The organism is Nitrosomonas sp. Is35 (genome assembly GCF_033063295.1).
Classification (GTDB): domain Bacteria; phylum Pseudomonadota; class Gammaproteobacteria; order Burkholderiales; family Nitrosomonadaceae; genus Nitrosomonas.
Genome location: NZ_JAWJZH010000001.1, coordinates 1729747 through 1783685, shown reverse-complemented (window position 1 = coordinate 1783685; position 53939 = coordinate 1729747). Strand labels below are relative to the sequence as shown.

Annotated in this window: 72 protein-coding genes and 1 pseudogene (1 of these 73 running past the window's edge); 40 read left to right on the top strand and 33 right to left on the bottom strand. The window is 47.0% G+C overall.

What is annotated here, in order from left to right:
- The 3 genes from glnA to R2083_RS08375 form a co-directional block, all read left to right on the top strand.
- Positions 1-1240: the 3' portion of a type I glutamate--ammonia ligase gene (gene glnA / locus R2083_RS08385; RefSeq protein WP_090316785.1), read on the top strand. Its footprint begins 170 nt before the window's first position; 1240 of the gene's 1410 nt are visible here — the last part of the coding sequence; its start codon lies off the left edge, out of view; its stop codon occupies positions 1238-1240.
- A 184-nt stretch (positions 1241-1424) separates the two neighbouring features.
- Entirely contained in the window at positions 1425-1874 is a 450-nt protein-coding gene (locus R2083_RS08380; protein ID WP_317538170.1) for a DUF4124 domain-containing protein, read from the top strand.
- Positions 1875-1911: 37 nt separating this feature from the next.
- Positions 1912-2361 carry a DUF4124 domain-containing protein gene (locus tag R2083_RS08375; protein ID WP_317538169.1) on the top strand — a complete coding sequence of 150 codons (450 nt, stop codon included), beginning with the start codon at positions 1912-1914 and terminating at the stop codon, positions 2359-2361.
- A gap of 7 nt (positions 2362-2368) precedes the next feature.
- Here R2083_RS08375 and xth read toward each other — a convergent pair whose 3' ends face one another.
- The 4 genes from xth to R2083_RS08355 all read right to left on the bottom strand — a co-directional run bounded on the left by xth (position 2369) and on the right by R2083_RS08355 (position 7377).
- Entirely contained in the window at positions 2369-3136 is a 768-nt protein-coding gene (gene xth / locus R2083_RS08370; RefSeq protein WP_317538168.1) for an exodeoxyribonuclease III, read from the bottom strand.
- Between the two features lie 2 nt (positions 3137-3138).
- A complete protein-coding gene (locus R2083_RS08365) occupies positions 3139-4824 on the bottom strand; it encodes a hypothetical protein (protein WP_317538167.1) in 1686 nt (561 codons plus the stop codon).
- A 58-nt stretch (positions 4825-4882) separates the two neighbouring features.
- Positions 4883-6805: an ATP-dependent DNA helicase gene (locus R2083_RS08360; protein ID WP_317538166.1), complete on the bottom strand. Its 1923-nt coding sequence runs from the start codon at positions 6803-6805 to the stop codon at positions 4883-4885.
- A 197-nt stretch (positions 6806-7002) separates the two neighbouring features.
- Positions 7003-7377 carry an amidase gene (locus R2083_RS08355; RefSeq protein WP_317538165.1) on the bottom strand — a complete coding sequence of 125 codons (375 nt, stop codon included), beginning with the start codon at positions 7375-7377 and terminating at the stop codon, positions 7003-7005.
- 347 nt (positions 7378-7724) lie between these two features.
- Here R2083_RS08355 and R2083_RS08350 point away from each other — a divergent pair, with 347 nt between their 5' ends.
- Positions 7725-8927, top strand: a complete 1203-nt coding sequence (locus tag R2083_RS08350; protein ID WP_317538164.1) for a tyrosine-type recombinase/integrase — start codon at positions 7725-7727, stop codon at positions 8925-8927.
- Here the strand turns inward: R2083_RS08350 and R2083_RS08345 are convergent, their stop codons facing one another.
- From R2083_RS08345 to R2083_RS08240, 22 genes and pseudogenes are all read right to left on the bottom strand, one after another.
- Positions 8928-9134 (bottom strand): helix-turn-helix domain-containing protein, encoded by a 207-nt coding sequence (locus tag R2083_RS08345; protein WP_317538163.1) that lies wholly within the window; start codon positions 9132-9134, stop codon positions 8928-8930. It lies immediately after the preceding gene.
- A gap of 2 nt (positions 9135-9136) precedes the next feature.
- Entirely contained in the window at positions 9137-9439 is a 303-nt protein-coding gene (locus tag R2083_RS08340) for a hypothetical protein (RefSeq protein WP_317538162.1), read from the bottom strand.
- A complete protein-coding gene (locus tag R2083_RS08335; RefSeq protein WP_317538161.1) occupies positions 9439-9669 on the bottom strand; it encodes a hypothetical protein in 231 nt (76 codons plus the stop codon). The genes R2083_RS08340 and R2083_RS08335 overlap by 1 nt, the downstream gene beginning before the upstream one ends.
- 90 nt (positions 9670-9759) lie before the next feature.
- Complete coding sequence (locus R2083_RS08330; RefSeq protein WP_317538160.1) at positions 9760-10374, bottom strand: hypothetical protein; 615 nt, start codon at positions 10372-10374, stop codon at positions 9760-9762.
- The gene (locus tag R2083_RS08325; RefSeq protein ID WP_317538159.1) at positions 10371-10784 is read right to left on the bottom strand and encodes a hypothetical protein; all 414 of its coding nucleotides are present in this window, start codon (positions 10782-10784) and stop codon (positions 10371-10373) included. Before R2083_RS08325 ends, R2083_RS08330 begins: the two co-directional genes overlap by 4 nt.
- A complete protein-coding gene (locus R2083_RS08320; protein WP_317538158.1) occupies positions 10781-11428 on the bottom strand; it encodes a hypothetical protein in 648 nt (215 codons plus the stop codon). The genes R2083_RS08325 and R2083_RS08320 overlap by 4 nt, the downstream gene beginning before the upstream one ends.
- A 59-nt stretch (positions 11429-11487) precedes the next feature.
- Positions 11488-13221: an AAA family ATPase gene (locus tag R2083_RS08315; RefSeq protein WP_317538157.1), complete on the bottom strand. Its 1734-nt coding sequence runs from the start codon at positions 13219-13221 to the stop codon at positions 11488-11490.
- Positions 13218-13889 carry a putative quorum-sensing-regulated virulence factor gene (locus R2083_RS08310; RefSeq protein WP_317538156.1) on the bottom strand — a complete coding sequence of 224 codons (672 nt, stop codon included), beginning with the start codon at positions 13887-13889 and terminating at the stop codon, positions 13218-13220. The genes R2083_RS08315 and R2083_RS08310 overlap by 4 nt, the downstream gene beginning before the upstream one ends.
- A 2-nt stretch (positions 13890-13891) precedes the next feature.
- Positions 13892-14590 (bottom strand): hypothetical protein, encoded by a 699-nt coding sequence (locus R2083_RS08305; protein WP_317538155.1) that lies wholly within the window; start codon positions 14588-14590, stop codon positions 13892-13894.
- 32 nt (positions 14591-14622) lie between these two features.
- Positions 14623-14823 carry a hypothetical protein gene (locus R2083_RS08300; protein WP_317538154.1) on the bottom strand — a complete coding sequence of 67 codons (201 nt, stop codon included), beginning with the start codon at positions 14821-14823 and terminating at the stop codon, positions 14623-14625.
- Positions 14795-15526 carry a hypothetical protein gene (locus R2083_RS08295; protein WP_317538153.1) on the bottom strand — a complete coding sequence of 244 codons (732 nt, stop codon included), beginning with the start codon at positions 15524-15526 and terminating at the stop codon, positions 14795-14797. The genes R2083_RS08300 and R2083_RS08295 overlap by 29 nt, the downstream gene beginning before the upstream one ends.
- Before the next feature lie 5 nt (positions 15527-15531).
- The gene (locus tag R2083_RS08290) at positions 15532-16551 is read right to left on the bottom strand and encodes a hypothetical protein (protein ID WP_317538152.1); all 1020 of its coding nucleotides are present in this window, start codon (positions 16549-16551) and stop codon (positions 15532-15534) included.
- Between the two features lie 4 nt (positions 16552-16555).
- Positions 16556-17365 (bottom strand): PD-(D/E)XK nuclease family protein, encoded by an 810-nt coding sequence (locus R2083_RS08285; protein ID WP_317538151.1) that lies wholly within the window; start codon positions 17363-17365, stop codon positions 16556-16558.
- Positions 17365-17541 (bottom strand): hypothetical protein, encoded by a 177-nt coding sequence (locus R2083_RS08280; protein ID WP_317538150.1) that lies wholly within the window; start codon positions 17539-17541, stop codon positions 17365-17367. Before R2083_RS08280 ends, R2083_RS08285 begins: the two co-directional genes overlap by 1 nt.
- Entirely contained in the window at positions 17538-17963 is a 426-nt protein-coding gene (locus tag R2083_RS08275; RefSeq protein WP_317538149.1) for a hypothetical protein, read from the bottom strand. Before R2083_RS08275 ends, R2083_RS08280 begins: the two co-directional genes overlap by 4 nt.
- A complete protein-coding gene (locus R2083_RS08270) occupies positions 17954-18130 on the bottom strand; it encodes a hypothetical protein (RefSeq protein WP_317538148.1) in 177 nt (58 codons plus the stop codon). The genes R2083_RS08275 and R2083_RS08270 overlap by 10 nt, the downstream gene beginning before the upstream one ends.
- Positions 18123-18449 (bottom strand): hypothetical protein, encoded by a 327-nt coding sequence (locus R2083_RS08265; RefSeq protein WP_317538147.1) that lies wholly within the window; start codon positions 18447-18449, stop codon positions 18123-18125. The genes R2083_RS08270 and R2083_RS08265 overlap by 8 nt, the downstream gene beginning before the upstream one ends.
- Positions 18450-18661: 212 nt before the next feature.
- Positions 18662-18814 (bottom strand): hypothetical protein, encoded by a 153-nt coding sequence (locus tag R2083_RS08260; RefSeq protein ID WP_317538146.1) that lies wholly within the window; start codon positions 18812-18814, stop codon positions 18662-18664.
- On the bottom strand, positions 18798-19055 hold the full coding sequence (locus tag R2083_RS08255) for a hypothetical protein (RefSeq protein ID WP_317538145.1): 258 nt from the start codon (positions 19053-19055) through the stop codon (positions 18798-18800). Before R2083_RS08255 ends, R2083_RS08260 begins: the two co-directional genes overlap by 17 nt.
- The gene (locus R2083_RS08250) at positions 19048-19239 is read right to left on the bottom strand and encodes a hypothetical protein (RefSeq protein ID WP_317538144.1); all 192 of its coding nucleotides are present in this window, start codon (positions 19237-19239) and stop codon (positions 19048-19050) included. Before R2083_RS08250 ends, R2083_RS08255 begins: the two co-directional genes overlap by 8 nt.
- Before the next feature lie 110 nt (positions 19240-19349).
- Positions 19350-19424 (bottom strand): annotated as a pseudogene (locus tag R2083_RS08245) (PEP-CTERM sorting domain-containing protein); the annotation flags it as partial.
- Between the two features lie 8 nt (positions 19425-19432).
- Entirely contained in the window at positions 19433-19663 is a 231-nt protein-coding gene (locus R2083_RS08240) for a hypothetical protein (protein WP_317538143.1), read from the bottom strand.
- 18 nt (positions 19664-19681) lie between these two features.
- On the opposite strand from R2083_RS08240, the gene R2083_RS08235 reads away from it, so the two are divergent.
- Positions 19682-19897 carry a hypothetical protein gene (locus R2083_RS08235; protein WP_317538142.1) on the top strand — a complete coding sequence of 72 codons (216 nt, stop codon included), beginning with the start codon at positions 19682-19684 and terminating at the stop codon, positions 19895-19897.
- 120 nt (positions 19898-20017) lie between these two features.
- Here R2083_RS08235 and R2083_RS08230 read toward each other — a convergent pair whose 3' ends face one another.
- Positions 20018-21127, bottom strand: coding sequence for a hypothetical protein (locus R2083_RS08230; RefSeq protein ID WP_317538141.1), 1110 nt, complete (start codon positions 21125-21127; stop codon positions 20018-20020).
- Between the two features lie 30 nt (positions 21128-21157).
- Positions 21158-21589 (bottom strand): hypothetical protein, encoded by a 432-nt coding sequence (locus R2083_RS08225; protein ID WP_317538140.1) that lies wholly within the window; start codon positions 21587-21589, stop codon positions 21158-21160.
- A 282-nt stretch (positions 21590-21871) separates the two neighbouring features.
- On the opposite strand from R2083_RS08225, the gene R2083_RS08220 reads away from it, so the two are divergent.
- From R2083_RS08220 to R2083_RS08180, 9 genes are all read left to right on the top strand, one after another.
- A complete protein-coding gene (locus R2083_RS08220) occupies positions 21872-22516 on the top strand; it encodes a hypothetical protein (protein WP_317538139.1) in 645 nt (214 codons plus the stop codon).
- A 26-nt stretch (positions 22517-22542) separates the two neighbouring features.
- Positions 22543-22806: a hypothetical protein gene (locus R2083_RS08215; RefSeq protein WP_317538138.1), complete on the top strand. Its 264-nt coding sequence runs from the start codon at positions 22543-22545 to the stop codon at positions 22804-22806.
- Positions 22807-22895: 89 nt separating this feature from the next.
- Positions 22896-23987, top strand: coding sequence for a DUF1376 domain-containing protein (locus tag R2083_RS08210; protein WP_317538137.1), 1092 nt, complete (start codon positions 22896-22898; stop codon positions 23985-23987).
- Positions 23974-24609, top strand: a complete 636-nt coding sequence (locus R2083_RS08205) for a hypothetical protein (protein ID WP_317538136.1) — start codon at positions 23974-23976, stop codon at positions 24607-24609. The genes R2083_RS08210 and R2083_RS08205 overlap by 14 nt, the downstream gene beginning before the upstream one ends.
- Positions 24609-24902 (top strand): hypothetical protein, encoded by a 294-nt coding sequence (locus R2083_RS08200; protein WP_317538135.1) that lies wholly within the window; start codon positions 24609-24611, stop codon positions 24900-24902. Before R2083_RS08205 ends, R2083_RS08200 begins: the two co-directional genes overlap by 1 nt.
- 297 nt (positions 24903-25199) lie before the next feature.
- Positions 25200-25457, top strand: a complete 258-nt coding sequence (locus tag R2083_RS08195; protein WP_317538134.1) for a hypothetical protein — start codon at positions 25200-25202, stop codon at positions 25455-25457.
- A 659-nt stretch (positions 25458-26116) separates the two neighbouring features.
- Positions 26117-26554: a RusA family crossover junction endodeoxyribonuclease gene (locus R2083_RS08190; RefSeq protein ID WP_317538133.1), complete on the top strand. Its 438-nt coding sequence runs from the start codon at positions 26117-26119 to the stop codon at positions 26552-26554.
- A gap of 377 nt (positions 26555-26931) precedes the next feature.
- Positions 26932-27474 carry a ParB N-terminal domain-containing protein gene (locus R2083_RS08185; RefSeq protein ID WP_317538132.1) on the top strand — a complete coding sequence of 181 codons (543 nt, stop codon included), beginning with the start codon at positions 26932-26934 and terminating at the stop codon, positions 27472-27474.
- Positions 27461-28039, top strand: coding sequence for a hypothetical protein (locus R2083_RS08180; protein WP_317538131.1), 579 nt, complete (start codon positions 27461-27463; stop codon positions 28037-28039). Before R2083_RS08185 ends, R2083_RS08180 begins: the two co-directional genes overlap by 14 nt.
- Here the strand turns inward: R2083_RS08180 and R2083_RS08175 are convergent.
- Positions 28008-28814 carry an SPL family radical SAM protein gene (locus R2083_RS08175; protein WP_317538130.1) on the bottom strand — a complete coding sequence of 269 codons (807 nt, stop codon included), beginning with the start codon at positions 28812-28814 and terminating at the stop codon, positions 28008-28010. The genes R2083_RS08180 and R2083_RS08175 overlap by 32 nt on opposite strands.
- Positions 28815-29144: 330 nt before the next feature.
- On the opposite strand from R2083_RS08175, the gene R2083_RS08170 reads away from it, so the two are divergent.
- The 8 genes from R2083_RS08170 to R2083_RS08135 are packed head-to-tail and all read left to right on the top strand — an operon-like array spanning position 29145 to position 35504.
- Positions 29145-29525, top strand: coding sequence for a hypothetical protein (locus R2083_RS08170; RefSeq protein ID WP_317538129.1), 381 nt, complete (start codon positions 29145-29147; stop codon positions 29523-29525).
- On the top strand, positions 29500-30792 hold the full coding sequence (locus tag R2083_RS08165) for a terminase large subunit domain-containing protein (RefSeq protein WP_317538128.1): 1293 nt from the start codon (positions 29500-29502) through the stop codon (positions 30790-30792). Before R2083_RS08170 ends, R2083_RS08165 begins: the two co-directional genes overlap by 26 nt.
- Positions 30793-30796: 4 nt before the next feature.
- A complete protein-coding gene (locus R2083_RS08160) occupies positions 30797-32188 on the top strand; it encodes a DUF4055 domain-containing protein (protein ID WP_317538127.1) in 1392 nt (463 codons plus the stop codon).
- A gap of 23 nt (positions 32189-32211) precedes the next feature.
- The gene (locus R2083_RS08155) at positions 32212-32511 is read left to right on the top strand and encodes a hypothetical protein (RefSeq protein WP_317538126.1); all 300 of its coding nucleotides are present in this window, start codon (positions 32212-32214) and stop codon (positions 32509-32511) included.
- Between the two features lie 2 nt (positions 32512-32513).
- Positions 32514-33035: an HNH endonuclease gene (locus R2083_RS08150; RefSeq protein WP_317538125.1), complete on the top strand. Its 522-nt coding sequence runs from the start codon at positions 32514-32516 to the stop codon at positions 33033-33035.
- The gene (locus tag R2083_RS08145) at positions 33035-34234 is read left to right on the top strand and encodes a phage minor head protein (protein ID WP_317538124.1); all 1200 of its coding nucleotides are present in this window, start codon (positions 33035-33037) and stop codon (positions 34232-34234) included. Before R2083_RS08150 ends, R2083_RS08145 begins: the two co-directional genes overlap by 1 nt.
- A 10-nt stretch (positions 34235-34244) precedes the next feature.
- On the top strand, positions 34245-35075 hold the full coding sequence (locus R2083_RS08140; protein WP_317538123.1) for a hypothetical protein: 831 nt from the start codon (positions 34245-34247) through the stop codon (positions 35073-35075).
- Positions 35076-35078: 3 nt separating this feature from the next.
- A complete protein-coding gene (locus tag R2083_RS08135) occupies positions 35079-35504 on the top strand; it encodes a hypothetical protein (protein ID WP_317538122.1) in 426 nt (141 codons plus the stop codon).
- 60 nt (positions 35505-35564) lie between these two features.
- Here the strand turns inward: R2083_RS08135 and R2083_RS08130 are convergent, their stop codons facing one another.
- From R2083_RS08130 to R2083_RS08115, 4 genes are read right to left on the bottom strand one after another with little or no spacing between them, the layout of a single operon-like run.
- The gene (locus R2083_RS08130; RefSeq protein ID WP_317538121.1) at positions 35565-35936 is read right to left on the bottom strand and encodes a hypothetical protein; all 372 of its coding nucleotides are present in this window, start codon (positions 35934-35936) and stop codon (positions 35565-35567) included.
- 6 nt (positions 35937-35942) lie between these two features.
- Positions 35943-36242, bottom strand: a complete 300-nt coding sequence (locus R2083_RS08125; RefSeq protein ID WP_317538120.1) for a hypothetical protein — start codon at positions 36240-36242, stop codon at positions 35943-35945.
- Positions 36243-36292: 50 nt separating this feature from the next.
- On the bottom strand, positions 36293-37990 hold the full coding sequence (locus tag R2083_RS08120; RefSeq protein ID WP_317538119.1) for a DUF4942 domain-containing protein: 1698 nt from the start codon (positions 37988-37990) through the stop codon (positions 36293-36295).
- 10 nt (positions 37991-38000) lie between these two features.
- Complete coding sequence (locus R2083_RS08115) at positions 38001-38324, bottom strand: hypothetical protein (protein WP_317538118.1); 324 nt, start codon at positions 38322-38324, stop codon at positions 38001-38003.
- Positions 38325-38679: 355 nt separating this feature from the next.
- Between R2083_RS08115 and R2083_RS08110 the strand changes: the two genes are divergently transcribed.
- From R2083_RS08110 to R2083_RS08025, 18 genes are all read left to right on the top strand, one after another.
- Positions 38680-39702, top strand: coding sequence for a hypothetical protein (locus tag R2083_RS08110; protein ID WP_317538117.1), 1023 nt, complete (start codon positions 38680-38682; stop codon positions 39700-39702).
- Between the two features lie 50 nt (positions 39703-39752).
- Positions 39753-40268 (top strand): hypothetical protein, encoded by a 516-nt coding sequence (locus tag R2083_RS08105; protein ID WP_317538116.1) that lies wholly within the window; start codon positions 39753-39755, stop codon positions 40266-40268.
- A 2-nt stretch (positions 40269-40270) separates the two neighbouring features.
- Complete coding sequence (locus tag R2083_RS08100; protein WP_317538115.1) at positions 40271-40879, top strand: hypothetical protein; 609 nt, start codon at positions 40271-40273, stop codon at positions 40877-40879.
- 23 nt (positions 40880-40902) lie between these two features.
- Positions 40903-41418 carry a DnaT-like ssDNA-binding protein gene (locus R2083_RS08095; RefSeq protein WP_317538114.1) on the top strand — a complete coding sequence of 172 codons (516 nt, stop codon included), beginning with the start codon at positions 40903-40905 and terminating at the stop codon, positions 41416-41418.
- Positions 41418-41816 (top strand): hypothetical protein, encoded by a 399-nt coding sequence (locus R2083_RS08090; protein ID WP_317538113.1) that lies wholly within the window; start codon positions 41418-41420, stop codon positions 41814-41816. Before R2083_RS08095 ends, R2083_RS08090 begins: the two co-directional genes overlap by 1 nt.
- Positions 41816-42238, top strand: coding sequence for a phage tail terminator-like protein (locus R2083_RS08085; RefSeq protein ID WP_317538112.1), 423 nt, complete (start codon positions 41816-41818; stop codon positions 42236-42238). Before R2083_RS08090 ends, R2083_RS08085 begins: the two co-directional genes overlap by 1 nt.
- Before the next feature lie 15 nt (positions 42239-42253).
- The gene (locus R2083_RS08080) at positions 42254-43795 is read left to right on the top strand and encodes a phage tail tube protein (RefSeq protein ID WP_317538111.1); all 1542 of its coding nucleotides are present in this window, start codon (positions 42254-42256) and stop codon (positions 43793-43795) included.
- Between the two features lie 235 nt (positions 43796-44030).
- The gene (locus tag R2083_RS08075) at positions 44031-44462 is read left to right on the top strand and encodes a hypothetical protein (protein WP_317538110.1); all 432 of its coding nucleotides are present in this window, start codon (positions 44031-44033) and stop codon (positions 44460-44462) included.
- A 62-nt stretch (positions 44463-44524) separates the two neighbouring features.
- Complete coding sequence (locus tag R2083_RS08070; RefSeq protein WP_317538109.1) at positions 44525-44797, top strand: hypothetical protein; 273 nt, start codon at positions 44525-44527, stop codon at positions 44795-44797.
- A gap of 2 nt (positions 44798-44799) precedes the next feature.
- Complete coding sequence (locus R2083_RS08065; RefSeq protein WP_317538108.1) at positions 44800-45240, top strand: hypothetical protein; 441 nt, start codon at positions 44800-44802, stop codon at positions 45238-45240.
- Between the two features lie 9 nt (positions 45241-45249).
- A complete protein-coding gene (locus R2083_RS08060) occupies positions 45250-49419 on the top strand; it encodes a hypothetical protein (protein WP_317538107.1) in 4170 nt (1389 codons plus the stop codon).
- Positions 49420-50874 carry a hypothetical protein gene (locus R2083_RS08055; protein ID WP_317538106.1) on the top strand — a complete coding sequence of 485 codons (1455 nt, stop codon included), beginning with the start codon at positions 49420-49422 and terminating at the stop codon, positions 50872-50874. It abuts the gene before it with no gap.
- A gap of 188 nt (positions 50875-51062) precedes the next feature.
- On the top strand, positions 51063-51923 hold the full coding sequence (locus R2083_RS08050) for a hypothetical protein (protein WP_317538105.1): 861 nt from the start codon (positions 51063-51065) through the stop codon (positions 51921-51923).
- Between the two features lie 15 nt (positions 51924-51938).
- The gene (locus R2083_RS08045; protein WP_317538104.1) at positions 51939-52301 is read left to right on the top strand and encodes a hypothetical protein; all 363 of its coding nucleotides are present in this window, start codon (positions 51939-51941) and stop codon (positions 52299-52301) included.
- A complete protein-coding gene (locus R2083_RS08040; RefSeq protein ID WP_317538103.1) occupies positions 52301-53137 on the top strand; it encodes a hypothetical protein in 837 nt (278 codons plus the stop codon). The genes R2083_RS08045 and R2083_RS08040 overlap by 1 nt, the downstream gene beginning before the upstream one ends.
- A gap of 3 nt (positions 53138-53140) precedes the next feature.
- Entirely contained in the window at positions 53141-53449 is a 309-nt protein-coding gene (locus R2083_RS08035) for a hypothetical protein (RefSeq protein ID WP_317538102.1), read from the top strand.
- The gene (locus R2083_RS08030) at positions 53446-53571 is read left to right on the top strand and encodes a hypothetical protein (RefSeq protein ID WP_317538101.1); all 126 of its coding nucleotides are present in this window, start codon (positions 53446-53448) and stop codon (positions 53569-53571) included. Before R2083_RS08035 ends, R2083_RS08030 begins: the two co-directional genes overlap by 4 nt.
- Complete coding sequence (locus tag R2083_RS08025; RefSeq protein WP_317538100.1) at positions 53568-53915, top strand: hypothetical protein; 348 nt, start codon at positions 53568-53570, stop codon at positions 53913-53915. Before R2083_RS08030 ends, R2083_RS08025 begins: the two co-directional genes overlap by 4 nt.
- The last annotated feature ends 24 nt before the right edge of the window (positions 53916-53939 follow it).

Here is a 53939-nt window from a genome sequence, read left to right as displayed (position 1 = left end):
CTGGAAAGGCATCCAAGCATCCGATATGTTGCTAATCCCCGATCCGGATACCGCCAACATGGATCCCTTCATGGATGAACCGACATTGCTGATGACGTGCGATGTGGTCGAACCGGCGGACGGCAAGGGCTATAGCCGCGATCCGCGTTCGTTGGCCAAGCGGGGTGAAATTTACTTAAAATCGACCGGGATCGGCGATGTGGCTTATTTCGGACCGGAACCTGAATTTTTTATTTTCGATTCGGTGCGCTGGCATACCGGCATGTCCGGATGCTCGGTCAAAATCGAATCCGAAGAAGCCGCCTGGAGTTCTGCGATCAAATACGAAAGCGGCAATATCGGTCACCGCCCGTCGATCAAAGGCGGTTACTTTCCCGTACCGCCGGTCGATTCGCTGCAAGATATCCGTTCCGCGATGTGCCTGACATTGGAAGACATGGGCATCGGTGTCGAAGTGCATCATCATGAAGTCGCCACGGCGGGTCAATGTGAAATCGGCACCCGTTTCAACAGCCTGGTCAAACGCGCGGATTGGAATCAAGTGCTCAAATATGTCATACATAATGTGGCGCATTCATACGGTAAAACAGCCACTTTCATGCCCAAACCGATCGTTGGCGATGCCGGATCCGGCATGCATGTGCACCAATCCATCTGGAAAGACGGTAAGAATTTGTTCTCCGGCAACGGTTACGCCGGCTTGTCCGAGATTGCGCTGTATTACATCGGCGGCATCCTGAAACACGCCAAAGCGCTGAATGCCATCTGCAATCCCAGCACCAACTCCTACAAACGGCTGGTCGCCGGATATGAAGCGCCGGTCAACCTGGCTTATTCCGCCAGCAACCGTTCGGCCTCTATTCGCATTCCGCACACCAGCAGCCCCAAGGGGCGGCGTATCGAAGTCCGTTTCCCCGATCCGACCGCCAATCCGTATCTGGCGTTTACTGCATTGATGATGGCCGGACTCGACGGCATTCAGAACAAAATCCATCCGGGCGATCCGATGGACAAGAATCTGTACGATCTGCCGCCGGAAGAAGCGGCCAAAGTGCCGAATGTGTGCGCGTCATTGGACGAGGCGCTGGACTGTCTGGATAAAGATCGCGATTTTCTGATTCGCGGCGGTGTTTTTTCCAATGACATCATCGATGCGTACATTCAACTGAAAATGGATGAGGTGATTTTACTGCGCACCACGACGCATCCGGTTGAATTTGATATGTATTACAGCTTATAAATTTGAGAATACGGGAAATTCAAATTGATTTTAACCATCGTGACGAGATCGAGAGGCATGAAAAAATAGAACCGTAAAGCGCAATAAGCAGGATTTATTCGCTCTTTTTTTGCTTTTCGTTAGAGAAATCATTGGTAGACTGATCGGGTAGCGGTAATTGTGATCAACATTCTTCTAGCAAAATATGAAAACCGGAACATTATTAATCCTATTCGCCCTTATTTTGTTGAGCTCTATATCGCAGGCTATTGCTGAAACAAACATCTACAAGCATGTTGATAAGGACGGCAATATCACCTTCACTAACCGCCGCATCCCTAACGCGGAAAAAATATCCATTGCGTCGTATTCCAGAAATTCCGAATCCGCTCCGGCCAAATTACAGTCCAATGGAAATGTGCCGCGTATAAAAGATACGACGCAAAAGGAACGCGATACGGTACGCCGCCAGATTCTGCAAAAGGAATTGTCGGCCGAAGAAAAGCATTTCATCGATACGCAAACGCATCTGGATCAATTCGGCGATGCCGCTGAAGCAAATAACCCGCATGAAAAAGTTGTGCAGCTAAGAAATAAGTTATTCCAGCATCAAAGAAATATCACTGCCTTAAAGAAAGAACTCGCCAGACTGTAGCTGCTCCAAAAATCACAACCGGTCCATAGGGTGATGCATGAATAGAAATAATTCCTTGTTGATTGTTCTGGCTTTTTTTTCCTGCTCGATACAAGCCGGTGTGTATAAGCACGTCGACGAGCGTGGCAACGTAACTTATTCCAACGTACCGTCGAGCAACGCCAAGAAAGTTGATTTACCGCCGATTGTGGTGGTGCCTTCGGTCGATTCCGGCGATGTCGAAGAAAGAATCGCAAAACGCCGTGAAGCGATGAAACTCGAGGAACAGCGCGAGAAAATACAAAGCAAAATAACGGAAGAAGAGAAACGCCTGGGCGAATTAAAAAGTGAATACAAAGACGGTGCTCCGGATCGCTTGGGCAGTGAGCGTAATTATCAGCGCTATCTCAACCGGGTCGAGCGAATGCGTGAAGAAATGGACGCACGGGAAAAGAATCTGGAAACATTGAAAAAAGGACTCCAGGAAGTATCTCGCAGCAACCCGTAATCCCGGCTCAAGCGGATAATTCGGTTACAACGGGCGCATGATCCGAAGGGCGCTCCAGCTTGCGCACCGCTTTATCAACCGTGCAGCTTGTACAGACGCTTGCGAGCGCATCGCTGAGTAAAATATGGTCGATGCGTAATCCCCGGTTCAGGCGGAAAGCCATCATGCGGTAATCCCACCAGGTATACGATTTCTCCGCTTGCTCAAACAAGCGGAAGCTATCCGTCAAACCCAGCTTCAATAGATCACCGAATGCCGCGCGTTCTGGCTGACTGCACAATACTTTACCTTGCCACAATTGCGGATCGTAGACATCGCGATCTTCCGGTGCGATATTAAAATCGCCCAGGATGGCCAGTTTCTTATAATTCTTCAGTTCCTGTTGTAACCATCCGGTCAAGGAGGGCAGCCAGCGTAATTTGTATTGATATTTTTCCGATTCGACCGTATCGCCGTTCGGCACATACGCGGAAATGACACGCATATCGCCATAGGTTACCGCCACCACGCGTTTTTGCTCGTCTTCAAACCCGGGTATTGCGGTAATGATTTCGCTTCCTTTTTGCTTGCTGAGAATTGCGACACCGTTATAGGTCTTCTGCCCGGTAAAAATCGACTCATAGCCAACCGCGGCAATTTCAGCAGCCGGAAAGTTTTCATCGGTTAACTTGGTTTCCTGCAAACACAGCATATCCGGCTGGTTCGTTTGCAGCCAATCGATTACCTGCGGTAGCCTTACTTTGAGCGAATTTACATTCCAGGTTGCTAATTTCATGATTAATCCTTGGCGTTATGAATAACCAGCTGGTTAAACGGTATGACCCACTGCTGTTGATTGCAAACCTCAACCGCATAACGTTGTAGCGCCCGTTTAATGGCGAACAGATCTCCCGCGGCGGTGCCATCGAAAGTGGCGACAATTTTGTAATCCAGCGACGACGTATTGGCATGAGCGAAATGCACCACCAGATCATTCAGTGAGTTACCGAAGGATTCCAGCAGCAAGCCGCGCCGGATACCCTCACATAAGATTTCCGGAATCACAGTGATGCATTGCGCTTGATGCTGGTAATCGATACCGAAATCGCTGGTTACAGTAAATCCCAGGGAATAATTCTTCGGCTGGGCGGCCAGGAAATCGGCAATGCTATAGGTGATCGGCATCACGCCGTTGGGCTGCGATAACACGATGCATTCCAAGGTAATGCATTTCACCATGGCAAAGGTGTTATCGGTCAGCATCACGAAGTCACCCCTTTGGCATGGAAACCAAGGCTCGTCTGCGGAGTACGGACGGGAAACGTAATTGGCCAGTTCCGCCAAAGTGAGCCGTAGCTCCAACCCGGGCAGCATAGGATTGGTCAACTTACTGTAATAATTCAAACTTTCCACCAGCAACGGGATACCGTTATAGTTGATGCATTCGCCTTCCCTGACCGATCCGGTATTCAATAGTATCCGCAGCTCATTGATAAAACTGGGAATAGAGTTTTTCAGCAGCAGGATGATGCTGAGCAGCAGTAACACGGTAATACCGATTAATACCTGGTCGTTACGCACACTCAGCACATAAAACACCGCTGTGATCGACAACGCTGCCATCAGAAAATGATAAAACAATGTACTGATGCGCTGATAATAGGTTCTTCTTTCCTCTTTCTTGCGATGATTCAGCCAGTGCAGCAGCTTTTGCAACGATAGCATCGAGAAATACACGGTAATAAAAGCGGTCAGCGCCATCAACAAGGTGGCGCCGCGTCCCGCGGCAAATTGCTGCACATGCTCACCCAAGGATATTTCCTTGGCGGATTGCGATTTAATCATCTCCTCGAGTTGTAATTGCGCAACTTCCAGAAGGTGCTGATTTTCCAGCAATTGATCGTTCCATTTTTTGCTGATGCGCTCAAACTCGGCATAAGCCTCTTTCTCAAAACCGGCTGTATTGATCTCCCCGATATGTTTAAGCACTTCATTGATGACACGGATTTGCGATTTATAAAAATCGATTTTCTTTTGCAAGCTATCGGTTTTACGCTTATTTTCCGTCAATTGGCGCAATTCGCTCATGATCGGCTGCACGATTTCCAGTAAATCTTTCTGCCAATCGAATTCCTTCTTTTCTGTTGTTTCCTCTTTGCTCAGCTCCAAGCCCGCCGTCAGAATCATTTCAAATGACGATTTCTGCTCCGCGATAGCATTGCTCAATTCGGTCAACTCCGCCTGGATTTTGTTTTTCTCCTGCTCCGTCTTGGCTTTTGCCAACGCCTTTGACATCACTTCCGCTTGATCTTGTTGCAGTTTGATGCTGCTGATAATGTCATTGAGCTTCTCAACAGCCAGTTCTTTTTGCAGCTCCCTTTCGGTAGCAATCAAAGGAATGTCCAATGTGCTCGCACCGGCGCCGGAAAGCACCAGTGCCAGTAAAAAGAAAACAAGCCAACGTAAAGCAAAATTAATTTTCATGTTTTTCGAGTCAATAATTGGGTTTTGATTATCAGCACGGCCGTCTTGGGAAACCATCTCAGACAGCAAAGAAACGCTCGACTTCCGCCAGATCGCGCGTGCGTTTCATCGGCGGCAGGCTTTGCCATATTTGTTTGCCATAGGCTTTCGTAGTCAAGCGCGGATCGCAAATCATCAGCACCCCCCGGTCCGCTTCATCGCGGATCAACCGGCCGGCGCCTTGTTTCAGATTAATGACCGCGCGCGGTAATTGATATTCCATAAACGCGTTGCGTCCTTCATGGTTCATTTTATCAATCCGCGCAGCCAGCACCGGATCGTCCGGCGGAGCAAACGGCAGTTTATCGATGATGACCAGCGACAATGCGTCGCCGCGTACATCGACACCCTCCCAGAACGATTGGCTGCCAATGAGCACGGCGTTGTTCAATGCACGAAAACGTTCCAGCATATTGGAACGAGAACCTTGTCCTTGCAGCAGCAACGGAAAATCGAAATCCTCGGCGGTTTGCAACAATTCGTGCACACGCTGCATGGCACGTAAACTGGTGCAAAGGAAAAAGGCACGTCCGCGGCTTGCGCGCAATACCGGCAGCGCCGCCTGAACCACCTGATCGGTATAGTTCTTTTGCTGCGGCTCCGGCAAACCGGACGGCACGTACAATAACGCCTGCTGCGCGAAATCGAACGGACTTTCCCAGCACGCCGTTTGCGCCGCGGTCAATCCCATTTCGTTATTGTAATGGCTGAAATCCTTTTTTACCGACAAGGTCGCGGAAGTAAAAATCCAGGCGCGCGGCGATGAAATCATTTGTCTTTGGAAAATTTCCGCGATCGACAACGGCGTTGCGTTCAGTTGCAAAGCGTGGTGATAGACTTCGACCCAGCGCACATGCTCCTGCATTTCCGTTTCATCGCGCCAGCGCTGCAACAGATACAAATGCGCTGCCGCGCGCTGACGGCAATTCTCCAGCCCTTCGGATCGCTCCGCCTGGCTTTCCAGTAATTTCACCAGCGTGGTCAGTTTTTCCAGCATATCGCCTAGTGCTTGACTGAAACCGCTATTTTGCTTGGCGGCTGCCAGCGACAAGCGCGTATTCTCTTCCGCAATCGTCAAGCGCAAGTCGCGCACGGCTTTTTCCATCGCCGCAATCGCGTCGGGCAATCCGGTAAAATCCCCGGCGGCTTGAACCGCTTCTACCTTGGCATCGCGCGCCAAATCGAGTAATTGGCCGGTACTGATCGATTCGCCAAAAAACAAACTGGCGGTTTCCGGCAGTTGATGCGCTTCGTCAAAAATAACCGTATTGCAGGCAGGCAACAACTCGGACAATCCTTCATCGCGCAGCATCACATCGGCGAAGAACAGGTGATGATTCACCACCACGATATCCGCCGTCAGCGCTTGCTTGCGTGCTTCCATGACGAAACATTTTTTGTAACTGGGACATTCCGAGCCCAGGCAGCTATCGCGCGTGGACGTGACGTTTTGCCAGATCGCGGCATTTTCGGGCACTTCGCTTAGTCCACTTTTATCGCCACTCTGACTGCGGCTGGCATAACGCTCGATCAGTTGCAGATAGTGAATCTCATCGCGGTTGATAAAGCTGAGGTGGGTATCCTGCAAACTTCTTTCCAGATGGTAGTGACACACATAATTTGCCCGTCCTTTCAGCAAAGCCACCGTGACCGGGATTCCCAACGCCGCGCGCACGGTCGGAATATCGCGATTGAATAACTGATCCTGCAATGTTTTGGTGCCGGTCGAAATAATCACCTTGCCGCCCGCCAGTAACGCAGGTGCGAGATAAGCGAACGTTTTGCCCGTACCGGTGCCTGCTTCGGCCACCAGAATTTGATGCTTGGCGATTGTGTCTGCTATCGCCTGCGCCATTTCCACTTGCTGCGCGCGCGTGCGGAAGCCTGCAATGTGTCGGGAAAGCACGCCGCCAGGCGCGAAAATGGCATCGATATCAAGCATAAAATCAGAAAAATGGCTGTCCGGAATCAATCTACAGTCTGCTTTGATGGAACCGCCACGCTCGGGAATGAATCAAGAAAAACTTAATGCATTATACTGCGATGCACACCGGTTAGCGACGGATGTTCGTTGTGCCGGGCAGTATGAGGGAGATAATGCAAATTAGATGAATCATTCAGGGTCTACGCAGGGTGAAATTAACGCAGTCCCTTGTATTCCCGCCATCCTCCAAATTCTGTTATTTCTTGCATCCCCTCGCAAAGATAGGATTCTCCAAGGATTCCTAATACTTCCCGGTTGTCAGCCAAGAGAATTTTTCCAACTGTGAGTCCGGCCGGTTCGCGGCCTAACAATTCACCAATATGGGATGAGTCTATAGACCATATTTCCAAGGATATTTGTCCGCCGCTGGCACAGCGCTGCATTGCGGGGTGCTGACCGTTAATCGACCAAAGGCGATAGAAAGGCGCGGTTAGCGCTTCTTCCACAAATGCACCGCCCAACTCCAGCAGATTGTGGTTTAACGCCAAACCTCTCATTAACGTACCGTTCACGGCTAGCTTAATTTTCATAATTGTATGATTATTAGATATATTAAGGCGATGGGATTTAGTGATTTGTGCTGGGTGGAATTCCTGACATTGCGCTGACAGGATACTTCTAAAGTAAAAAAGCACTTAGGATTTTATTCCTAAGTGCTTGTTTTTGGTAGGTCGTGGCAGATTCGAACTGCCGACCAACGGATTAAAAGTCCGCAATTCTTCTTGTTTATGCATGTTTATGGATGTCATCTAAAGTAATTGGTTGTTGATATAAAGCCATTCTTCGGGTAATCTGCCGTTCGCGATTGTTTATAGATGTATCGCAAAATACCTATAAATTGTAACCCCAAAGTAACCCCGGCGTTACCCAGGACAGAATGGCAAAAAAATTCAATTTCACAAAAGCCGAAATAGATTCGCTCCCGATTCCTGAGCATGGCAAAAGAGACACTTACCATGACACAAAAACTGGCGGGCTGCAATTGAGAGTATCGCATACCGGCGTAAAAACGTTCAGCGTGTTTCGTCGCATAAAATGCGGCGAACCTGAGCGCGTCACACTCGGTCGGTATCCGGATATGACGATTGACCAAGCCCGGCGCAAAGCTATGGAAATCAATCTAGCCATTTCTGAGGGACGCAACCCGGCAGAGAGAAAGCGCGAGAGTAGGGCGGAAATGACGTTTTCCGATCTTTTTGCTGACTACATAGAGCGACACTCTAAGCTGCACAAAAAAACCTGGGCGGAAGATGAAGAAAAATTCAGGAATCACATCAGCAGCGCAATCGGTAACAAAAAACTGTCTGCGATAGACAAAAATGACATTTCGATGATTCACGCGGCAATCACGAAGAAAGGCAACCCGGCAACCGCAAACCGCGTTTTGGCGCTCATATCCAGCGTTTTTGGCTGGTCAATGTCAATCGGGATATGGCACAACAACCCGGCATCCGGAATCAAGCGTAACCGTGAGAAAAGCCGCGACAGATTCATTCAGGGCGATGAGTTTCAGAGGTTTTTTCAGTCGTTGGGCGAGGAACAAAACGAAACCATCCGTGATTACGTGTTGATTTCTCTTTTGACCGGCGCGCGGCGCGCGAATGTGCTGAGCATGCGCTGGAAGGATATCAATTTTGACCGGGCAGAGTGGCGGATACAGGAAACCAAGAACGGCACGCCGCAGACCGCAACCCTAAGCGAAGAGTCAATCCAGGTATTGCGCAACAGAAAGCCTGGTGGTGATGCCGTATTCGTTTTCCCCGGTACCGGTAAATCCGGGCATCTCGAAGAGCCGAAAAAAGGGTGGCAGCGCATACTTGATCGGGCCGGTATTGAGAATCTGCGCATTCACGATTTGCGGCGCACTCTCGGCAGCTGGGAGGCAAAAACCGGCGCATCGATGGTGATAATTGGCAAGTCTCTGAATCATAAAAGCCATAACACAACGGCGATTTATGCGAGACTTGACCTTGATCCTGTGCGTGATTCAGTAAACAAGGCAACCGGCGCAATGCTAACCGCAGCCGGACTCAATAATCTAGCCGATGTGATAGGCATTAAGCGCAAAAAATCAAAATAATCACGCAACACGCTTTCTATTCAGAAAATCAATTAGGTCTTGCTCTGCATAAAAGACTTTTCCGCCAACTTTTAGGTAGGGAATATTCTGAATCTTTGTGCATCGCCAGTTTCTCAATGTTGGTTCCTTAACGCCAATTCTTTCTGCCGCCTCCGCTGGCGTGAGAAGCTTGGTTTCTTTGGTTATTAATGTGTCTAGTGATTGCATATTCATTCCTTCGGGTCTGCTGGTAATTCTTGGTAGTGTGTTGGTTTTATTGGTGGTGGTTGATACTTTAATAAATCATGAATAAAGTATCCGACATTATTATTTAGCTGTACCCAACTACCAGCAATCCAACCAATTCCGGGCCAATATAGGTTCAAACGTCTATCCTTCGGCGTATTTTCATCAATCGGCAGCAACGGGTTGAGTTCTTTGCAACTAAGTTTAATATCTTCCAGCAATTGCCTTGGCGTATCGTAGTCGGTCGGGCAAAACCCCATCACTTCTTTTTCTTCTATTCCTCGCATTATTTGCGCTCCTCGTAGATTGGGTAATTATCATCATTACTTTGGAGTCTAAATGAGAGTTCAGCACCCTTAACCCAGCGCATAAAGGTCTGAATACTACAATCACACTTATTGCCATGCGCATTTAAGTAAGCAATTCTTTTAGAGCCTACAGCCGTTACGGTTCTAGGAATTACTCCAATATTAGTTGAAAACTCCCATCTATCACCAACCTGTATATCAAAAGTCATTTGCTTAACTCCTTCCATTTTTCATCGGTGTAGGGTGTCCATCTGTACATTTTCCAGTGCAACGCGCAACATCCCAAGGTAGTATTTTGGTCATGCTGCCTTCCTCGCAATTTCCAGCACCTTAAATTCAACCACCCACACCCAAGGATTCAGACTCCATGACTCTTGGCCATTGATTGATTCCCATAGCTGCACATAAGTTGGTTTTGAATCTCCTATACAACAGCCAATCTTCTTCGATATGGCGCAATATTCAGCCTCATCGAAATGCCCGTCTAATTCTTCAATGCCTTCAGCGTAGCAATCATCCTCACTAATATCATTCAACCGCTCAACACGCACATTCGTGACTTCGAGAAGGATTCTTGATGCCCATCGCGGCATGTGGATTGATGGTTTCCATTTGTTTATTTGAGCATTGCCGACTCCACCGCCCAAACCAGAACCATTTATCAAATGAGAAACCGTGCCGTCATCATCACAATCAGCTCTGTAGAAGTAGCGGTTATGCTCGAAGTCTGGCGCAAATGTCTCTCTCACCCAAAGCCGGTCACCTGGTTTTCCGTATGGGCATCGATCAAGTTGGAAATCATGAATATTCGATAATTCACGCTGACCTTTGCAAATCCTCCGCGTCTGAGTTTTTCTGCCATCCAGAATCGCGTGCACCATCGGGGCAGAAAAAAGTATTGGGCGTTCTTTCATTGCGCATCTATCTCCAATTGTTTGGTAAGCGCATAAAAATCAGAACCAACTGGATAATGAGGATTATTTGTGGTTGTCAGATTAACAACTGCGCTGTTGTTTTCAGGAATTAATTTATTAATTACGCCTTTAACGGGAATGGCAAAATTGTAACGGTCATACAAAATTACCTTGTCACCAACACCAAGCCTTGCTTCATCTTTAACAAACTGAATTAAATCGGCTCGAGGAGTAATGATGTTGCCGTCATCCAGTTCCACTATTGCCACGCTTTCGTTGCTAAAGCCGCGATCATCTTGTTCAAGTATCAAACCCCACTGATGGAATATCCCGGTTTTTGTAGGGGTTCGCTCACGTCGCCTGGTGTCCCCATTCAATACCATTTCATAAACAATAACTTTTCTTGTCATGCCGCCACCTTTTCCTTGGTTAAATCATATTGCCGGATACCCCAAACAATCGCGTACAAGCACCAGAGGTACCGAGCGGTGTATGTTTCTGTGCCACCGCCGTCAAAAAAGTCGGTGAACTCGAAAACACTATCACCAATTTCATGATTAAAATCATTCACGGCTTGGTATGCTTCATGTTCGTTACTAGAGTGATACAAAACATCATCTGCTATTGCCACCCAAAGTTCGTCTCTGTGATTATTCAATTCCGGATCCAATTCTGGGTTCGATTCAACGAAACTATCAAAATGTTCTCGCACTCTTTCGCGGAAAGAATTTTCGTCAAATTCCATGAAACCTGAGCATCGATCAACAGCCTGCAATTTCTCGCCCCAGTAACTCGGGTTTATCAGCAAGCTATCGTCACCGTTCTTTTGTCTGAAAAACTGAAACATATCGTTCAGACGTGAAAAAACGTATGTTCCACAATCGCCATTTATGCATAGCGTTCCTGGCCATGTAATAAGCTCAAACCAATAAATTGAGCTTCCAGGGTTCTTAAATACGACGTGCCTGTGAATGTCGTCGTCACGGACAATCTTGATTCCGTGCTCTGTGACTTCGAGCAGAAACTCTTCTTCTGTGCATTTATATTGAGTCATATCGCACCTATTTTTTCATTCTGGACGGTGATGATGATTTGCTTTGTTCAAAACCATCATCATGCCGCAGCCTCCGCAACATGACCGGCAATAACACCATCCTGAATCCAGTGCGCTTCAACCGATGACGGGAGAGTTGCCGGTTTTTCTTTGAGCGTTCCGAACAGCAGAACAGAATCAATCTCACCGATGCGCGCCAATCCCATAAGCCATTTCAGGCACGCGCTGCGGCTTGGAAGGTCGAGTAAGCCAAACTCATCAGCCATCAGGAACTTGATGCTGGCCACATGGCTGATAGCTTCGGAAATCATCACGTTCGCGCGCCATTTTGCTGATTCTGATGCCAGTCCATACGGGCGTCCGTCGTAGCTGATCGACATATCCGGATTGATAATCACAGTTTTCCAGCCGGTGGCGGCGGAGCTTCTGGCCAAGCGAGAATTGATAGGATCAAGCGCTGCATGCAACATTTCGCCTGGTATGCCATCGGGCGCCAGTGCTGATGCTATTTTGTCCCATGCTTGAACGGCGGCGTGATGTTCGGTTGCCTTTTTGGTTTTAGCTTCCGCTTCGCTGGCGATCTTGATTGCCATCTGTATGGCATCAAGCGTGTTCTTGGCTTCTCTTCTGGATGTTTTTATTACTTCGATGTTCGCTTTAACGGTGGACAGCGCTTGCTCGTCCGGCGCGGCTTTGTTTTCTCCTTCCAATGCTGCAAGCCTTTCGCCTGCCGCCATCGCGGTGGCAAGATCGCGTTCACCGTTTGCCACTGATTTTTGCAACATTGCCAGGGTTTCTTCGTACTTCGGCAGATTCACCGCCGCTTCTTCGTCGCCGTGCAAATCCCCACCGCGCTCGATCAGCTTTTTACCGTCAAATATCAGTTCTGTTCCGCATGACGGGCATGCGCACGATACGGCGCCCGGCTTTGATCCCTGAGCCAGCAGTCGGGTATCATTAACTTTCAATGACCATATCGCCACATCTTGCCGATCTTTACTAAGCTTGGCTTTGATCCGGTCAATTTTTTCGTGCTCGGCACGAAGTCTGACAATCTCAGCATTACGTGCGGTTGCGCCATTAAATTCGGATTGCATGGATCCGAGCTTTTGATTGGCAGAATCAAGTTCGGCTTCGATTTTTGATAATTCCGCCGCAGCTTTTTCTTTTGCCTCAGCATCAATCACGGATGCCGGTGCCTTCCAGCCTTCTGCTTTTTTGTCGCCGTAAGTCTCCCCGGTGACAGCCTTCCAGTCCGCGCGCGCCTGCTTTGTTTGCTGCTCAGCATGCTTTCCAGCATTCTCAAAGCTTGATCGCAAGAAAGGCATGATGGTTTCTACTTTCTCCGCATCGCAGCCGCGGTCAAGCAGTTTTTGCTTAACTTCCGCTCCATCGCTGCGCAGGTTCCCAAGATCAAAAAGTAACTTGCCGCGCTCATCCGGCGTGATGCTGGCGAATAGCACCGGGTCAATGACATAGGGCAGGGCGGGGTGCAGCGGTGAGCTCAGTTCGTGCGTGCCGTTTGGCAGCGTGATGCACGCTTTTTGGTTGCCGTCGTAATCGACGTATGTGTAACCGATCGGATCGGAATTGGTGTCGTTTACCAAGAATTTGTATTCTTTCTTGAGCCGCACGCGCGGATTATCACCGGTAAATGCCTGATAGATACCATCGCGCAGGCTGGATTTCCCGGCTTCATTTTTCCCGCAGAACAATACTATTGGTGAGCGCACGTCCGCTTCGATACTTTTTACGGCCAGAAAGCCGCTTGATGCTATTCGGTTGATTTTCATGATTGTCGAATTGCCTTCATTAAGTAATGGTCAATATCAGGTTGATTCAGAAGCCATCTTTTGTAATCAGCAGGAATATCCTTGATTGGAGTGCCTTTATGTTTGCCGAATGGCATTACCGTGGGAATTCTTGCAATTTCTGAGTGTTTCCAGAGCGTTCCCCATGAATCAACATCGCCCAATTTATTTACTATGTGAGCGAGTATGATCAGGCAGTTTCGTACGTCCTGAGCGGCAGAGTGCGCCTTTCCTGTCAGCGCGTCTCTTGCGCTCTCGCGCTCAAGGTAGTAAAGCATTGCCGATTGAGTGTGCGAATCCAGTTCGGGCCACAAGTGGCGCGACAAAGCCAGTGTGCAAATTCTGTTAACCACCGGTTTGCCAGCCGCGATCCAATCGTAATCGACGTTATGACCAATCAGATATGTGATGTCATCCGGTAATCTGAAACCGCTTGATGGCGGACAATTTTCCAAATCCTCATCCATGATGTGATGGACCGCCATTGCCGATAGAGATATTGGTTTTGATGGCTTAAATCGTCCAATATACGAATCTGCAATTTTGTCTAACCTCAGATGATCGGTAAAAATGGGTTCAATCCATGCCGCCTCGATAATTTCAGGATCAACAACGCCCGTGGTTTCTGTGTCAAAAATAAGAGTCTTCATGATTACGCAACCTCTGCCTCGTTAACGTTCTCTTCGTGCCAGGCTTTCCATCCTCTGACCCACTCCACAACCAGTTCGCTGCGTATGATCGGGCAATAATCGGTTTGCGGTTTTCCTTCTGCTGCGGCCTGATAGCCGTCATCGAAAGCTTTTCCCAATTCTTCTTCAGATGGCAGCACTTGGTCGGGTGAGGGCAGCCCCTTCATTTCACCGGTATCTGGATCAACATCGGATACGCCATCCATTCCGCCGCCGTCGTTATCATGGTATTCGTGACCCAAATCCATCGTGCGCTGATCGTCCTCACCCTTTACTTCATCCATGCCTTGCGTGTGAGCCGCTGGATCCGCAACGACAACCAGCACCGTCCTGCTATCCTGATCAGCCGCCGCGGCAAAAAGCTCTGGCAAGTTCCCTGCATTGATTCCAAACTTGATTACTGCTTCAACATTTCCCTTGATGGTTACTTTGTCTAAGCTCCCGGCAACAGTCGTTCTGTTCTGCGATGCGATGGTAAATACAACCATCTTCACGTTCTCTTCCACTCGATTGCGCAGCCGATCGATCACATCATCTTGCTTGGCTTTTGAAAGCTTTTGCCATACATCCGGCAAAAGCTTGAGCTCTGTAACCAATGCACCCAATAAATCCTTGCCTGCGGTTTCTGCGGTAATGTGTCTAAAATCTTTTTGTTCGCTCATGATTTAATCCCCAGTTTTTAAAAAATTGATTGCTATTCTTCACCAGATATTCTTTTCAAATGCTCATGCTGCAAATCTGATAAGTACATTCCTCTGCCGAATCGCTCGAACTTATCAATAATCCCGGCTACAAATTTTTCTTCCCAGTCGTTCGCTGCGCTCATGCGCGCGCAATCGATGAGTTCTTTGAATTCAGCTTCATCGTCATACAGGTCTTGTACTTGCTGTGTCATTTCTCACCTCTTTAGCAATCGCTTCGGCGTGCACTCTACTTATTTCAACAGCCTCACAAATTTCATCGATGCTTTTTCCGTTATTCAACAATGAAATTGTTCTGGTTCTGGCAAGTTTTAACTGCCGCACATACTTTCTTGACGTGCCGGTCTTTTCAGCTATTGCACTCACATCTCCGGATGTTTTAAGCAATTCGTTTATCCGGCCTATTTTTACTGATCCGCTTTCCAGCCTGTGCGCGCGGTCTCTTTTCTTGATCCTGCCGCACATAATCAGTGTGCTGTAGACATGAGTCCTATAAAAACCATGCACCTTTGAAATGTCGCTTTCGGGAACACCGCTATCAAACAAATCGACGATGCGCTTTCTGAACTCACCCTTAGGCATTACTCCAATATCAACTCCGAATTTTTTCTTAACGTAGCGATAATGCTCGCTGAAAGCATCGATGTTCATTGCATTGCCGTTTTTTACCGGGATTTTCCCTTCACTCAGAAGAGCTTTGAAAACATTTCCACGCCCGGCAACACCATGCTTGAGCTTGTCGAGAATATCCGCCTTCAATTGCCGCGTTTCCTTGTATTTATCCTCTATAAAGCAGTTGCCGTGTCGTTTTGCATTCGATACTTTTGGCTCTGTTACGGGCGCTTTTATCAATCCAAAACACGATAACCAGCTTGATTGCTGTGTTGATGTTTCCATGCCGATTACTCAAGACTAAGTGATTGTTCTTCTGCGACCGCTTCCGCTATTTCGCGCTGACGGATTGCTTCCTGTTCTTCTGGCGATGGAACGAAAGAGCCTTTTGATTGGATTTCTTCGGGTTTGATGTCTGGCTTGTCTTGTGGGATTCGCTTTGCCTTCGATGTTTTTGTTTCAACTATTTCACCAGTATCAGAATCAATAACCTTCGATCCATCAGTATCATTAGATTCCTGTTTTGAAGGTTTCAGAGAATCAATATCAACGGAAAAACCACCAGTGCCATCCGGCGATGCGTCAATTACTCTGGCATCCTGCAATTCCTCAACTGTCTGAAGCCCCATCAACAGTTCTGGTGCATAAAGTTTTCCGAAGAAGCTGGCAGTGCGGTATCGCAGCATTACCTCCGGCATGGTCTGCCACTTGCTGCCATTTTTGGTATACCAGCCTTCCTTGACCGCCATTTCGATTGATACAGCAGGGGATTCGATACGCTCTCCGGTTTCTTTTTCGATTGCCCAGGCGATGCATGCCATGTCATTAACCTTAACCTGCTGGGTGCGCGTCTTGCGTTCGTTATTTTCCCAATAGGTTTCTGTGCGATCCACTGACTTTTCGCCGAGAGCTTTGATTTCAAAGCGTAACGGAGAAAATCGTCTGGATCCGTTAATGGCGGCTATGATCCACTGTGAAGACCAAGCTGGTCGGCCTTCTACGATATACAGGTTTTGCATGACCATCAGCTCATCAGCCTTCATGCGCTGAGCCATGTTCATGGCGATGACGCAATTAGCAACCGCGTGCGGGTTCTCAATTCTTTCCTTAACGTTGCCATATTTATCAAATTTCTCGGTTACTGCGCGATAAGCGGCTGGAACAAGGGTGCTGCTTGATAGAAGCCTTGCTGCACGCTGCATCAATTCAAATGATTGAAGTGAACCGAATCCAGGCGCAATCGCTGGCAATTTCGCTTCGATTGGTTGCGGATTCTTTAAATCTGCCAGTTGTTGTGTTGATGCATTCATTGATTCAATCTCCTTTAAAGTGGCATGTTTTCCAGCGCGGACAGTATTTTTCCGAGCAAAGTAGTGATTTGGGATTAGGGTAAAAACGGCCAGTCCGGAACATATCCGCGGCGAACTCTATCAATCCTGGGTTATCCTGATCGCCGGTCATGATTTGTTTTGCGTTACTGATAAAGCCGGATGCAATTCTGGCTTCACCTTTGGTATTGAGGCCGATGATTTCAGCTTCCGCCGTGATCGGTTCGCCGGTAGTGTGCTCGTACAGCAGCTCGTAAGTTCCGACCTGGGCGCCGTGTCCTTTGGTAACCGCAACGCCTTTTTGTACTGCGGATGCGCCGCTTTTAAGATCAGCGATTCCAACGCCACTTGTTGATTTCTTGATTCTTGCGCGATCCATGGTACCGGTAAGTTGCACGACGATTCCGCCGCCACAATCGATATTCAGTGGCTTTGTTTCCATTTCCACGGCAACGAAGTTGTAGTTTGGTGACACTTCGCCGCAATACTTTGTGAGTAGAGATATGCCAATACCCTCGGCATCACGCATTGTCAGATCGTCTTTTGTAGGATCAAACTCATTTTCAGGATCACGAAGCTTATCCACCAACACACCGGCCGCGTCATCCGCCGTCACTGTGTCGCCTGATATTCGCGCCTGATCGAATGCAGCAGAACCGGCGTGAATTGCGGTGCCAAGCGCTGCGCGCAAGCCGACAGTGTTGCGCATATTGAGCATGTGAATTCCTTCCCAGCGATACGCGCAGTCAAACAAACCGGCCCATGATGATGCCCTGACTCTAATCGATGCTTCCATTACAATTTTCCCTCGTAATAATTTTTCTCGTGCCGATACCCTTGATTCCACGCTGCGTGCGCTTCAGGATTAGCAGCCTTGTCGTACGGATTTGAATCAATCGGCTTGTCTAATAGGTACGCTTCAGCGCCGCGGTTTAGAGCAAGGTCCATTTCTGCCTCACTGATAGCGCTCATGTCGGCATCAAGTCACGGTCAACCCGGGTGATTTTTGGCGGCGTATACACCAGGTTCTGAAATGAAACGGTATCTTGGTTTTCCCGGTCGATTGTGCACCTCAAAGCCAACAAAGCCCGGTCAACCAGAATCATCGTTTGTATCGAAACAGACAGATGACAGCTCACCGTCGGATCCGCATAGAGGTCGTTCATCGTGAACTCGATGCCGTTTCTATCCAGAACCCAATTGCGCAACACATTCAATACGCGCTGCAGCTCTGCTTTTTCCGAGCAATCACAGCTCATCTTTTGTGCTTGTTGGTTAATCCGGCCAAGAACCATGCACGTTTTATTGCTATACCGGCCATCACAAAGAAAATCGTGTCTGATACCAGCTTCATTGCATTCATGATCCGCTCCTTGTGAGTTGATTAATTGCATGATGCCGCCCTGATTGCCGCTTGTTCGACCTGGAATTTTTCAGCATCAGCGTTCAATCGATCTTGAATTACCAGCAGAGAAGCCACGAATACCAGCGCCCACAAGCACCGTTTAACAAAACCATCTTCATCTGCTGTATCAATATGCTTGGTGTGCTTATTATTCATGTCGCTCTCCTTCAATATCCATCTCTTCCCAGTTACCAAGCCATCTCACAAAGTCGCTTCTTTGTGATGCATCGATAGCAACCAGGCGGATGTTTCCATCGATATCCAGGTATCTTCTAAACTTCAAGGTTTTTGGTCTTTCCTTTGCCCTGTATTTTTGATTCTCAAACCACACTGGATTTTCTATATCAATCCATTGGTCATTCAATTCCCACTGAATTTGCAACGAAGGATCACGCTTCTTCGCTTCAATAAGTTCATGATGTTTGTGTTTCTTTCTTAACCTGCTGAAAAAAGCACGAATGTTATTTATTTGCATTTTAGTCTCCGAGTTATTCACCGCTTACCTGCTCTCAAGGCTTATGGTAGCTGCGGCGATGTGGCAATACTACACAAGATGTTTAGTAATTGTCAACACATTGTTTAGTATTTTTGATATGCTGCAAACTCAGGACACAAAAAAACCGCTCAATGGCGGTTTGCTGGCAATAAAAAACCCGCTCGGGGCGGGTTTAGTGGGTGACTAATTTGTCAGATTAATTCCAGCAGTTTGCGGCGCTGCGCTAGTTTGCGTTGCGATAGCGTCAGGGCGGCTTTCTCGCGCGGGGATTGGGGGTTTTTGAATCGTTCGATCTGGGCCGCGAAATGCGCGATATCGCGTTGCAGCCTAGCTATTTTTTGCAACTTGTTCCAGTCGTTCGGCATATTCGCGCGCTAACCGTTCTATTAATTGTGCTGCCGGCCGGTTGTCATTGAGTATTTTGATTACATCCGGTGCTAATCTGTATGAACGCATGATTTTTTCGCCGGATTCGTTTTGTATCGGTGGCCCTGCGCCAATTCTTTTTCCGCCGCGAGTTTCTTTTTTGTCTGGCTGTTCGCTCGCCGGGCTTCTCGCCCGGCTGCGGTTTGGGTGGTTAACCATTTAGCCGGGATTCCGCTTGTTTTTTGAACTCGTCAGACAGCAAATTATATTCATCATCGGTTTCAACGCTCACTATATCCGCGCCCGTGTTATGGATTCCGTGGTTAACTATTTCATGTAGAAATTGTTCAGTGGCTCCGGTGAGGTAGTCTGAAACGTATTTTTCTATTTGCTGTTGATTCATTTTTCATCTCCAGCCCCTGATCCCGAGGCGCGGCGGTTAAGAACATCTCAACCATGGAGACAATTATACAGTGTATTTTGATAACGTCAATACATAATCAAAATAATCTATCATTTTCTCTGCCCGGCCATAAACCCAATTAACCCCAGCCCGGCCAGCAGCATCGCGTAGGTGGATGGTTCTGGTAATTATTTTAGATAATCTCGCCATCAATTCTTACTGTTGCCGCTGAATGATCATTCGGAATATTTAATATAACTGTTTTGCCTGAATCAGTTATAATTTTTAGAACCAAGCTTTTAGCGGGCGGGCGCAAGTCATCACCTAAAATTCGATCAACCAGATATTTGCAACTTTCTCCTGTCTCATGGTAAGGAAACACTGATCCATTAACTAATGGCGCATATACCTCAACATTGCTCATAACCCCTCCGAGGATTACATGGAAAATACAGAACTAAACGATGCAGAAAAAGCATTAGCAAAGATCCTTAACTACCAAAATGAGGAGGAAGCATTTAATCAGCCTGGTGTGCTTCCTGAATGGAAAGAACGCAAATGGCTTCCATATAACCTATACCAAAGATTTGTAAAAAATGTGGCGAATGATTATTTTCATTCAAAAAACTCTACCACCCCAGTAAGCCGCATAGCCTAGATAAACTTTATCCACTTTTGCATTTGCATCTTTCGTAGTAGAGCCATAACCAATACTTGCAGCCTTATTTATATTTGTACTTTGCTGTTATTCTTTCAGCTTTGGCAGAGAATTTATTACTCATGATTGTTGCAATCGAAAAACGCCATTCTCATCATAATTGACATATTTTCTTACTATCGCAATTACTTCACTTAACCTATATTTGTTATTGCTTGTGATGTACTCATGAAGATCATTGGATAATTGCTCTAACTTTTCTGAGCAATCTGATTTTTCCAAATCACTTTCTAATTTTGAGCGAACAAATTCTATCGTCTTGCTTTCTAGTAATCTATTATTGAAAAAATCATAGGAATACTGAGTTATAGGATTGCCGTTTGGTGTGTACCCATAAACTTCTTGATTTTTTGAAATCTCGCGTAAAAAATCATCAGAGGCCTGTATGTCAGCCATCTCAATACAATCTCTTACGTTGAATAGATCTCGCTCGACTACTTCACATGCTTCCCATGCTGAAAATAATACCGCTAGTTTGTATTTTTTTTCTTTTCGTAAAAAAATCTGTATTTGATGTGCTATTTCAGCTTGATCAAATATGCTCGTGTTATCTTTGAGCAAATCATTAAGCAAATCCCAACCTTCTTCGCTTCTTCCGGCTAATTGCAGATACATGGGGAGTCGCAAAAAATCTTTCGTCATCAATTCATTTGCACCATAAGCAGAATAAGCTTCTTTCAATTTCTCACACGCTGCATCAAATTGCTTTTCTTTCTTAAGTTGCGTTGCTTGTTTTAATAGGGCTCTTGCGGTTAAAACTTGACCAGAAGCAATGCTATTAATACCAGACAAATTGAATTCTTCATGCAATTCATTAATTCTTGATTGTAATTTTTCTAGGTGTGACAGAGATATTGACGGATATCTGCCAAGGTAATCATGTATTTCCCTTAATTTATCGTTTGCCACTCCCAGACGCGACAATTTAGTTTCAGCATTAGTTGACTTCCTTGCTATGTCAATAGATTCATTAATAATATCTATCAACCTTTTAAGGTGAAGACCTATTCTTTGAATATCGGACTCAGAATATATTGGCTTTGGTTCAATAATTTGCGCGCCAGCTCTTAACCCATGAAACAATTTCTTTCCAGTAATAATGGCGTAAATCAAGTACACACAAAAAAAGACTAACAATAAGTCAAGTAGAATCCCCATTTTTAACCGCATTTGCATTTGCAATCTTCGTCGTGGCACCAATTACTCAACGTCACCACCGTTTTCCCCTTTTCCTGATTTCTTGCTTCTTGCAATCTCAGCAACTCTATCTGCCTGTTCAGATAATTCCTTCCTGGCTAAAAATTCCTCATCGCTCATTGGAATAATTTTTTCTTTAAAATATTTAATTTTCTCTAAATTTACTTCATCAAAATTAATTCCAAACTGATTGGAATTGGTTTCTTTCATTTCCCCCTCATTGGTGGCAAGCCATCTTGGGTTGCAAGAAAAAATTTCACTTAGCTCAAATATTTTATTGGCCGGAATTCCTCTTTTTTTCCAGTTCGTAAGGACTGCGTCGAACACATCCAAATGTCTAGCAATATCCGCAAACCTTTTTATATCCGGATATTTTGCTCTAGCTGCTATCAATAGCCTGCCCATATCAGTGGATTCGTCCCAAACCTTTTTCATTCAATGATTCTATTTCTTCTAAATATAAAAAATGGAAACAAATTGTTTGCAAAAACTAAACAACTCGTTTAGTATTTATTGCATGGATAAAAACACACAAACAAAAATACTCTCAGACTCAAAGTTGATTGAATCTTTGGGCGGTGTATCAACTGTTGCAAACAGGCTTGGATACACGGTTCAGCGCGTTTATAACTGGACTGTGAGAGGCATACCGCCATACGTAAAACTTGAATATCCAGAGATATTCCAGCAAGAACAAACGAACTCAGATAAGGCAGCATGATTTCCCATGCTGCCAGCTTAGAAAAAATATTGAGGGAAGTCATGCAACACAGCGCGCATAAAAAAACTTGGATATCGATTGTTTCAGAGCATGTCGAGGAATGGAGATCATCCAACGACTGGAGCCGGGAAACTGCGGCTGAAGCGATCATCAACAAATACTATGAGATTTATCCAAAAGGGTTGCCCGGACTGGATCAGTTCTCCAATCATCCGGACATATTCACGCGCAACAGAGTCAATTCAACGCGCATATTCCGCTGGCTGGATGATAGAACCAAAGACAAGAATTTCCTCGATACCAATTTTCTGCACGTAATTATTCAATCTTTACCAAGCGACTTAAGAGTCCGCTGCATAAACGAAATGCTGAGATCAATGAATTTGGTTGCAAGTGCTGCCGATCAATCCGAAAAGCCTATCGATAACAAGCCGGTTAATCACCTAAAGGCATTGATCAAAGAAGGCGCTGAGGCGTGCCAAGCGATAACCGAATTGCTTGATGGCGCAACGCCGGATGAATGGGTTAAAGCGCAACAAGAACTGATTCAACTTGAAGAGGTTGTCAGAAAAGCCAGAGCGCTGGTTGATCCGCAGGTATCAGCATTGAATGTGCAGCCAATTCAAGCAAAGAAACAATGATCAAGTTTTTCATAAGAACCTCCTTAATGAAAAGAAACCACTTAGCCCGTGCGCCCGAATTATTTGGCGTCAGAACCGGATTTAATCCGGCCGGTGTGTTGAAACGGGTAATACGCTTCAAATCGTGTGAAAAACCCAATAGCCAACCGGTTTACCTAACTGTTCCGGTTGGTTTGTTGGCCAGATTACTCCTAGCCGTCAATATTTCTCGTTTTGACGTGGCCTTTACCTCCGGCGCCGAAATAGGTCGAGCCGGAGGTTTTTTTGAGAAATTTTTCAAATTTTTTTGAAAAGTTTTTTATTTTTTTAATATTTTTTTAGAAATTTTTTAATTTTTTTAAAAAGTTTTTAAGATGAATTTTTGAGCCTGAATTTTTTTATGAGCGAAATAATTTTTCCTCTTGTTCCAAGCGAATGTGACTTGCGTGATTTTCAATTCATGCCTGTCGATATTGTGCGCCTCTTTAATTCTGAATTTCATGCGCGCGCAACTGACGCCGAGTGGCGAGCAGGGGTAACTTTATGGCTCAAATCCTATCATCAGATTCCAGCCGCATCGATTCCCGACGATGACATTGCGCTGGCTAGACTTGCAGAGTACGGCCGGGACGTTAAAAGCTGGATTAAGATTAAAAACATGGCGTTATATGGCTGGATTAAGTGTGTAGACGGGCGTTTTTATCATCCCGTTGTTGCTGAAAAAGTGCTTGAGGCATGGATAGAGAAGCTTGCTAACAGTCTTTCAGGTGCCGCCGGTAACTCAAAAAGATGGAGTGTTGAAATTGATACTGACGGCGTTAAAAGCAAGCTCATTGAGGCAATTGTATTGCTACAAAACATCGCTCCGCAATCGCGCACACTCAAAAAGAAGTTAGTCGTAACCATCATGGCGGGATCGCCTAAGGATCGCCCCCCGATAAAAAATGTATCGCCCCCCGATCAGGGCGCGATCGTCAAAGGATCGCAAGGGACAGGGACAGGGACAGGGACAGGGACAGGGACAGGGACAGGGACAGGGATTATAGATAATGTATCTAACGATACATCATCTATTAATTCTGTTTCGGGGGTAGTCGGGAAACCCGACATAACCCCGGTCAAAAAATCCGAGGAACCGATTACTGCGGAAACCTGGAACGCATATAGCGAAGCCTATTTCCTTCGTTACGGATCAGAACCGGTAAGAAACGCAACCGTAAACGGTCAGTTAGCGCAATTCGTAAAACGCATTGGGAAGGAAGAATCTCCCCATGTCGCAAGGTTTTACGTGCATCACAACAATCATTTTTACGTGCAGCAAATGCACCCAGCAAAGCTTTTGCTATCCGATGCTGAAAAACTCAGAACTGAGTGGGCTACGAACAGGCAAATGACCGGAACGCAAGCTAGGCAGGCAGACAAGAAACAATCAAATGCAAATGTTTTCAACCAGTTGATTGACGAAAATAGGACTAAGAATGCAGCCAATTAGTGAAAATTTACTCAAGGCAATAGCCGTAACTGCGGAACTCACGCAAACAGAATTATCGCTCGATGCAGCCCGTGTCATGGCCAATGATTTGGCTGGATACGACGAGCAACAAATCATGAAAGCGCTGGAAAAATGTCGCAAAGGACTGAGATCAAAACTCACGGTAGAAGCAGTTCTGTCCCGCATCGATGACGGCAGGCCAGGCCCTGAAGAGGCTTGGACAATGATTCCAAAGCACGAATCATCGTCTGTGGTTTGGACTCAGGAAATGGCCGAGGCATTTGGCATTTGCTACAAGTTGATCGAAGAGGGCGACACGGTTCAGGCGCGCATGGCGTTCCTCGAAGCGTACAAAGATCGTGTTTCGCGCGCTCGTGAAGATGGAATCAAGGTTCAGTGGTCACCTTCGCTTGGCCACGATCATCGGAGCCGCGAGCATGTTCTGATGGAGGCGGTTGAAAAGGGGCGGTTGACTGCAAAGCATGTTTCCGGATTGTTGCCATACCGCGATGGATCAGCAGCGAGCAACAAACTTCTTGAGCTGGTAAAGGCTGAGGAAGGTGTATTTATGAAAATATCGGCGCCTGATCTGCGTCTGATTGATAAAACTGAGGTGGCTTGATGGGTAAATTGGACGATGCTCTTGCTGGATGGATGTCAGATTTATCTACAAAAAGAGAAAAACTGGCATTTATCGACGGATTTGCGGCTGCAACAAAGAAAAATCCACCAGAAACTGCACCAAAAGACCGAAGAATTCTAGCTCAAGCAGAATCCGGTGAATTTTACTGTGTGCACTGGGTTAAACATCCAGTAACCGGCGATGAGGCGTGGTTGTTATGCGACATTGACGACGAAAATCAGGCGCTTTTGAAGTCAATAACGTGCCGGTATGAGCTTCCGCCAGCAAATTAACACGCATGCAGGTTCCTTACCTGACACAAGCGGGTACTGCAAATTTTGGAACCTGCATGCTTGTTAAAACCATCGAATTCGGGGGAATTAGAAAATGTGGTTGATAACAATATGAAAAATAAAATTAAAGATGTATTAAATCGAATATGTCCGAAAGACTCATCTCATAGATTTACAAATAAACACGGTCATGTTTTGTGTGCTAGGTGCGGTTTGAAATTTTAATAACACTGATCCGCTGCGAATTCGCGGCGGTTAACACTGGCCAGTATCAGTGAGGCTGTAGCCGGGTTCGTCATGAAGTTGATGGCGGATTCGGCAAACTCAGCGGAGTCTCGTGCAAGCCGAGCAATTTTAAATAATCAAGGAATTGAAATGACAACTACAGTAACGATTCAAGCGCATTGTGAGAGTAAAAAAGAAGTGCATATAGAAATATCTGGCGATCCGTGCCATGAGGGCGGCACTCATACAAAAGTTTTGCAGGACGGTGAGACACATTCTTTGGTTGTTTATGACGGAAAATCCGTGACCGTGAAAGAAGTTATTAAGTAGCAATATTCGGAGCCTGTAACCGGACAACAGGCACCAATCTCCCTGACGATTAGCCGAAATGCTATGAAACGCAAATGCGTAGGAGACCGGTCTTAGAGAACTTTGCCGCACAAAACCGGTGGCTGCGGATGGTACAGCAACACAGTGAACACCTAAACGCTGGGAAGATACAACTAAATAATCGCCCTGTACGGAATGCGTGACAGCCGGAGAGACGGAATCAAGAGGGGTGGGAATTGACGATCATTAACTATGAAAGAAGTAACTCTAATAAGTCGATCAGTTCTCACCACCTGTTGGTTAGAAAGACTTGGCCGCGGCGGTGAAACTCCGCTTAGCGAACACTCATGGATAGACGGGGAACTGGATCAACAGTGCCTGAAACTTTGATGCCGCAGCGCGCAGCGGTGCTAAAAGAGCGTGGTTAAATCGGGCAGGAAGCCAAACTAATCTGACCAACAGCTTATTGGAAATAAACACATGAAATATAGAGCGCCAACGGTGAAAGAGGGCGCGGATTTTATCGAGCTATGCTTTACCAGGGAATACAAGATAAGGTGCATAGCCAAATGGCGAGAACTGTTCGGCGACGCGCTTGCGGATCAGATTATCAATGAATTGAAATTTAGGCGCAGGAATAAAAAGGCTGAGGAAAGAAAATGACAGTTGAAATTCAATTCGTGGTGCCGGGTGCGCCGGTCGGTAAAGGTAGGGCGAAAGCTGCTCGGCGCGGAAAGTTCATCACCATGTACACGCCGGAAAAGACAGCCAATTATGAAGGGCTGGTGGCGCATTCAGCCATGATCGCTATGGCAGGGCGAGATTTGATCCAGGGCGCTGTGTCGGTGGAGCTTGATATCAGACTTCCGATTCCTGAATCCTGGTCGCTCAAGAAGAAAGCGCAGGCAATTCAGGGTTTGCTCATGCCCACGAAGAAGCCAGACATAGACAACATTTTCAAAGCATGCGCAGATGGAATGAACAACGTGGTTTACAAAGATGATGTTCAAATCGTCGAGACGAGGCAAAAGAAGCGCTATGCCGATGTGCCAGGCGTTGTTGTGATTGTGCGTGAATTGAGTTTGGAGGCGGCGTGATGGCGGATGAAGCAGACATGGCGAATGATCATATAGAGAAAATGGAAGAGCGTAATATTGCGGCTATACGCGCGGCTGCGGCTGAAATTCCAGAGGGTTTACCTGGAATATGCGACTCTTGCGAAGAGGAGAGCGGAAGATTGGTGTTCGGATTCTGCGCGCCATGTAGAGACAGGTTTAAATTGGGGTGAATAATGGCTAAAAGATGCATAGTAAAAAAATGGGAAGAGGTTAGACAGTCATTTGTTGGTAAGAAAATATGAAGTTCTGAAAAAAATTTGCTCAATGTATAAGCTTTTACTGATGAATGAATGTTGTGGTATAAGTTTTTAATTAGAAATGAATTATAATTAAGATCATAAAGAATCAGGATAAAAATGATAAAAGTATTAGCATTAAAACCGGAGAAGAACAATCCTAGAAAGATATCTGCTGAATCTTTAAATGGTCTTTGTGAAAGCATTAGAGAAGACCCTGAGTTCATGACACTAAGGCCAATTGTGGTTGATGAGGATAATACAGTTATCGGCGGAAACCAAAGGCTGAAAGCGATAATTCAGCTTGGATTTAAAGAGATTCCAGACGAATGGGTAAGAAAAGCAAACCTTTCTGAAGATAAGAAAAAAAGATTTTTGGTTGTGGACAACGCACCAAAAGGCATGTCTGGCGAATGGGATCAAGAAATGCTTCTTGAAACATTTGACGTAAACGAGCTTATTGAGCTCGGCATGGAAAGTGAAATTGATTTTAATAATGACATCGAAAAAGAAGAGCTTGACGAAAAAAATGAGGTGCTGAGGCCACTTAAGTGCACAAGAATCCTTTTATCAATACCGGTTGGGGTAACAATAAAAAACATCGATGATGTCCTATCCGAAATAGAAAAAAATGGTGGGTTGGTTGACTATGCCAGCAACTAAAAAGACAGATAATCACCACCTTGCAGACAAGGTGATGATGAGAATAAAAAATTCACCATGGCCTAATAACAGACCATTAAAAGTGCTGGATTGTTTCGGCGGGAAAGGCGCGGTATGGTCGTCGGTAAAAAAAATATCAGGAAAAAGCGTAGAGAGAACGCCGATCGATAAGCGCATAGATTTGATGCAATTTCATATTCACGGAGATAACAGCAGAATTCTGACTGAGCTTGATTTATCAGATTACGACGTGATTGATTTGGATGCCTACGGAATACCTGCTGATCAAATAGATATAGTGATCAATTCTAATTTTAATGGCGTGGTTTTTGTTACTGCAATTCAAACAATACACGGTGCGTTGCCACACAAAATAATTGACGATCTTAAATTTCCGGAATCTATAAAAGAATCAGCCCCGTCTCTTGTGGCGAGAAGGGGCTGGGATTATCTGAAAGAGTGGCTGTTTTTTATGGGGGTGAAAAAAATAATTCACAGATCAAAAAACAGAAAGCATTATTTTTGCTTTACCGTTAATGATGCTGCTGCACGCGAAGCGGATTAGGGTAGCCGGAAGGGAGATACTTTTGCAGATCCTTCTTAATATAGTGTTTGGCATCAAGGCGATTTACTGTGTCAAGTATTCTGAGAGTGTAATCTTCCCAGTCAGTGGTTTTGGTCATCGGAAGATAATTGACTCTGCCAATCTTATACAAACTGATAAAGGAATGAGTTTCTTCAATGATCTTAATGCTAGCTTCAGTATCTAAAGTTGGCTCGAGGCTAACCCAAGTAAAAATTCCTTTGTCATGGAATTTTTTAAGCGCTTCCAATCTGTCGCCTGGAAGTGCCGCGCCGGATTCCCATTTTTTGCTAAAACTGTCGTCAAGGCTTGTCAAAGTTGTAGCAAACGCATCTTTGTTTGATCTGAACAAATCGATGTCTCGCAACGCTCTTGTTCCACCCTTTGTAAGCGTGCAAAAACCAAGACCATGATCACGCAAAATACCTATTGCTTGCCTTGTCTCTATGTGATGTTGCGGTGGATATGGGTCTGTCGTGAAGCTAAACATAACCTGCTCTGTAACTCCGAGTTCTTTGTATTTTTCAGCATCTTTGCGAAGATTTTTAATGTAATTGGGGCGAACAACTGCGCCGGAATTAAATTCTTCTCTGTCCATGCGAAGTACTTTTGGAACGTAGCAGTAAGCGCACATGTGGCCGCATCCTCGATAAGGATTGGTTGCAAGAGGGGCGTACTCTCCGGCCTGTCCTTTCGGGGCGTAGATGTATGAGCAGCCTTTTATGCTTGTGCCGTCTGGGTTGAATTGAGGTTTCATAATGATTACTCCTTAATTGATGGTTAATAAAGTTATGCAACCAACTGAATTATAACATCTTTTTTGATTTGATCAAAATAAATAAACAATTACAACGACTTAATAAACCGATGTATGAGCAATTATTAGATGGCTGGCAATATGTAAGTATCAAAAATAAAATTAAACGCCGTTAAAACGTGTTGTAAATTATTGTTTTTATTGATTAAAAAATAAATTCTGTAAATATCATAAAATTAATATATCAATACTTTTAAGTTATTGATATTTAATTGAAAATATTTAAATAAAGCACAATTACACAAATAAAAATAAACACTCAGGTAAACAATGACCAAAGCGTTCAACCCAAAGCCGCCAAAGGTTCTTTCAGATGAACAGTTATCGCAGCTTGAAGCTTTGGCTTCTGTTTTAACAATACCGCAAATAGCTGATTATTTTATGATTGCCGCAAGGACATTTAGCAGGATTCTGGATAGGCAACCTGAAGCGATGGCAAGATATAAAAAAGGCAAAACAGCAGCGATAGTAAGCATTGCTAGCTCTTTAAAAACAAAAGCGCGTGAAGGGGATATAACTGCACAAATATTTTTCTTGAAAACACAAGCAGGTTGGTCAGAAAGAAATGCTGAATCTGACAACACAACAACGCCACCACCAGCAAAAGTAATTATCAGGACATACGATGGTCGCAAGCCTGGCTCTAATTGAAGCCGACCCAAGGGCGAATATCCCTCAGTCTAATTTTCTTGCTCTTCAGAACAAGTTTCGGGCGTTTGTGGCTGGGTATGGTAGCGGCAAGACATTCGTCGGAGGAATGGCGATGTGCAACCATTACTTTCAACATCCTGGGATAGAAGCCGGGTACTTTGCGCCCACGTACCCGATGATCAGAGATATCTTCTATCCAACGATTGAGGAGGTTGCTTATGCCTTCGGAATGCACGTAAAAATCAACCAAGGAAATAAAGAGGTTCATTTTTACTCGGGCCGCTGGTATTACGGAACCACGATCTGCCGCTCCATGGATGATCCGGCTTCAATAATCGGTTTTAAGATCGGGCATGCCCTGGTGGATGAATTTGACGTGCTGCCGCTTCACAAAGCTTTGCTGGCGTGGAAGAAAATCATCGCGCGCATGCGCTACAAGATTGCTGGACTCAGGAACGGGATCGACGTAACCACAACCCCTGAAGGATTCCTGGCAACTCACAAGCTGTTTGTCGAAGATATCGTGGCCAAACCTGAGCTTGCGCATAACTACGGGCTAATCCAGGCCAGCACTTACGACAATGAAATAAATTTGCCGGATGATTATATTCCTTCGCTCATTGAAGCCTATTCAACTGAGCTTGTCCTGGCTTATGTTAATGGTCAATTCGTAAACCTCAAGTCAGGCACCGTTTACCGATCCTATAACCGCGTAACGCATAACTCCAAAGAAACCATCAATCCGAACGGAGACATTCTTTTTATCGGCATGGATTTCAACGTGCAGAAAATGGCGGCGCGTGTATTTGTGAAGCGAACAAACGGATTTCATTGCGTGGCTGAGTTAAACGACATTCTTGATACGCCGGAAATGATCAAGGTTATCAAGGAGCGATGGGCTGCGCGGAATAGGATTATTGTGTATCCGGACGCCTCCGGCGCGGGACGTAACTCAGCCGGTGCATCAATCACCGATATCGGTCTTCTCATCGGATCTGGTTTTGAAGTTCGAGCAAAAGCGTCAAATCCTTTTGTTAAGGATCGCGTCAACGCGGTAAACGTGGCTTTCACCAAAGCCAAGTTATTCGTCAACGCAAGAGAATGCCCAAGGACCGCAAGCGATCTTGAAAAGCAAGCCTACGATGCAAACGGAGAGCCTGATAAAACCGCCGGATTTGATCATGGAAATGACGCGCTAGGGTATTTTGTCGCGTATGAAATGCCGGTGCTTCAAGTTGCATCATCAACCAGAACTCACGGAACCTAAAACTATGAGCGTAAAAAACACACACCCTGATTATGATGAATCTATGCGCGACATGCAGACGGTGCGGGATTTCTACAAAGGCGAACGCCATGTTAAGGGAAAAACTGTAACTTACTTATCGCCTACCGTTGCGCAGACTTTGGATGGACTTAACCAGGGAGAGCCTGGCGCTGTTGCGTATAAAAAGTACATCGAGGGCGCGCGCGTGCCGTGGTTGGTAAAGGAAAAAGTTGAAAATGCAATCGGTACGATGCACAAAGAAAATGCAACGATTAATGTCCCGGTGAAAATGGAGCCTCTGCTTAACAGGATTACCAGGCATGGCGAATCGGTTCATGCGCTCATCCGAAGAATGAACGAAGAGCAACTAATCGCCGGGCGGCTCGGTTTGCTACTCGATAGCGATGAAAAGACGGATTTGCCCTACATATCGCTTTACTACGGCGAATCGATAACCAACTGGGACGAAGGAATACTCCAAACCGGGACAGTGGCCAGTCTGCGCATGGTGGTTTTGAGCGAGCCGACTACAGAACTCGACTCTGACTATAAATGGACCACCAAGGATACATATAGGGTTCTGTCTCTGGCAGCGGATAAAAACGGAAAGAATGTTTTTGTGACCGGCAAGTTCGAGGACGAAATAAATCAATCCGAAATGAAGCCGGTGCTGCTGTTCGGCCGGCCGCTGGAAGAGATTCCGTTTGTTTTTGTGAATTCCAAAGACAACTTGCCTACGCCTGATATGCCGCCGCTACTGGGATTGGCAAACAAAGTGCTGGGCATTTATCGTTCGGAGGCAAATTACCGGTATCACTTGTACATGCAATCGCAAGACACGCTTGTCAGGATCGGGTACATGCCGATGGGCGTGGGAGACGAAACTACGAACAATAGCGTGAGAACTGGGGCTGGCGCCTGCATTGATGTCGGTCTTGGCGGTGATGCACATTTTACTGGCGTAAATTCCAAAGGTTTGACCGAGGAGCGGTTAGCGCTCGAAAACGATTACAAGCGAGCCGAGGATGAAGCAATGAAGCTTCTTGATAAGCGATCTGTTGAGAGCAATGATGCGCTTGTTACCCGCAAGGGATCACAGGCCGCAAGTCTCACGCAAATCGCCAAGTCATCGGCTGCCGCAGTCGAGAAAATGCTGAAACTTATTGCCAACTGGATGCAGCTCGATCCGGATGAGGTTGTTGTGACTCCATTCACTGACTTCGGTGATGTGACCATAACAGCCAAGGATGTGATTGACATGAAAACGGCCCAAACCATGGGCGCCCCCATTTCTGATGAAACAATCCATGAGCGGATGCGCGAGGGCGGCATGACTGACAAAACGTATGAGCAAGAGCTTGAGGCGTTGGCCGGGCAGGATGGTGGACTTCAATAACCACACACCTGGAGAAAAATGATATGACGCTTTATCGACAAAAACAACAGCCGCCTGTTGAGGCTATTAAATTCCAATACACACAATCCGGAATTGAAGATTTGCGTGCATTCGCCGGGCAAGCTTTGGGTGAAATCTCTAAAGCGCGACATATTGACAGTGTTGCCGAAGCAAGAATAGAAGCAATCGAACTGGAAACTTTAAAACAAAGGCATAGCGTACTAGAGGGGCAGTGGCTAATTAAGGTGATGGAAAGCGGCCATGTTGTTTTCATGGTTTGCAGTGAAGAGCTTTTTCATTCCGCATATGAGGCGATTGATTAAGCATGCCCACAGCAAACGAAGAAATTAATATGATTACTCAAGAAGAGCTGAAGCGAGTGCTTCACTACGACCACAAAACAGGTATTTTCACAAATCTGATTAAGAGATCAAATAACGCAAAGGCCGGAGCTTTTGCTGGTCACAGAGCCGCGAGATATATTTATATTAATCTTAACGGCAAGTTGTACTTGGCTCACCGTTTAGCGTGGCTTTATATATATGGCATTTGGCCAGATCATCATATAGATCATATCGACGGAAATTGCCTGAACAATGCTATTTCCAACTTGCGAGATGTTACGCAATCAGTAAATTGCAGGAATCAGAAATTACGAGCAACTAACACGAGCGGTCATCCTGGGGTTCACTGGTATAAAGCAACTGGAAAATGGACTGCAAACATCAGTATTAACGGCAAGAGTGTGCATATAGGAACTTTTGCAACCTTCGAAGAAGCGGTTCAATCACGCCGAAAGGCCAGTCAAGAAAACGGATTCATCCATAGGCAGGTGGGAAATAGCTAATGGAAACATCTAATAAACAGATGTACGACGCTGCGCTACGTCACCAAACGTACGTGCTGCGCTATTCTGCCGGGGTGCGCAACAAGATCAATGATCTGCTCGACCAAACTGAGGATGAAATATCAGGGAAGCTCATAGCGAGACTAGGAAAATCTCAAGGCTTGACCAAGCCTGGTGATTGGGAAAGACTGAATCAGCTGCAGCAAGTCATTTTTGAGATACGCGGTGAGGCGTGGAAGTCTGCCGGATCGTTGCTGTACGATGAGTCGCTATCCATGGTGGCGCAGGAATCGAAGTTCTATGCCTACCTGATTACCAGCGTATCGCCCGTGATATTGGATACGGTTACGCCTCACCCGGAAACATTGAAAGCAATTGTCACGGAAAGACCATTTGAAGGCAGGATTCTTTCCGATTGGGTGAGCAAGTTAACAGAAGACGATATTTCCAGAATCAACAAAATTATCAATTCCGGGATTGTCCAAGGCAGAACAGCGCAGGAGGTTACCCGCGATCTGTTCGGCACCGCCAATGCAAAAGGAACGGACGGAATCACTCAAATGACGCGCGGATCGGTGAACATGATGGTTCGCACCGCTATGCAGCACATAACAAGCAGCGCGCGCCGCGAGGTGTCTCTGGCAAATGCCGACATCGTTGAGATGGAAGAGTGGGTTTCCACGCTCGACGGCAGAACAACGCCATTTTGCAAGGCAACCGATGGAAAAACATTCAAGCCCGGTGAAGGTCCGCAGCCGCCTGCGCATCCTGGGTGCCGGTCCGCCCGCGTGATGTACTTATCACAGGATATCGGGGTTCGGCCATCGAAACCGGTTACTGAGCGCCTGCTTGTCAAAGAATACGCGGCAAAGAATGATCTTGGATCGATAAAAAGCCGCGATGATCTGCCGCGCGGAACCAAGGGTGACTATGACGACTGGGCGCGCGGACGCATTCGTGAACTGGTTGGCCAGGTGCCGGCCAAAACCACATACAACGATTGGCTTAAAACCCAAACTCAAGAATTCCAGATCGATACGCTTGGAAAAACGCGCGCCGACCTATTCAGGAAGGGCGGGCTCACGTTGGATAAATTTATCGATGCAGACGGGACAACTCTGACACTCAAAGAGGTTGCGCAGCGGGACGCAGCAGCATTTGAACGTGCCGGGTTAGATGTGAGCAAATTTTTAAACTAGGAGAATAGCGATGCCAATGCAACTTAAACTCAAACTTACCACGCTCGACGGATTGGATTCGGTTTTTCATGAGCTGTATACCGAACAGTCTGACAAAACATACCTGTTGACCGGTGTCGAAGGCATGAAAACGCAGGGCGATATCGACAAGGTAACGCAAGCGCTCGTTAAAGAACGGGCCGATCACAAAGCATTGAAGGAAAAGTTTGCTCTATTGGGCGATCAAGACCCGGTTGATCTGCTTGCCCAACTTGATCGCATCAAAGAACTTGAGGCGGCCGCCGCCGGAAAGATTGATGAAGCCAAGATCAATGAAATTGTCGAAGGCAGACTCAGAACCAAGCTTGGACCGGTCGAGCGCGAAAACAAGCAACTCAAGGACCAGCTTGCAGCTGAACAAGGCGTTACCGCTGAACTTAAGGCCAAGGATCAGAAGCGCACAATTCACGACAAAGCGCGCGCGGCCGCATTAAAAATAGGCGTTATACCCGAAGCGTTGGACGATATCCTGCTTTATGCGGATAACGTTATGGAAATTACCGAGGATGGCCGGGTAATCACAAAGGATCAGGTTGGCGTAACGCCCGGCGTCGATCCGGAAGTATGGTTAAGCGAAATGCAACAGAAAAAACGCTACTGGTGGCCGGCCAGTCAATCCGGCGATTCTAAAGGTAACGGTGGTGGAGGCGGTATCTCCGGTGACAACCCTTGGACCGCTACCGGTTGGAACATAACCAAGCAGACCGAAATATTGAACGCCGATCAGAAGCGCGCAGAACAAATGGCGCGGTCTGCTGGTACTTATGTGGGAGGCCCAAGACCACAGCAAAAGGCAGCGTAAAATATGACCACCATTGCTTATCGTGATGGAGTGGTGGCAACTGATACGCTATCGGTTGCCGATGGAGTGGTTGTCGATCATGCTTACGAAAAATGCATCGTTAAAGACGGGGTAATGTTTTTCATGACAGGTAGCACGTCAGATCACGATAAGCTGGTCGATGAATATTTTTCACCAACCGGTAGGGATACCGGTAATGCCTCGGCAATTGTTGCTGATAACGGAAAAATATTCATTATCGGCGGGGAGGATGGCGGCAAGGGGATATTCAAATGCCCAAACAAGCGGGAAAATTATATCTCGATAGGCAGCGGTGAAAGATTCGCCATTTCCGCCATGGATCACGGGAAAAGCGCTAAAGAAGCTGTCGAATATGCGATGAAACGTGATATTTACACCGGCGGGGAAGTTAATGTTTATCAGGTGTAGCGGTATCGCTTAGGAGGATGATCAATGGCGCTTCGTGCGCCATTTTTCATTTTTGCAACGTTATTTTGAACATTTGTCGCATAAATATTGATCGGGAATTGCTTTATTTGGATTATGTTCTCTGGAAAATTCAACAAGGTGCCCGCACTCAAGCTCTAATTCCATTAGAAACCCTAATGGGCCCACTCCTTTTCGGTGTCCAATAACTTTTTTAGTTTCACCTGTATCGGAAGCTCTTTTGCTGACATTGGAATTTAAAACAGAAATAATCCAATCGGTCAGCTTCATCCCTTTCGATTGCGCAGCCTTAACCCACATGGCCTTGTCCGAAGATTTGCACCGCGCATGGATGTGAGATTCGGCTTTCTGATCATCCGGCTTGGTGGCGTTGCTTGGTTTTCCGGTTAGGCCGTGTGGTTTTTTGTCATTCATTGTAAATTACACCCGGCAAATGATTCTGGCTGTACCAAAATCGATTATGTAATAATCATGGCATTGATCACCTGAGCGCACAGCCGCATCTCTTATGATTAGATGTGTGTCCTTTTGCTCATCTATTGTTCCCGGTTTATTGTAATCTTCCCGCGCATTCACAAAGTCATCTAATGTGTCAGATGTTACGGTAAAACGATGTGGCTCACCGTATTCTCCACTAATGTCCACATCACATCCTATTGCCGCAAAAGCTGCGGTTATTTGTTCATCGGTTAAATCAATTTTGTCAGTCAGTGTGTTCATTATTTTCTCCAGTTTAACCAGGCCCTTCCGGGGCCTGGCGTGATGTTTGTTTAAGCCGATTTCTCAGTTAATAACAGCACCACATTCACATCATTTTCCAGTGAATAGGCCGTATTGAAGAATTCAGAAACATGCTCAACCTTTTCACCCATCTCTTCCGCCGCATGCTGCGCGTTGTGGATCCATCCCTGTAGGCGCCCGATCTCGACATTCAAAGCCAGCATAAAAGCCTGGTTGAATTTGATGTGAAGATTCCCGTTCATGTAGGCGCGAACTTCCATCAGCTTGATGAGTTTACCGGCTTTGTTGGTGCAGTAGAATTCTTCCTTGCTGCCAGCGGTAAAATCGTGATTGAGTACCTCATCGTTTGAATCGAATCCTAGGTTTTTGGCGACAACCAGAATATCATCCAGAAAATTGGCAGCGCTTTCCGACAATCCTCCGCGAGATGAGTATCCACTAGAAACGCCACCTTGCCCGGTTACAACAATCCGATAATCCAGCTTGAAATGCGTGTGTTTATCGTCATCATAAAGATAGCGAAAGCTATTTTTTTTAAACACGCGCTCGTTCGATTTGTAATTGATCACGCACGCCGAATCAACCATCTTGTTGAACGTCTCAATCATCTGGTTATCCAGATATCCGTTCGCATTCTTGATAGCCCAAACAGTTATGGCGTAGGCATTGGACGCGGTGAAGTCGATACTCGTTTTCCGCGTAATGTTTTCAATGAACGCTTTTCTGCTTGCCGCGGTCAACCTGCTGGTCAATGGCGCGTAATTATCGAACAGCTCGTGCCAGTAGGCATTCTTGAGCCCTTTTATCCTTGATCGAATAGAACTGATGATGGATTTGATCGATATATCAAGTTCCTTGAAAAGCGCCTCATCCAACGAGCTCACCTTCTGGTAATTGCCGATTAATCCGTCAAGTTCCGCCCGGTACAGCGTGTCAAGCGCCTCGATTGTGCTTTTCCCTGCAACGAGTGAATTTTTAATGGTTTCCTTGCGTTCCTTCTCGGCTGACCGCGCCTTGTCGTATTCTGATACGTCTTGCTTGCTGACTGTCTCGGACAGACGGAAAAATTCTTTTACCCATAACGCAAATGGATCCACCATGTTGTCAATGCTACCTTTCCTCCTGTGCCAACTTCCTGTTCTATATTTGTCATCGCATAGCGATATAAAAACAAGGTCAACTTTTGCCCGTGCCGTGCGGTCTTCTGAATCCAGAAAATCGAATGACCCAATCACCTCATAGCTTGCCTTCCTCGCTTCGATTGCATTGATTATCTGCTTTTGATCTTTCCAGCGCTGCGGGATAACCAGGTAAATATAATTCGCATTGGCTTCACGGATAACTTTCACACTCCAATCCACGAACTCGCTGTATGGCGGGTTACTGAAAATGCAGTCAATGGATTTATCAAGTAACGATTGTTCCCAAAAATCAGTGCCCAGTATTCCTATGTCGATAGGTAGGCTATCCAACAAAGGCCGCGCTTTTTCGATTGCGAAGTATTCTGTATGGTAGTTGTCGCGGTCTTCCGGGTTCCTGTTATTCAGTTCTTTGAAGCGTTCCAACACCTTGCCGTTACCGGCTCCGATGTCGAGCAGGCTTTCCGGGCGGCGCTGGTTCGCGTGTCCGTGAAAGACTGAGATTATTTCATTGGTTGTGGGGTACCACTCAAAATCTTGACCGGTGGCGTTCAATTCTGCCAGTGCATGTGCTGTTGATGATCTCATTTTAATCCCCTTACAGTGAAGTTCTTAATCCGGTTTCGCGTTCAAAGAGCTCTCTCAACTGATCAAAATAAATGTCAGTGTGACTGCTGATTTCTTTCAAAGTAAGGCCATGCACTCTGCTGAATTTCACATCGTACAAATTAGATCCATTCAGCACTATTTCGATTAGATTGATTTTTACGCCGGGGAATTTTGGGATATTGAAGCGCATGCCACCTTCACCATCGCTGAGTGCAAGGAAGTTTTTTGCTCCCGTCATTGCCATGAATCTTCTCCCTCCGAGTTGCGTGAGGATTGTTGCTGCGACTTCTTTTGCTTGTTCATTTGTTAACATTTCTACTCTCCAGTTTAGGTTTCTGATTCCGTCAGACCGGTTTGTTGTTTTGTTGAATCTACAATCACAATCATACACTTATACATTTAATGTGTCAACACAAAAAGAAATAATTCAATCAATTAATCATAAGTAATGCTTATGATGAAACAGTGAAGTATAAATAAAACTTGATATATTAAATTTTCAGTATTAATATTTATAGCGAATCTCTAATTGGGTTCGATCGTGATGAGAAAATCCAGTTAGACGAAGGCTTTACGCATCATGGGATGCACAAACATTCCGTGAAGCAAGTCTCCGTGGTGAGCCTGCTTCGATTTATCGAATTGCTCGCCAATAGGAGACAAAAGCCATGGCCGTCACAAAACTAGCTGACCTAGTTATCCCAGTACAGTACCTCCCATATATCCAGCAAGAAACCGAAGTTAAATCACGCCTGGTACAGTCTGGCGTGTTGGTGCCTGATACAGCGTTGGATCAAGCGCTTGCCGGTGGCGGCAAAACATTCGAGTCACCATCTTTCAGAGATTTGCCGGATGATGCCGACAACATTTCTACCGACAATGACGGCACAACCGCAACTGCATCCAAGATAACCACCTCCGAAGAGGTTCAGGTCCGCTTGTCACGTAACGCGGTATGGTCTTCGATGGATTTGTCAGCCGACATTTCTGGCGCCGATCCATTGCAGAGCGTAATCACCAGAGCATCGGCTTACCGGGCGCGCAGATTGCAGGATGCATTCATTGCTACGATCAAGGGTGTGTTTGCTGATAACGCCGCGGCTCCTTCAGCTACTGAGCACGTTCAAAACGATATGACCGTTGATATCAGCGGCTCATCGTATATCGATGGCGTGACAAACTTCTCTGCCGAAGCCGTCATTGATGCCAAGCTCACCATGGGCGACAGCATGCAGGATTTGGGCTTGATCTGCGTTCACTCGGTCATTTATGGCCGCATGCAGAAAAACAACCTGATCGACATGATCCCGGATTCAGAGGGTGCTTATAACATCCCAACCTTCAACGGCATGATTGTAATCGTTGATGACTCGATGCCAGTTTCTACCGGCGTATACAACACCTGGTTATTTGGTCGCGGCGCTGTTCGTTTGGGTCAAGGCAATGCGCGCGTGCCGATGGAAACCTATCGTTTGCCGCTCGCAGGTAATGGTGGCGGTCAAGAAAGCCTGATTCACCGATGGGAATGGATTATTCACCCTGTCGGCTGCAAGTATGCCGGAACAGCGCCAACTGGCGGCCCAAGCAATGCTGCAACCAGTAACGATCTTGCGGCAGCCGGTTCTTGGCAACGCGTATTCCCTGAGCGCAAGCAAATCAAAATCGCACGATTAATCACGCGCGAAGCGTAAGAGCTTTGAGCGGCGCTTTTTAATTTCACATTTTGTAGCGAGGATTAATCATGACAAAAGGACGTAGACGCAGCGCTGAGCGGCCTGTCGGTAACAAGCGGCAGGCCATGATCCGGCAATTATTCAGGATTGTTAATAAAACAATCTCTGTTGTCGACGGTGCGCCAGGTTACGGGAGTGCTGAAGCTTTTCGGCTTCCTGAAGGCAATATCCTGATTCACGGTGCGGCTGGATACATAACTTTAACCACATCGGATGCCGACATCACGGCGACATTTGACGGTGATATCTCGATTGGTACCGGATCAACATCGGACGGAACATTATCCGGCTCGGAAGTGAATCTGGTGGCAAGCACATCCCTTGGGGCTGCAACGGCCAAAGTGTCGCCAAATGTACGCTTGGTGACAAGCACAAGCAACACCGGCGTAATTCATGACAACACTGCGGCCGACGTTGTTTTCTACTTTAACCTGCTTATTGATGACGCTGCTATTTCCGGCGCGGCTGATTTCACGGCCAATGGTTATGTTGAAGTTCTGTATACGGTACTGGGAGACGACTAATCATGCCACCAAAAACAACCGACAAAGACGCTCCAATCAGGATTGAAGAGCCTTTAGGCGTATCGGAAGCCGAAGCCAAGGCGAAGGCTGACGCAGAAGCAGCCGCTAAAGCGGCAGCAGAAACGGATGCTTCGGAAAGAGCCAAGGCAGAGGCGGCGGCTAAAGCTGCGGAACTTGCTGAACTAGAAGCCGCTGAAAAACTTAGAGCTGAAGCCGAAGAAGCGGCCAAAAAAGCGGAAGAAGAGCCGCTTGATATGTCCATCGACGCGCAAATTGCTCGCGCCCAGGATGATATGAATGAGGCCGTTGACGCTCAGAATCAAATCAATCGTCTGGTTGCTGAGAAAACCAAAGCTCTTGATGCGCTGATTATCGAAAAAAGCAAATCTGAGAATGGCGGCCCAATCTCTGACATTCAGTATTACTTGCAGCGTGAGGCGCGCAAGCGTGCTGAGAAGGTTGCTAGACGCAATCAGTTGCTTGGCGATGGTGCGAATGCGCTGGAATTGATTAAGCAGCTTGATACCCGCGCGCCAATTGATCAAAGACCGGCCGCGCGCAAGGTCCATCCGCGAGCAGTACAACCGGCAAAAACCACGGTTAATGTGTAATTAACGCACAGGGCGCGTGATAAATGGCCATTGTCGTAGAAGACGGTACCGGCAAAAGCAACGCTCAGTCATATTTGAGTCTTGCTGATGTCGATTCCTACTTCGCGGCAAGAGGCATTGCTGCATGGACCGGTGCAAATTCGGCGAAAGAGGCGGCTTTGATCGCCGCCACTGAGTACATTGATATTCGCTGGGGTGATTTGCTGAAAGGTTCGCTGGAATTTCCAGACACTCAAGCGCTTCTGTTCCCGCGCCTAAATATTTATGACAACGAGGACAGGGCATTAACCGGGATCCCGCAACGGCTTGAGCGCGCAACGGCAGAATACGCCTTGATATCGCTAAGTCAATCATTGATGCCAAACCCGACAATTGAAAGCAGCGGGAAGATTGTCACCGAAGAATCGGAAGAAACCGGGCCGATCAAAGAAACCAAAAAATACCAATCCGGATACCTGACAAAAAGACCGTATCCAAAAGCCGACGCGCTTATGGCGTGCTTCATTCTTGGTTCCGGAACAACGCGGGTGTACGTGTAATGGACTACGCCGCCAAACTTGCCAAGGTAAAAGAAAAAATCCGCGCCAAAGGTCGGCAGATAAGGCTATCAAGCATTGATCCTGATAGCGCTGATTTGAGCAAGCCGTGGCTACCCGTTACGAATCCGCGCGATCCGCTGAATACTGACAGCACCACAATCTATGCAGTCAACGTTCCCATGTCTTCGGCAAGCAGCCTTGGAATACGGGCCGAAGCGGTGGAGTTATACAAAGACACGCAGAGCGTATTTATCGCAGAGCCAGGTGAGGATACCCCGGAAGATTTTGACCAATACCAGCTTGTTACCGATGGCGGACAGGAATTCAAGATAACTTTCATCGAGAAGCTTAAACCAGCTGATTTGACGCTGCTTTACTACATTGGAGTGAACAGCTGATGCCTACGCAACAGCAAGCCACTGATACGGTGTACGGCGCATTTAATACGGCTTGGGCGGTTAACTCAACTTATCCGGTCGTTTGGCCAAACAAGAAGCCTGACACGGAGCCAATGAAACAAGGCAATCCATGGGCATTTGTCCGGATTGCACATAAAACCGGGCGGCAAGTTTCTCTGCCGGGCGTGGATGGAAAAAGAATTTGGGAGCGAAAAGGCCAGCTTGCTTGTGAAATCTACACACCAAGCGGCGAAGGCACAGAAGCAGCGTACACACTCGCCAGACTCGTTGAAATGGCTTTTCTTGGCAAGACCATCGACAGCGTGCGGTTCAGGGCAATCCAGATCAAGGAAGGCGGGATTCACGGAAATTGGTTCCTGGTAACGGTAACCGCAGAGTTTGAATACGACGAAATTGTTTAATGACGGAGGTGCTAAATGACAACGAATGTTAATAAGATCGACAGTAATATTACCGGGCTGCGGATTGCTGACGAAAGCTCGATTGGTGTGTTGCCGGGTACTCCGATCTGGAATCAATATGAGCCGAACGACTATTCTGAGCTGGGCGCGAAAATATCTACCCTGGTACGAAATCCGATCACGGATGGACGGCAACGCAAAAAAGGCGTTGTTGTCGATCTTGAAGCCGGTTTTGGATTCAGTTCTGACTTCACGCAAACCAGTCACCAGAACATCCTGCAGGGTGTTTTCTTCGCGGATTACCGAACCAAAGCGGAACGCACCGATATTCCATCGGTGACCGTTAATGCCGGTGATGACACGTATGAAATTGTAAGCACAACCGGATTTTATGCTGGTTCTCTGGTTTTCGGATCGGGATTCACTAATGCCGGAAACAGCGGACTGCATCGTGTTACTACAGTGACTCTCAATACCTCTATAGCTGTAGCTGAGACACTTACCGCTGAAGCATCTCCACCAACTGATAGCAAGCTTGTGGTAGTTGGTTTTCAATTCACATCGGCGGACGCCACCATTGATGCATCCGGCACATTACCAAAGCTTGTGACATCAACAAAGGATTTGACGCAGCTTGGCCTGTCTGTTGGCGAATGGGTGTATTTCGGCGGCGATGTCGCTGGCAATAACTTTGCAACTGCGGCAAATAACGGCTGGAAGCGTGTCCGTTCGATCGCAACAAATGCAATTGAGTTCGACAAATCAGCGTCTGCCATGGTTACCGATAACGGTTCCGGCAAGACAATTCGCGTCTGGTTCGGACGCAAACTGCAAAACGAAACCGGATCGAATATTGTCCGCAAAACGTACCAGCCAGAAGTAAGCCTGGGTGCGCCAGATACCGGCAGTCCTTCACAAATTCAAGGCATGTACGTTATCGGAGCAATCCCGAACCAATTCAGCCTTGATATTGGCACCGCCACGAAGATCACTTCAAGCATGTCTTTCATGGCCACCGATGCGCAAACGGTTGACGGTCCCACTGGCTTGAAATCCGGCACCAGACCAACGCTTGTGTCCGCTGATGCGTACAACACAAGCTCCGACATGAAGCGCATGAAAATGTCGCTCGTGTCTTCAAGCGACGAAGCGCCATCATCAATGTTCGCTTACCTGACCGACCTCAAGCTCGAAATCAATAACAACCTCAAGCAATCGAAGGCTGTGGGTGTTTTGGGGTCGTTCGATATTTCCGCCGGCACGTTCGCGGTGAGCGGAAGCATGACCGCCTATTTCACCGATGTTTCGGCAATCGCCGCGATCCGGAATAACTCAGACGTGACCATCGATGTGGTGATTGTTAAAAATAATGCCGGTGTCGTGATCGATCTTCCGTTGATATCGCTCGGTGGCGGCAATCCGGATATCAAGCTGGATGAGGCCGTGAAATTGCCTGTGTCGATGGACGCAGCAACAGCGGCGAGTATCTCAACCAGCATGGATTACACGGCGGCAATCATGTTCTTTGATTACTTGCCGGACGTGGCTGAGGTTTAAAAAACGACTATTTTAAACAACTTTGGAGCGATTATTTTTGACGGGTTGATAAATGATATGAGCAAAAAATTAAACGGTCTTAAATGGCGCAATTAAATTATTGAATTTAAAAGAGAATTTGACAAAACGAGCAGAAATAAGCAGCGATAACGAGGTAATATTGTAAGTTATTGTTTTTATTTGAAAATAAAACAAATACTGGACGTTAATTTTATAGAAAACGGAGAAACAAAAAATGGGAATGTATCAACAGTTTAGCACCGACAAAAACCTTGAGAAATCCGGAATCGTTATTGATTACGGTCAGTTCCGGGTGACCGTGGCACGCGCCGGTAGCGCAAACCATAAATTTGTGCGCACTCACGAAATCCTGACAAAGCCTGTTCGCCGCTTGATCGAACAAGAAATTCTTCCGGTGGAGAAAGAGCGCGAAATCAGCCGCCAGCTCTACGCGAAAGCCGTGGTGCTGAACTGGGAAGTCAAGGATGACAAGGAAAAATGGAAGCAGGGCATTGAAGCGCCTGATGGCTCCATTCTGCCATACACCGAAGAAAACGTGATTAATACGTTTGCCGCGTTGCCTGATCTGTTTGCTGATATCCAAATCCAGTCAAACAAAATGCAGTTGTTCCGGACGGCAGATAAAGAAGCAGACGCAAAAAACTAACGGATGTCCTGCTTTATCAGTTAAAGCAGGGCAAAACCGAGAAAACAATCATTAGGCAGTGCGTGCAGGATGGCGCCGAATTACCAAAAGCCATAAAGAACGCCCCGGTTTTATTGCCAGGATTGCAAATTTATATTGAGGCATTCGACCGCCTCAGTACGTGCAGGCAAATAGGCTTCGGCGGGGTAGGGCAGATTTCCTGGTTCCAAATTCAGGAATATTGCGACAGAACCGGCATAACCGATGAGGAGCAACGCGAAGATATGGAATACCACATCAATGCATTGGATGCTGCCTATATCGACTGGTATTCATCCAAAAATAAAGGGAAATAGAAATGCCCGGCGGATTGGATGATTTAGCAAAACGTCTTCGCGCTCACGGTGAGGTAATTTCCGTGAATCTGAACAAGAAAACGCGAGGCGTTGCGCTGGCCATCGATACCTTGATCGTTAAAGCAATGCCGGTCGATACCGGGCGCGCACGATCATCCGTGGTTGTCACAGTGGGTGAGGCATCCTTTTCAGAAACGACGCAAGCCTATGTCCCCGGAACAAAGGGAAGCACAGCCGGTGCCAACATGCAGGCGGCAATCGATCAAGCCGAATCCGCTTTGAGGGATAGACAGCTTGGTGAAGAAATTCATATCAACATCAACATACCGTACATCGATGATCTGAATAGAGGGCATTCGCCACAAGCGAGCCCTGGATTTATTCAGCAAGCAATAGCTGACGGCGTTTCAACCGAATCAGGCGTTTCCGTACTCGAGAAATAAAGCGCGCGAATGGGCGATATCACCGAAAAAGTTGACATAGTAATCAATGAGAGCGGCGGCAGAACCGTCAAACGCTCTCTTGATGACATTGCTGATAGCGCTCAACGCGGGGTGCAGCCTGTTAACAATCTTAATGCCTCTCTCGGGAGCGGTGCGCGTGCTGCTGATGTTTTCTTTGGTTCATTGAAAGCCATCGGTGGAATTCTCGCAACATTAAAGCTTACATCTTTAATCAACGAAGCAGCTACGCTATCGCAGCGCTACAACGAGCTCGGGATTGTGCTTGATGTTGTCGGGCGTAATGCCGGTCTGTTGAAATCCGAAGTTGATGCCACAACCGAAGCGGTCAGGAAGCAGGGTATTTCCATGATTGAATCACGCCAGATTGTGACGCGGATGATTCAATCGCAAATCGATTTATCCAAAGCCACAGAACTGGCGCGGCTGGCGCAAGATGCCGCAGTTATCGGTCAAATCAATTCTTCCGAAGCGCTGGATCGCCTTGTCTTTGGCATCACATCCGCGCAAGTGGAAGTGCTGCGCGGCATCGGTATTAATGTCAGCTTCGAGCAATCCTATGCAAAATTAGCCAAGGAAATGGGGGTTACTCAGAATGCCCTCACAGAACAGCAAAAACTCCAAGCGCGTCTGAATGTGGTACTGGGTGAAGCGTCAAAAATTTCCGGCGTGTATGAGGGCGCGATGGCCAATGCCGGGAAGCAAATGCGCTCAACAGAGCGGCTTGTTGAGGATTTGAAGGTAAAAATCGGCGGACTGTTCGATCAAACTTCAATATTTGCAGTAACCGCATACACAAATGCACTCAAAGAAGCTGATTCCAGCGTTGAAAACTTCACTCAAACTGGACAATTGAAAGCATGGGGCGATTCGGTTGCTCGCATTGCAGCATTTGCCGCTGATTCTGTCCGGTCTGTTGGTATCGTATTTGATATTACCGGTAAAGCCATCGGCGCCATGGCTGCGCAAGCGGTGGCGGTATCGAAATTCGATTTCGGCACGGCCATACGAATCCAGGGAGATTTCAACAAAGACTTTGACTCGGCCGTGGCCAGCATGTCAAAAATGCGCGACCTGGTTGAATCTCAAATCACCGAACGTGATCTGCTCACCAAGGCGACAGAGAGAGAAACCATGTCTCTAAAATCAAACAGCGTTGAGCTCGGTAAAAACACCGAGGGAGCAAAGAAAGACATCGACGCTCGCAACCGGTTCATTCAGGCATTGCAAACCGAAGTTGATTCTATCGTGCTGAACGAATTCGCAATCAAGCGAATGGAAGCTGCAAAGCTTGGTGCAATCAAAGCCGCGTCGCCGTTAATCGATGCCCTGGAAGCGGAAAACAAAAGATTAAACCTGCAAAGCATTCAGGTTAATCAAATCACTTCCGACCTGAATAAATATAAGCAGGTAACTGAAAGTGTTAAAACCGAACAAGAGAAGTTTGCCGATACTGTCGAAGAGCTCAACCGGTTGAGGAATTTAACCAACGGTGCGGCCATTAGCCAAGAAACCTATAACCGCGCGCTCAAAAAAGCTCAGGAAGAATTTAAAAAAACCGGCGCAACCGGAAAATCAACATTGAGCGATTTGGATCAGTACACGATCCAGGCCGCGCGCAATATCCAGACATCATTTGCCAATTTCTTGTTTGATCCCTTCGATGACGGACTAAAGGGCATGCTGAACGCATTTATTAATACCATCCGCCGCATGGTTGCAGAGATCGCGTCTGCGAAAATCCTTGAGGCATTAGGGGTAAGCAGCCTGCTAGGATCTGGCGGAAGCGTCTCAGGAACTGGGTCTGGAGGCACCGTAGGAATCCTCTCGAGCCTTGCCAGCATGTTCAGCGGCGTAAGAACCGCCGGTGTTAATACATCAACATCCGCCGGTGTTTTTGGCGGCGGTAGCAGTGCTGGCACTGCATTTATCGGCGGCCCTGGAACAGCTATAGGTGGCACTACAAGCGGCAGATCGGGGTTCGGGATGAACACCAGCAGCTTGATGTCTTTGGGTGCTGCTGCCGGACCGTATGGCATGGCTGCGGCTGCGGCATTCATGGTGTTGAGCGCGCTAGAGAAAAAAGTAGGTGATTACAAGCTGAGCGGCGGCGCTAAGTTCGCCCTTGGTGCTTACGAAACTTTTTCGCCGATGGCTTACGCCGTCAAGGGGCTTGGGCTGCAAACTCCAGAGGCATTGATTGGTAAGTTTCTGTTCGGGCGAGGCCCGTACAAATTCCGGCAGCAATCGATACAGGGAGACATTGCAAGCACGGGACTTGACGGCACGATAACAGATGTTTACCGCTCGAAAGGCGCCGTATTCACAGGCAACCGGCATAAATCGTTTGAAAGCGATATCCCCAGTGAAATCATCCGCGATATCGATAAGACGATCAAAAACATTTACAAGTCTACGCACCAATTCGCCCTTAATTTGGGCATGGATGCGAATCTAGTAGACACTTTTACCAAAGAAATTCAGATTAAGTCTGAAAAAGGTAAGACTCTCACGACTGAAGCGGTCGGCGAAATGCTGTCAGGTCTGAATGATGAGATCGTTGCAAGATTAATGCCGAATATCGATGACTTTAAACTGACAGGCGAAACAGCGGGGCAAACATTCACGCGCCTAAATTCTGAATTTGAGGCGCTGAATTCTGCTGCTATTGATTTAGGCGCATCGGTTGGATATGCGAAGCAGCTTGTCAGCGGAATGAGCATTGAAGCGCGGATGGCTTTTATTGACTTGGCTGGAGGAGCAGAAAACCTCAAACAATTAACAAGTTATTTTGCTGAAAACTATTTAACACCTACGGAAAGAATCGCTCCGATGATAGAGCAGTTAACTGCCGCAGCTAAAGATTTAGGCTTTGCATACACCACCGATGTTACTAAAGAACAAGTCAAGGCTCTGATACAGTCTGATCACATAACCGCAGAAACGCGGCTTGGGCTTCTTGGGTTACTGAGAACATTTGACAACGTGCGCGACACTTTGGATGCGATGAGTTTCGCAACAGGCGGAGCAGCTGATGCGATAGGTAACCTATCTAGTGTAATTGCTGGATTTGGCAACGATCTTAATGCAGCATACCAATCCCAAAAATCAGCAATTGAATCGAATATTTCCAGGTTCAAAGATTTAGCCGGGCAGTTGCGCTCTTCCCGTGAAAGTTTGGCGCTCGGGGCATTATCTCCACTCACGCCAGGGCAAAGGCTGGATGAAGCGCGCAACCAATTTAATCAAACAAGACTGGCTGCTGCATCGGGCGACCAAAACGCATTAGCAAAACTTCCATCAATTGCACAGTCATTCCTTGAGGCCAGTCAAGTATACAACGCATCAGGCGCGGCTTATCTGTCAGATTTCGGCATGGTCAATGACGTGCTTAAAAATGCGGAAGCTTCTGCGCTGTCGCAGATAGATATCGCCACGAATCAATTGACCGCTCTTGATGAGAGCGTGAAAAATCTGATTGAGATTAAAGACACCACAAAAACTGTTGCCGACTTGATCCGTGATTTGAACATTGCCGTGTTAACCAGCAAAGGCAATCCAGGCATATCCACAAGCGATATTCAAGGTTATTTGGCGGCGCATCCCGGCATGAGTCCGCAGGAAGTGGCAAACGTAGCCACATCGCGCGGCGTTTCGCTTGATCAATTAGCGGCGGCCGGTTACGACACCAGCAACATAATCCGGCTTGCCAATGCCGCAAATGTGACTGATCAGCAAATCAAATCGTTCGTTGATGCAAATATCAGCAATCCGATGGCGATCTACAACGCTGCAATACAGAACGGCATTTCTTCTACCAGACTATCTTCTGCAAGCGGTTTGGCGCTGGCTGATATTCAAGATTTCGTCCGCAAAAATAACCTGCCATCGTTTGCCAAAGGCACGGATTTCATTTCCCGCAGCGGCTTGGCAATGGTTCACCGGGCGGAAGCAATTGTTCCATCGTCAACCACTGAAGAAATCAAAAAATTGCGCGAAGAGTTGGCGAAACTACGCGAAGAACAAAACCGGCAAACAGGCGACATGATTAAGGTGACTGACATCACCAATCGTCAAAACGCGCAGGCAATAGCCAAAGCCTTGGCTGATGCTGAAAGAACCAGACAATGGAGCGACCGCAGCAAAGCGGCGCTGGCATAGATGGCAGTCGATTTCACAGCCTGGTTAACTGATCCTACCGCGATACGCTGCGTTATTGTTGAGGCCGTGGCGAATGTTTCGGGATCAGACACAACGCGCTACCTGTCGACTAAAAATTATGCGGATACCGTGGCCGGGAGAATTTACGATCCGATAGTCAATGCTGAATCGGTGCAATTGATCGAGCGCATGAGTCTGGATTCATCTCCGTCCATGAGCTTCGGCGATATCGAAATTTACAACGTAGACGGATCGCTGGATAGCTGGCTTACTGATATTTGGGTAAACAAGTCAATCACCGTGCTGGTTGGTGATGTTCGGTGGCTGCGCGCAGATTTCACAACGATTTTCAGCGGCACGATTGACGATATAGATAGTCGCGCGCGCGATACGCTCAATATTAAAGTGCGTGACAAATTGCAGCGGCTCAATACACCGCTGACCGAAACCACGCTGGGCGGCACGTCAGTAAACAAGAATGAATTGATTCCGCTGTGTTTTGGTGAGTGTTTCAACGTTTCGCCGCTGCTGACTAACCCGGCAACGCTTGAATATAAAGTACACGGCGCGGCCATAGAATCAATCATTGAGGTGCGCGATAACGGCGTTCCTGTCAGCAAGACGGTTACCGCTGCGCAAGGAAAATTTACGTTATCAGCGCAACCGTTCGGGCAAGTCACCGCCAGCGTACAGGGTGACAAGCCATCTGCCTGGGACAAAACAGTATCCAAGCTGGTGCAGCGCATTGTAACCGGCTATGGCGGCGTGAATAAGTTGGTGTCAGGCGATCTGGATACCGTGCAGCTTGCCGCATTCGATACGGCTAATACTCAGCCGATCGGGATTTACATCAGTGATCGGGAAAACACATTAAGCGTGTGCAACCGGATTGCCGCCAGCGTTGGCGCGCAATTGGTTATGTCGCGCCTGGGCAAATTGCAATTGCTCAAGATCGAACTTCCAGCCAGCGGATCGGCGTTTTCAATCGACACAAACGATATCATCGAAAACAGCCTTAGCATATCGCAAAAGATACCGGTCAAGGCCGCATTCAAGGTCAATTATGACCAAAACTGGACAGTTCAGGAAGGATTGCAGACCGGGATACCAGAGGAACACAAAGACATGTACGCGCTGGAATGGCTCTCTGTCACGGCGCAGGATTCTACGGTTAAAACAAATTACTCTCTTGATGCCGAACCGATTCCAGTGGATACGCTGCTGCTGACTGAATCGGACGCAACCGCAGAGGCAACGCGCTTGCTGAATCTGTACAAAACACCGCGTTTCGTTGTGACATTCACCGGCACGGCGCGGCTTGTTGAATTAACGCTTGGTCAGCGCGTTACGTTGACTTATCCGCGATTCGGTCTTGATTCCGCCAAAGAGGGGCAGGTTATCGGGCTATCAATCGATTGGAGCAATCTCACTGTTAAATGTGAGGTGATCGTTTAATGGCCGCCGTAGTCAATAAGCGCGACATTGATCTGCAAGCTGCCAGCTCACGGACGGCAACGGTTAACCTTGGATCCACGGTAAATGTAAATGGTACGGTCGCAGGAACCGCCGCGGCAACAGTGGTAAGCAATGCATCAACCGGCGCAAGCCATGCAGGATCAACAGGCAACCCGCACAGTGCGGATTTGGATGATATCGCAAATGGCATTACCTATTTCCGCACAAATGCAAATCAAGTGACCGGTGCTGGACGGGCATACAACGCACTAGATTCAAGCAACGAATACGTTAAATCACTGACATCGACAAAATTAACCGTTGTCGGATCGAACCCAACAAATGGGTGGGTAGGGGACGCTAACGGAATCCGCATGTACCAGGGAGGAACGCTGAAAGTGAATATCCCAGTTTCCGGTTCTCCCGATTTTACTGGAGATATCAGCGGTGGATCAAACATCAACATCACCGGGACTGGCAAATTCAACGGATTGACATTAAGCAGTGGGAACAATTATGCCGGGGTTTTTAATGAGTCGCAAAATGCGCCGTATGGTCTTATAGGCTGGGCAGGGACTAATGGTATTGGTGTTTCTGGGGCGGCTGCAGGCGCTGGTGTTAGTTCCTTTGGAGTATCCGGAACAAATTCCAGCGGGGTTGGCGTAATAGGATCGGCAACCAACGGCACAGGAGTGAGGGCATCCGCTTCTTTGGGTACCGCTCTTGATGTTGTTGGCAAGATGAAAATCAGCAGCACAGCCCTTGTATCAAACCTAAACGCGGATCAAGTCGACGGATTCCACGCCTCATCATTTGCCAAATTATCCGGCGGAAACACTTTTTCCGGCGATCAAACTTTTCCAAACAATATAACAGTGACTGGTCTTGTGCGTGGCGGAGATTTTAGAACAGACCAGGCGGCTGTGACTGGTACAGCGACAGCAACATTTCCCGGAAATAACAAGCCTGGATCGACAACCACGGTTAAATTCGTGCCTTTTACTGTGAACGGAGTATTTGGGCACATGGCCTGGTGGCCGAATGTTTAATAAATGGAGTGATATATGCCAAGAGAACGAACAGTAATAGTCGATCAAGACGAAGACATTGTGTGTTACGAACACAATCTTGCGGGTAATTTTGTGCGGGTGTTGGTTGGCTTTGGAAAGGCTATGCCGGATGGTTCTTTTGTGCCATCTGAAAATCAGAATTATGAAAATTTCATAATCCAGAGTCCCGCTTACGAAGATTTGATGGACGCTACAGAAACGAAGCCAGCTGGCGTGTTTCGGAAAGATGATCTGTGGAAATACATTGATATTGTGCGGCAGAAAATAATATCCGAGCGACAAGCCATAGCGGATGAAAAAGCGGCAAAAGAAGCTGCAAGTGAACCTGTACCGGCAAAAACGACTGTTAAAAAATAATGGCGAACCTGCGCATCATCTATAAAAACCTGTTCGACGATTACGACACGCTGACGCAGCTTGTTGGCTCGACTGCTGGCGGGTTTCCGCTGACAAATTTGACCGATGACACAAAGAGTAAAACATGGCGGTCGACCGATCTGCTATCGCCAAAAATAAAAGTGACGTGGGCAAGTGCGCAGACATTGAGCGCAGTTGCCATGGCATTTACAAATTTGATTGCCGGATCCACGTTTCAGATTACTTTATACGACGCAACGACTGGAGGTATTTTGCTGCTGGATACCGGAGCTGTTGATGTTGATTACTCATACGATGCGCCGATTGGGTTTAGCTCAATCGGTTCAGCGAGTTTTGCATACGGAGGCGGAGCGAATGTGGCGGCTTTCTTTGCGTCAACTGCTGGCGTGCGCAGAATGGAGATTGAATTCACCAGCGCAGGCAATCCAGACGGCTACATCGAATTAAGCAGGATTATCGCCGGGGCATATTGGGAGCCTGAAGATAATGCGTCATACGGTGCAAAAATTGGCTTCGTTGACAGCACAATCGGGCAGCGTACATCGGCTGGCGGATTGATCACGGACCGCGGCACGATTCACCGGGAACTGAGTTTTTCGCTTGAAGCGATGAGCTCTACAGACAAAGCATCACTTAACAACATATTCCGCTCAATAGGAAAAAGCCAACCGCTATTCATCAGCCTCACACCAGGTACGTCCAATACCGAGGATGAGTTGTTTTGCCAGCTTTACGGCAAGTTCGACGACGGAATAACGACCGAATTCGCGTTTTATAGCCATTACGCTTCTCAACTCAAGATCGTGGAGATTTGAAAAATGACAGACAACCGCTGCCCACACACCATGCAAATCGGCTCGCAAGAGGCGCGCATATCTGCGCTTGAGAAGAATTACGCTCAACTTGAAACCTCCATGGAAGTGAAGATTAATTCTCTCACTCTGACCGTGCAGAGCAATGCACTGAAAATCATCGAGGAAAAAGCAAATCAGTCCGGATTTATCAAAGGAATCCATGCGACGGCTACGCTTCTCGGGTACTCAATCATCATTATTGGCCTGTTGCTGGCGGGTAAATTCACCGGCGCCATTGAGTCAGCATTGAAGTTTTTCGCGGGGTTCAAATGATCATCAAAATTATCCAAAAAAACTCTGGAAAGAGAAGAGAACTTGATTGCGGCCGCCACTGCCTGGCCGTGATTGATGCAATGAAACGGCAGGAATTACTTTTAGAAGTGAGCAATAAATGATTCCAAACCCATGGGTAATTTTAGCCGCCGTGATTTTCTTGCTTGTTTCTCATGCATGGGCGTTCCATGAAGGCAAGAAGATTGAGGCCAATGCAATCAAAGCGGAACAGCTTGAGGCCACCAATAAGGCGATAGAGCAGGCTGGCGCACAGGCAATTGCTGACAATAAGCTCTCCGCCAAAGAAATTAAGGTGCAGGAAAAAATCAAAATTGAATATCGGTACATAAGGGAAAAAGCAAATGAGAACATCGACAAAAACACTGGTTATGCTGATTGCGGTTTGGATGATGACGGCCTGCGTATCTTCAATTCCGGTGCAGCAGCCGAAGCGCCAAGTTCCTGAAAATCTTCTGGCTGAATGCCAGAA

Excerpts from the sequence above, each read along its gene's own strand:
- R2083_RS08220 (WP_317538139.1), top strand. The coding sequence starts at position 21,872 with ATGATTTCCCATGCTGCCAGCTTAGAAAAAATATTGAGGGAAGTCATG.
- R2083_RS08285 (WP_317538151.1), bottom strand. The coding sequence starts at position 17,365 with ATGGAAGCATCGATTAGAGTCAGGGCATCATCATGGGCCGGTTTGTTT.
- R2083_RS08035 (WP_317538102.1), top strand. The coding sequence starts at position 53,141 with ATGACAGACAACCGCTGCCCACACACCATGCAAATCGGCTCGCAAGAG.
- R2083_RS08340 (WP_317538162.1), bottom strand. The coding sequence starts at position 9,439 with ATGCGAGGAATAGAAGAAAAAGAAGTGATGGGGTTTTGCCCGACCGAC.
- R2083_RS08155 (WP_317538126.1), top strand. The coding sequence starts at position 32,212 with ATGACGCTTTATCGACAAAAACAACAGCCGCCTGTTGAGGCTATTAAA.
- R2083_RS08125 (WP_317538120.1), bottom strand. The coding sequence starts at position 36,242 with ATGAACACACTGACTGACAAAATTGATTTAACCGATGAACAAATAACC.
- R2083_RS08060 (WP_317538107.1), top strand. The coding sequence starts at position 45,250 with ATGGGCGATATCACCGAAAAAGTTGACATAGTAATCAATGAGAGCGGC.
- R2083_RS08180 (WP_317538131.1), top strand. The coding sequence starts at position 27,461 with ATGCCAGCAACTAAAAAGACAGATAATCACCACCTTGCAGACAAGGTG.
- R2083_RS08210 (WP_317538137.1), top strand. The coding sequence starts at position 22,896 with ATGAGCGAAATAATTTTTCCTCTTGTTCCAAGCGAATGTGACTTGCGT.
- R2083_RS08200 (WP_317538135.1), top strand. The coding sequence starts at position 24,609 with ATGGGTAAATTGGACGATGCTCTTGCTGGATGGATGTCAGATTTATCT.
- R2083_RS08360 (WP_317538166.1), bottom strand. The coding sequence starts at position 6,805 with ATGCTTGATATCGATGCCATTTTCGCGCCTGGCGGCGTGCTTTCCCGA.
- R2083_RS08195 (WP_317538134.1), top strand. The coding sequence starts at position 25,200 with ATGAAGTTGATGGCGGATTCGGCAAACTCAGCGGAGTCTCGTGCAAGC.
- R2083_RS08235 (WP_317538142.1), top strand. The coding sequence starts at position 19,682 with ATGGAAAATACAGAACTAAACGATGCAGAAAAAGCATTAGCAAAGATC.
- R2083_RS08380 (WP_317538170.1), top strand. The coding sequence starts at position 1,425 with ATGAAAACCGGAACATTATTAATCCTATTCGCCCTTATTTTGTTGAGC.
- R2083_RS08320 (WP_317538158.1), bottom strand. The coding sequence starts at position 11,428 with ATGACTCAATATAAATGCACAGAAGAAGAGTTTCTGCTCGAAGTCACA.
- R2083_RS08135 (WP_317538122.1), top strand. The coding sequence starts at position 35,079 with ATGACCACCATTGCTTATCGTGATGGAGTGGTGGCAACTGATACGCTA.
- R2083_RS08110 (WP_317538117.1), top strand. The coding sequence starts at position 38,680 with ATGGCCGTCACAAAACTAGCTGACCTAGTTATCCCAGTACAGTACCTC.
- R2083_RS08130 (WP_317538121.1), bottom strand. The coding sequence starts at position 35,936 with ATGAATGACAAAAAACCACACGGCCTAACCGGAAAACCAAGCAACGCC.
- R2083_RS08025 (WP_317538100.1), top strand. The coding sequence starts at position 53,568 with ATGATTCCAAACCCATGGGTAATTTTAGCCGCCGTGATTTTCTTGCTT.
- R2083_RS08120 (WP_317538119.1), bottom strand. The coding sequence starts at position 37,990 with ATGAGATCATCAACAGCACATGCACTGGCAGAATTGAACGCCACCGGT.
- R2083_RS08345 (WP_317538163.1), bottom strand. The coding sequence starts at position 9,134 with ATGCAATCACTAGACACATTAATAACCAAAGAAACCAAGCTTCTCACG.
- R2083_RS08300 (WP_317538154.1), bottom strand. The coding sequence starts at position 14,823 with ATGACACAGCAAGTACAAGACCTGTATGACGATGAAGCTGAATTCAAA.
- R2083_RS08185 (WP_317538132.1), top strand. The coding sequence starts at position 26,932 with ATGATAAAAGTATTAGCATTAAAACCGGAGAAGAACAATCCTAGAAAG.
- R2083_RS08085 (WP_317538112.1), top strand. The coding sequence starts at position 41,816 with ATGCCTACGCAACAGCAAGCCACTGATACGGTGTACGGCGCATTTAAT.
- R2083_RS08350 (WP_317538164.1), top strand. The coding sequence starts at position 7,725 with ATGGCAAAAAAATTCAATTTCACAAAAGCCGAAATAGATTCGCTCCCG.
- R2083_RS08205 (WP_317538136.1), top strand. The coding sequence starts at position 23,974 with ATGCAGCCAATTAGTGAAAATTTACTCAAGGCAATAGCCGTAACTGCG.
- R2083_RS08045 (WP_317538104.1), top strand. The coding sequence starts at position 51,939 with ATGCCAAGAGAACGAACAGTAATAGTCGATCAAGACGAAGACATTGTG.
- R2083_RS08065 (WP_317538108.1), top strand. The coding sequence starts at position 44,800 with ATGCCCGGCGGATTGGATGATTTAGCAAAACGTCTTCGCGCTCACGGT.
- R2083_RS08115 (WP_317538118.1), bottom strand. The coding sequence starts at position 38,324 with ATGTTAACAAATGAACAAGCAAAAGAAGTCGCAGCAACAATCCTCACG.
- R2083_RS08250 (WP_317538144.1), bottom strand. The coding sequence starts at position 19,239 with ATGAATCAACAGCAAATAGAAAAATACGTTTCAGACTACCTCACCGGA.
- R2083_RS08335 (WP_317538161.1), bottom strand. The coding sequence starts at position 9,669 with ATGACTTTTGATATACAGGTTGGTGATAGATGGGAGTTTTCAACTAAT.
- R2083_RS08165 (WP_317538128.1), top strand. The coding sequence starts at position 29,500 with ATGGTCGCAAGCCTGGCTCTAATTGAAGCCGACCCAAGGGCGAATATC.
- R2083_RS08290 (WP_317538152.1), bottom strand. The coding sequence starts at position 16,551 with ATGAATGCATCAACACAACAACTGGCAGATTTAAAGAATCCGCAACCA.
- R2083_RS08105 (WP_317538116.1), top strand. The coding sequence starts at position 39,753 with ATGACAAAAGGACGTAGACGCAGCGCTGAGCGGCCTGTCGGTAACAAG.
- xth (WP_317538168.1), bottom strand. The coding sequence starts at position 3,136 with ATGAAATTAGCAACCTGGAATGTAAATTCGCTCAAAGTAAGGCTACCG.
- R2083_RS08240 (WP_317538143.1), bottom strand. The coding sequence starts at position 19,663 with ATGAGCAATGTTGAGGTATATGCGCCATTAGTTAATGGATCAGTGTTT.
- R2083_RS08230 (WP_317538141.1), bottom strand. The coding sequence starts at position 21,127 with ATGCGGTTAAAAATGGGGATTCTACTTGACTTATTGTTAGTCTTTTTT.
- R2083_RS08375 (WP_317538169.1), top strand. The coding sequence starts at position 1,912 with ATGAATAGAAATAATTCCTTGTTGATTGTTCTGGCTTTTTTTTCCTGC.
- R2083_RS08040 (WP_317538103.1), top strand. The coding sequence starts at position 52,301 with ATGGCGAACCTGCGCATCATCTATAAAAACCTGTTCGACGATTACGAC.
- R2083_RS08275 (WP_317538149.1), bottom strand. The coding sequence starts at position 17,963 with ATGCAATTAATCAACTCACAAGGAGCGGATCATGAATGCAATGAAGCT.
- R2083_RS08150 (WP_317538125.1), top strand. The coding sequence starts at position 32,514 with ATGCCCACAGCAAACGAAGAAATTAATATGATTACTCAAGAAGAGCTG.
- R2083_RS08310 (WP_317538156.1), bottom strand. The coding sequence starts at position 13,889 with ATGAAGACTCTTATTTTTGACACAGAAACCACGGGCGTTGTTGATCCT.
- R2083_RS08215 (WP_317538138.1), top strand. The coding sequence starts at position 22,543 with ATGAAAAGAAACCACTTAGCCCGTGCGCCCGAATTATTTGGCGTCAGA.
- R2083_RS08265 (WP_317538147.1), bottom strand. The coding sequence starts at position 18,449 with ATGCAAATAAATAACATTCGTGCTTTTTTCAGCAGGTTAAGAAAGAAA.
- R2083_RS08295 (WP_317538153.1), bottom strand. The coding sequence starts at position 15,526 with ATGGAAACATCAACACAGCAATCAAGCTGGTTATCGTGTTTTGGATTG.
- R2083_RS08175 (WP_317538130.1), bottom strand. The coding sequence starts at position 28,814 with ATGAAACCTCAATTCAACCCAGACGGCACAAGCATAAAAGGCTGCTCA.
- R2083_RS08140 (WP_317538123.1), top strand. The coding sequence starts at position 34,245 with ATGCCAATGCAACTTAAACTCAAACTTACCACGCTCGACGGATTGGAT.
- R2083_RS08160 (WP_317538127.1), top strand. The coding sequence starts at position 30,797 with ATGAGCGTAAAAAACACACACCCTGATTATGATGAATCTATGCGCGAC.
- R2083_RS08330 (WP_317538160.1), bottom strand. The coding sequence starts at position 10,374 with ATGAAAGAACGCCCAATACTTTTTTCTGCCCCGATGGTGCACGCGATT.
- R2083_RS08315 (WP_317538157.1), bottom strand. The coding sequence starts at position 13,221 with ATGAAAATCAACCGAATAGCATCAAGCGGCTTTCTGGCCGTAAAAAGT.
- R2083_RS08170 (WP_317538129.1), top strand. The coding sequence starts at position 29,145 with ATGACCAAAGCGTTCAACCCAAAGCCGCCAAAGGTTCTTTCAGATGAA.
- R2083_RS08055 (WP_317538106.1), top strand. The coding sequence starts at position 49,420 with ATGGCAGTCGATTTCACAGCCTGGTTAACTGATCCTACCGCGATACGC.
- R2083_RS08255 (WP_317538145.1), bottom strand. The coding sequence starts at position 19,055 with ATGGTTAACCACCCAAACCGCAGCCGGGCGAGAAGCCCGGCGAGCGAA.
- R2083_RS08190 (WP_317538133.1), top strand. The coding sequence starts at position 26,117 with ATGACAGTTGAAATTCAATTCGTGGTGCCGGGTGCGCCGGTCGGTAAA.
- R2083_RS08270 (WP_317538148.1), bottom strand. The coding sequence starts at position 18,130 with ATGAATAATAAGCACACCAAGCATATTGATACAGCAGATGAAGATGGT.
- R2083_RS08305 (WP_317538155.1), bottom strand. The coding sequence starts at position 14,590 with ATGAGCGAACAAAAAGATTTTAGACACATTACCGCAGAAACCGCAGGC.
- R2083_RS08280 (WP_317538150.1), bottom strand. The coding sequence starts at position 17,541 with ATGAGCGCTATCAGTGAGGCAGAAATGGACCTTGCTCTAAACCGCGGC.
- R2083_RS08325 (WP_317538159.1), bottom strand. The coding sequence starts at position 10,784 with ATGACAAGAAAAGTTATTGTTTATGAAATGGTATTGAATGGGGACACC.
- R2083_RS08095 (WP_317538114.1), top strand. The coding sequence starts at position 40,903 with ATGGCCATTGTCGTAGAAGACGGTACCGGCAAAAGCAACGCTCAGTCA.
- R2083_RS08100 (WP_317538115.1), top strand. The coding sequence starts at position 40,271 with ATGCCACCAAAAACAACCGACAAAGACGCTCCAATCAGGATTGAAGAG.
- R2083_RS08365 (WP_317538167.1), bottom strand. The coding sequence starts at position 4,824 with ATGAAAATTAATTTTGCTTTACGTTGGCTTGTTTTCTTTTTACTGGCA.
- R2083_RS08355 (WP_317538165.1), bottom strand. The coding sequence starts at position 7,377 with ATGAAAATTAAGCTAGCCGTGAACGGTACGTTAATGAGAGGTTTGGCG.
- R2083_RS08080 (WP_317538111.1), top strand. The coding sequence starts at position 42,254 with ATGACAACGAATGTTAATAAGATCGACAGTAATATTACCGGGCTGCGG.
- R2083_RS08225 (WP_317538140.1), bottom strand. The coding sequence starts at position 21,589 with ATGAAAAAGGTTTGGGACGAATCCACTGATATGGGCAGGCTATTGATA.
- R2083_RS08075 (WP_317538110.1), top strand. The coding sequence starts at position 44,031 with ATGGGAATGTATCAACAGTTTAGCACCGACAAAAACCTTGAGAAATCC.
- R2083_RS08030 (WP_317538101.1), top strand. The coding sequence starts at position 53,446 with ATGATCATCAAAATTATCCAAAAAAACTCTGGAAAGAGAAGAGAACTT.
- R2083_RS08145 (WP_317538124.1), top strand. The coding sequence starts at position 33,035 with ATGGAAACATCTAATAAACAGATGTACGACGCTGCGCTACGTCACCAA.
- R2083_RS08090 (WP_317538113.1), top strand. The coding sequence starts at position 41,418 with ATGGACTACGCCGCCAAACTTGCCAAGGTAAAAGAAAAAATCCGCGCC.